The organism is Methylocystis sp. sgz306128 (assembly GCF_056032725.1).
Genome location: NZ_JBVYWO010000016.1, coordinates 1 through 47,370, shown reverse-complemented (window position 1 = coordinate 47,370; position 47,370 = coordinate 1). Strand labels below are relative to the sequence as shown.

Genomic DNA, 47,370 nt, shown 5'->3' with positions numbered 1-47,370 from the left:
CGCCAACCGGGACAGAGCCAGTTTCATGCCACAAACCGCATGCTGCCGGTGGATGACGGCTTTTGGCAACATTTCATCGCCAGCCTGTTCGACGATAAGATTCCATAGCCGTGTTTGTCGACCTCGATTTGGAGGTGGCCCACTTTATCGCAGGACCCGGACTACTTGATCGCTGAAAATCCGTGTTCTACGATAGGGTTCACGCGTTTGCACCAAATGCGGGGCAGTCAGAACGACAATTCAATAATCGGGACGATCCATTTCAATCATCGACGCTGGTAATTGCGCCATATTGATCGGAAGAAATTTCTCTGTTCTGCCAATTTGCTTTGCCTGTTCCGATTAAGAAATTCCCTGTTATTTTTCACGAAAAGAACTATCAACCCACTGAAATATCCGACTTATTTCAGATAATTTGGCCAAATTGACCTCAAAAAATTGAAATTTTCCCTGTTTTTTCCTGTTAACAAGGAATTTTAGGCCAAAGACGCACCCGGATCACACTGCATCCGCCACCATTCCTTTCTTACAAAATCCATATTCTGATACGCGGGTAAATTCCGTCGTGATTTCCGTGCCTTGCGGCGGAAGGTCGGCAGAAGTTCTTGCTGAGACGCATTTTATGCGGTTCTTTCAGTGCCACTATGGCCAGTGTCTCTGAGGCCTTTTCTTCAATTTCCGTGTTTTGATGATATGTTTTGGCGCAGACGCCGGTTCGCATGCTTCCGGAGGGCGGCACGCGGACGAGGCAACCGTGTCTCTGGCAGGGTTCACGGCCTAAGGTCGTGGCGTTTGCGCGGGAAATGCCCGCAGGCAAAAAGGCTCGGTTTCTTTCACCATGAACATGGGATTAGCTGGCAGCATTGTCGAGCGGCGTCCAGATCCGCGAACGATGAAGCGTAAGTCTCGGCGGGTTGCGGCGTGATTTTGAGCAGACAAGTTTGGACGCGAATAGGCATGGCGAGCCAGGCGCCAAGAGATTCGACGTCTGGTCATTGAGCTCCTGATAACGATGTCACGGAATCGCCCGGAGCCATTTTTGCAGCCGATGCATTTTACCGCCGGCTTCGCGTGATTCATTGCTCGGCTTATTTCGACAGACCAATCTGATGGCCATCAACCCGCAATCCTTGGGATCGATTATCCCAGCCCGACCAGACGGCGCTGCTCGCTCCAGTCGAGCGGCAGGGTCTAGACCATCTCGGTGGAGTTGAGCGAATCGAGCAATGCGCGCGCATGAGCCTTTCCAAACGTCGAATTCGAATTGTGCCGCGGCTGGATCTTGGCAGGCTTGGTTTTTGCCGATAATCGCTAGAGGATCTGACTGATATGGCACTTCTCTTTTGAACGACGGCCATTGTCTGATGGTCAGGTAATTTGGAGTTCCGTCGCTTAAGCCCGAAGAAGATCCAGCCGTTCCATCGGGTACCAGTTATCCTATGGGCGATCACCGACAGCGAGGCCTGGATCTGCCCCTGCCAGAGAAACCCATCGAGCAGAATGATCACTTCATGATGCATGCCCTGCCACTCGCGGATCAGCCGCGTGCCAGCCGGCAGTATCCGGTTGCCCCGGTCTTTGATCCACGCCTGATGGTCGCTCGAAGGACGGCCCGGTTCGATCCCAGACCGGCCCTTCATTCCGCAAACTGCAATATCAGGCCCATCCGCCGTTGATCCGCCGCCTCGCTGATTCTGGCCTTTCAAAGCGACCTGCATCGCGGACCAGACCAGCCCCTTCCGCCATTTCTGCGATCAGGCCCTACCCTGCCAGCGTCAGGGCAAGACGCTGTCTTGCCGTCCGTGCCATTTTGGACGGCACAAGCAGCCATCCATGCTCGTGCTCGGCACAGGCACGAAGTGCGGCACCCTGCGTCTTTGTCAGTTGGAACTCACTCATCGCTTTCGAGGACTATCCATGAAATGGAACGGCCATGTCAGAAACGCCAAAGGAACAGCCGTTTGAGGAGCTCAAATGGATGCATGAAATAAAGCGCTCGGACGCCCTGCGCGTTCACGATGGGCTGCTCTCATTTCACGACCAAGTTAATGAATCAACGATGAAGAGTGCCTAGACAGCGCTTAGGACTACTGTTCTTGTAAATGGAGGAGCGGATTTCTCCTTACTCGCATTCATGCGCGCACTTGCATCAAAATCGTCACTCCACGCGGAACAGCTTTCAAGAATTGCCGGATGTTTAAGCTAATTCGCTTGGGGTGTGGGGGCTGCAATGGCAGGCATGGGGTTTACATATCTTACCCACTACTTATCGGGCGCATATACGACGTCCTTAATTACAATTTTTGAACACCCTTATTTCGAGTACAGTGAGCAATCTCCCAAACTGAAATGTTACAAAAAAATGGGCACATTTATTTGCTCTTACCTTTAGCATTGAGGCGCTAGCGCTCTTCATTTTAGGCACGCTGACAGTCAAAAACGCAGTCCCTCAGCTTGTTACAAGTGGTTAACGTCCCGCTGACCTGCCACTGCAAATCCTCCGACGGCGCATCGCAGACAAAATTCCGGCCTTTTTCGGCGATTTTGCCGTCCTCCACGGCAATATCGACACATTCACTGCCACTGTCCGCCAGCCGCGCGTTGCAGAAAAGACGGTCGATCGCCATGGCTTCAGACACCCGCCGCCAGATAGGCGCGCCATCCGCCAAACGAACTGACATCGCGCGCCTCGCGCACAGCACTGGCTTCGACAAGAAAGCCCTTGGCCGAAGTGCCGTCGGCGAACTGCACTGTGCCAATGCCGAGCGGCGCGGGAATAGACCCGACGAACCTGCCGAATGCCGCCGCATCAAGGCTCCAGATTTCCGCCGCGATCTTCGCACCGCCCGTCCCCACGCGCAGCAGGCCCGGTTTGGGCGGATTGGTTCCGGCAAGGGCAAAGAGGCCGTATTCGGGAACCGTTTCCACCGCCCGGACAAACACGCCGCCAAGCTCCACCAGTTCCCGGTTGAGGGGCAGGCCGGAGAGATGTGCGCCCACCACCGCAAGTTCGATCCGGTCAGCCGCGGCCCGCACCTGCGAATGCGGGGGCGAAGGCGCCGACAGGCCGGTTGCGCCCATTTTCGTACCGGAATACGCCTGAACCTGCGCGGCAATGCCCGCGAGCAGTCCATCGGAACCGGCAGCGCCGATCAGGGTCAGGCTTGACGGCAGCCCGTCGCCGCGCAAGCCGGAGGGAACGGCAATGGCTGCCAGATCAAGCAGATTGACGAAATTGGTATAGGTGCCGAGGTTTGAATTCAGCTCGATCGGCTTTTCCGCCAGTTCCGCCAGCGTATAGGGCCGCGGCATGGTGGGCACCACCATCACGTCAAAGCCCGCCCATGCGCCCTGCGTCTGGCGCCTGAGGGCGGCAAGCCTGTAGGCGGCTTCGAAACAGGCGACTGCGTCAAATTTGCGCGCGCCTTCGATGATGGCGCGGGTTACCGGATGAAATGCCTCCGGCTTTGACTCAAGCAGCGACTTGGTGGCGGCATAGCGCTCCGCCACCCATGGTCCCTCGTAGAGCAGCCGCGCCACAGCATAAAACGGCTCTATATCGAACTCGACCAATTCAGCGCCCAGCGCCCGCAAAGCCGCGCTGTCCCGGGCGAAGGCGGCCGCCGCATCGCTGTCGCCGAAAAACCTGAGCTGGTCGGCACGCGGAACGCCGAAGCGCAGTCGCGGCGGCAGAGCCGAAAGCTGCGGCGCAGGCCAGGCCCTGGCATAAGGATCGGCTGCATCGAAGCCCGCCGCAATCCGATAGGCGAGAAAGGCATCGGCAACATCAAGCGCGAAAATGGACACAGTGTCGAGCGTGCGGCAAGCTGGCACCACACCGGAGCTTGAAATCGCGCCGAGCGTCGGCTTAAGGCCGACAATTCCGTTGAGCGCCGCTGGAACGCGCCCCGAACCCGCCGTATCCGTGCCGAGCGAAAAAGGCACGATGCCTGCGCCAACCGCCGCCGCAGAGCCGGAGCTTGAGCCCCCGGGCACGAGGCGCGCATCCAGCGCATTGCGCGGCACGCCATAAGGCGAGCGTACGCCCACGAGCCCCGTGGCGAACTGATCGAGATTGGTCTTGCCGATGACGATCGCTCCAGCCTGCTCCAGCCGCTCGACCACAAAGGCTGATTTTTGGGCAGAATAGGCAAAATCCGGGCAGGCCGCAGTCGTGGGCAGGCCTGCGACATCAATGTTATCCTTTACGACGAACGGGACACCGTAAAGTGGCCGGCCTGCGGGCCCCCCGGCCTGCAGGCGCGCAGCGATAGCCAGCGCTTCCGCCTTGGGGCGCAATGTAATGAACAGGGCCGGATCATCATGCTCGGCGATACGCGCATAAACGGCCTCTACCGTCTCTGACAGCGACCGGCCGGCCTCATGCGCCGCCAGAATGGCGGAAATCGTCAAAGTTTCATCACTGGCTGGCATGAAATTTATCCTTGTCATCTGGAAGCGCGAACATACACCAAGCAAATTTCATGCAAGGCCGCAATCAGACGGCCATCCCGAACATTCATCCTGCGTGGATGTCTTCGAGGGAATGGCGCCGCGCGCCTGCCGGGCCGCCCCTCCCATGCATGACCGAGAGTGGCATGCTCCTTGCTTTATAAACCCCGAGCACCCTGCGCCTTTTCGCGCACGGGAGATCGAATGGGGGTTCTGATGTCATCGAGCTATTTGTCCCGACGCAAATTCTTGCAGACCACGGCCATGGGCGCCGCCGGACTGGCACTTGATCTTGGTCTTGTGAACAGCGCGCGCGCCGCAGACCTCACTGTCGGCATCGTCTATGTCGGCGCGCGCGACGACTTTGGCTGGAATCAGGCCCATGCGGTAGCCATCAAGGCGCTCAAACAGGTGCCGGGCGTCAAGGTTGTCGAGGAGGAAAACGTCCCCGAGACAGATGCCTGCTCCAAATCCATGGAATCCATGATCAATCTTGATGGTGCAGGGCTGATTCTGGCAACGTCCTTCGGCTACTATCAGCCGTTTGTTGTCGATATGGCGCGCAAATATCCCAAGGTGGAATTCCGCCATGCCGCGCCCCTTTGGAATAAGGACAAAGATCCGGCCAATGCCGGTTCCTATTTCGGCTATCTCAATCAGGGGCATTATGTCGACGGCGTTGCCGCAGGGCTTTCCACCAAGACCAGCAAACTCGGCTTTGTCGCGGCTAAGCCTATCGCCAGCGTGCTGAGCAACATCAATTCCTTCCTGCTGGGTGCGCGCTCGGTCAATCCAAAAGCTACCGTGCAGGTGATCTTCACCGGCGACTGGTCGCTCCCAGTGCGTGAGGCCGAGGCGGCCAATGCGCTGGTGGATGCCGGTTGCGATGTCATCACCTGCCATGTCGACGGGCCGAAAGTGGTGATCGAAACCGCGGAGAAGCGCGGCGTGATGAGCTGCGGCCACAATGCCAGTCAGGCGCCGCTGGCGCCCAAAGGCTTCATCACCGGCGCGGAATACAAGTGGGAGACGATCTATAAGGGCTATGCCGCCGATCTGGCGCAGGGCCGGAAACTGTCAAACTTCACGGCGGGCGGCATCGAATCCGACATGGTGCAGAATACGCCCTTTGGCGCGGGTGCGACCGAACCTGCCCGCAAGGCCGCGCTCGCCGCCATCGAAGGGCTGAAGGCGAAAAAGCCGATCTATGCTGGCCCGCTCAAGGACAACAAGGGCAAGGTAGTTATAGACAAGACCTACGACAATCTCGATCCCTTCCTCGACAAGATGGATTACCTGCTCGAAGGCGTGGTCGGCTCTATAACCTGACCGGACCACAGCCATGAGCCTCGACGCGCCCGCCCCCGCCGCCATGTCCGCCAGCTATCCAGACGCGGTGCCCGAGACATCGGGCACCCTGGAGCGCCTCCGGGTCGGTTCGGAATATTTGGTGATTCCGGCTCTGGCGCTTGCAATCGCGCTGCTGCTTTTTGCGGGCTTCCTGCTGGCGCTCGGCAAATCGCCGCTAGATTTTGTCGCCTTTGTCTGGCAGGGCGGCTTTGGTACGGCCTTTTCCTTCCAGAATTCCCTCCAGCGCGCCTCGCCATTGATCCTGACGGCGCTGGCTGTCGCGGTTCCGGCCCGCATCGGCCTCACCATCATCGGCGGCGAGGGCGCTTTGGTGATCGGCGGTTTTGCTGCCGCGGCGGTCGCTATTCCGATGATCGGCGTGGCACCGCCGTCATGGACATTGCTGATCATGGCGCTGACGGCCTGCATCACCGGCGGCATGTGGATCGGCTTTGTCGGATATCTGCGCTATGCGCGCGGCGTCAACGAAACCATTTCGTCTCTGCTGCTGACCTATATCGGCATTGCAATCATGAATTTTTTTGTCGAGGGCCTGCTGCGCGACCTGAGCAACCCTAACAAGCCATCAACCAAACCGATCGGTTCTGCCTATATGATCGGCAATATTCCGGGCACCCAGGTGCATTGGGGCTTTGCCGCGGGCATCTTTCTGGCTTTCGCGCTCTACATTCTCATGACGAAAACCACCTTCGGCTTTGCCGCGCGTCTGACGGGCGGCAACATGCGCGCAGCGCTGGCACAGGGTCTGCCGGTCGGACGGCTGATCGTGGCCTCGGCCATGATTGCCGGGAGTTGCGCCGGCCTTGCCGGTTTTTTTGAGGTGGCGGCCATTCAGGGCCGTGCCAATGCTTCGCTCGCTGCAGGTTATGGCTTTACCGGTATTCTCGTCTCGTTTCTGGCGCGGCACAATCCGCTGGTCATCATACCCGTTGCCATTCTCTTCGGCGGACTGGAGGCCTCGGGCGGACTGATCCAGCGGCGCATGGGCCTACCCGATGCCACGGTTCTGGTGTTGCAAGGGTTGATTTTTATCGTGCTGCTGACTTCGGAGACGCTTTACGGGCGCGCCGCCCTCTTCAAACCCGCCCATGCAAGGACACAGCCGTGAATCATTCGCTCTTTATCGTGCTGGTGGCCATGCTGGGCGGAGCGATCCGCGTATCGACGCCGTTCATGTTCGTGGCGCTGGGCGAATGCATCACCGAGAAAGCAGGCCGCGTGAATCTGGGACAGGAAGGAACCATGGTGCTGGGCGCAATGGTTGCCTACGCCGCCTCGTTCCAGAGCGGCTCACCCTGGCTGGGCGTACTGGCAGCAGGCGGCGCAGGCGCGGTGCTCGGCGCGCTGCATGGCGCAATCTGCCGCCTGCCGCGTGTGAATGATGTCGCCGTTGGAATTGCACTGATGATGTTCGGTGTGGGTCTGGCCTTCTTTTTCGGCAAGCCCTACATCCAGCCGACCGCGCCGCGGCTGCCAGCCATAGACCTCGGCTTCTGGAGCGGCAACGCCGGCCTGCGCAGCGCGCTTGATATCAATCCGCTGTTCTTTGTCGGAATTCTGCTGGCTGCAGGGCTTGGCTGGGCCTTTCGCAATACGCGCTGGGGGCTTGTGGTGCGCACCGTGGGCGACAGCGCCGCAGCCGCCCGTGCACTGGGTATTTCCGTTGATGGCGTGCGGCTGGCTGCCACCACCATCGGCGGCTTTCTTGCCGGAACAGGCGGCGCGTTCCTGTCGCTTTCCTATCCCGGTTCTTGGAATCAGGGCCTGTCTTCCGGACAGGGGCTGATGGCCGTGGCGCTGGTCATTTTCGCCAGATGGGACCCCGTGCGCTGCCTTTTCGCCGCACTGCTCTTTGGCGGCGCCGGAGCCATAGGCCCTGCGCTGCAATCGGTCGGCGTGACGCAAGGCTATTATTTCTTCAACGCCGCCCCCTACATTCTCACACTCGTCATCATGATCGTGACGTCCAGCGCCAAGCGTTCGTTACGCGACATGCCGGGCGAACTCACAATGGTGCGCTGAAATGCTGGAAGCCGACCCCTATCTCTGGCCCTGTAATGGCAGGTGGACGCCGCAGAACACTGCCCTGATCATCATCGACATGCAAACCGATTTCTGCGGCAAGGGCGGCTATGTCGATGCCATGGGCTATGATCTCTCGCTGACGCGAGCGCCCATAGAGCCGATCAGGGCCGTGCTCGGCGCCATGCGGGCCAAGGGCTATCATGTCATCCACACGCGCGAAGGCCACCGGCCGGACCTCTCCGATCTTCCCGCCAACAAGCGCTGGCGTTCGCAGCGCATCGGCGCAGGCATCGGCGATCCCGGCCCATGCGGCAGGATTCTCGTGCGCGGCGAACCCGGCTGGCAGATCATCGACGAACTTGCGCCGCTCGCGCATGAACCCATCATCGACAAGCCTGGCAAGGGCTCCTTCTGCGCCACCGATCTCGAACTCATCCTGCGCATGCGCGGCATTGAAAATCTCGTTCTCACCGGCATTACGACCGATGTCTGCGTCCATACCACCATGCGCGAGGCCAATGACCGCGGCTTTGAATGCCTGCTACTGGAAGATTGCTGCGGCGCGACCGACCGCGGCAATCACGATGCCGCCGTCAACATGATCAGAATGCAGGGCGGCGTCTTCGGCGCGATAAGCCATTCCGCCGCCTTCATCGGGGCTTTGCCATGACGTCCGGCGCCCGTCAGGCTTTTGTTCATCGCATTGCCACACAGGGCCCGGACGATGTCGCCGGACTGGCTGCATTACTCGAAAGTGGTGAAATTTCTGCAAAAAATGTCATTGCCATTCTTGGCAAGACGGAAGGCAATGGCTGCGTCAATGATTTTACCCGTGGCTTTGCCACCCAGTCGCTGAAGGCCCTGCTCGCGCGCCATCAGCCCGAGGCAGATGTCGAAAAAGTCTGCATTGTCATGTCCGGCGGCACGGAAGGTGCCATGGTTCCGCATCTGGTTGTGTTCGAAGTGCGAGATACACTGCAGGAACCACGGCCCGGCACGCTGGCGCTCGGCCGGGCCAGAACCGTGGCGCTACCGCCTGAACATCTGGGCCGGACGGGTCAGGTTGACCTCGTAACGCAGGGGGTCAGGGCCGCCATGCGGGATGCCGGCATCACCAATCCGGCAGATGTGCATTTCGTGCAGATCAAATGCCCGCTGCTGACGCAGGCCTGCGTCAGCGAGGCGCTGGCGCGCGGGCAGGAAACCGCAACCAAGGACACGCTGAAAAGCATGGGCCTGTCGAGAGCCGCCTGTGCGCTTGGCATTGCCGTGGCTCTGGGCGAGGTGGAGCGCGGTCTGCTCAACGATAATGCCATCGGAAAGGACTGGTCGCTGTATTCGACACGCGCCTCCACGTCAGCTGGCGTTGAACTCTCCGATCATGAAATCATTCTGCTTGGCCGTTCTTCGGGCTGGGCTGGGCCCCTAACCATTGCACATGGCGTGATGAAAGATGCGCTGGATGTCGCACCCGTGCGGGTGGCACTGGCCGAGACCGGTCTTGCCTCTCAGGGACAACTGACCGCACAGGACCAGACCCGGCTTATCGCTGTTCTGGCCAAGGCAGAAGCAAGCTCGACGGGAATGCTGCGCGGCCGGCGCCACACCATGCTGGATGATTCCGATATTTCCTCCACGCGCCATGCACGCGGTTTCGTTTCCGGGGTGCTGGCCAGCATAATCGGCCATGCCGAAATTTACGTCTCCGGCGGGGCGGAACATCAGGGCCCGGACGGCGGAGGGCCTGTGGCCATCATCGCCATACGCAGCGAAACGGGGGGGAACCATCCATGAGGCGCGCGCCCTCTTTGCAGACGATCGGCATGAGCAAGAGCTTCGGTCCGCTCAAGGCATTGAACAACGTCAGTGTCAGCATTCCCTCCGGCACCGTTCATGCTCTGCTGGGCGAAAATGGCGCCGGAAAATCGACACTGGTCAAATGTATTATGGGATTTTACACGCCCGATCAGGGGCAGTTACTGCTCAATGGCGAGGAGATTGCCGTCCGCAACCCGCGCGAGGCGCAGGCGCAGGGTATTGGCATGGTCTACCAGCATTTCACGCTGGTGCCCTCGCTGACCGCTGCTGAAAACCTCGTGGTCAGCCGCGCCGGTGCGCCGGGGCTCATCGAGTGGCGTAAGGAACACGCCCATCTTGAGGACTTTCTCGCAAGAATGCCGTTCCGGGTGCCGCTCGACAAACCGGTCTCAATGCTCGCAGCCGGCGAAAAGCAGAAGCTCGAAATCCTCAAGCTGCTCTACCTCGACCAGCGCTTTCTCATTCTCGACGAACCAACTTCGGTACTGACTCCCGGCGAGGCTGACGAAATTCTCGGCCTGCTGCGCGACATGGCGCATCGCGGCGAGATTACGGTCTGCATGATCAGCCATAAATTCCGCGAGGTGGATGCTTTTTGCGACGATGTGACCATCCTGCGGCGCGGCGCGCATGTCGGCGGCGGCAAGGTGAGAGCGCTGTCGGCCAGCGCCATGGCCGGCATGATGATCGGCGACGCCATTGTCCGCTCTCCCGCTGCCCGAAACCCCATGCCCGAGCGGAAGGCCGTTTTTGAAATTGCCGGACTGTTTGCCGACAATGACGACGGTCGCCCGGCAGTCAATGGCCTCGATCTCAAGATCAGGCCGGGAGAAATCGTCGGCGTGGCCGGCGTCTCAGGCAACGGACAAAGCGAACTTGTCGAAACGCTCTCCGGCCAGAGGCCGATCAAGCTTGGCCAGATCCTGATCCATGACCAGAATTTCGAGCCGACCCGCGATCATTTCGATAAGTTCAAAGTGTTCGGCCTGCCCGAGGAGCCCCTGAAAAACGCTACGGTTCCCAGCATGTCCGTCGCCGAAAACATGGCGTTCCGCGCCTTTGACAAGGCACCTATGGCGCGTCTGGGCTGGTGGCTCTCCAGTGCGCCGATGCGCGAGCGGGCACGCGGGCTTGTTGCGCGCTACAATGTGCGTACCCCCTCGCTGGAGACACCGATCCGCGACCTTTCCGGCGGCAATGTGCAGCGCGCCGTCCTGGCACGCGAACTCTCAACGCAGGTTGAAGTGCTCATCGTCGCCAATCCTTGTTTCGGGCTGGATTTCGCCTCTGTCGCCGATATCCGCGCCCAGATCATCGAACAGCGTAACAACGGCGCGGCGGTGCTCCTCGTTACCGAGGATCTTGACGAAATTCTCGAATTGTCCGACCGCATCGCCGTGATGTCGGAAGGCCGGATCACTTATATCACCGCTGCAGAGGGTGCCAGCCGCACCACCATTGGCCAGCATATGGCGGGCCATTGACATGGCACACATGATCGCCGTACCGGCCCGCCCCTTTCCCTATGTGCTTGATGCCGCGCATATCGCGCTGGTCGTCATCGATATGCAGCGCGATTTTCTCGAGCCCGGCGGATTTGGAGAATCGCTGGGCAATGATCTTGCGCCGGTTGCGCAGATCGTGCCAACGGTTGCGGCGCTCATCGCGCTTTTCCGGACGAAGGACTGGCCGGTTCTTCATACCCGTGAGAGCCACTTGCCCGATCTCTCGGATTGCCCGCCCGCAAAGCTCATGCGCGGCAAGCCATCGCAGCGCATCGGAGACAGCGGCCCAATGGGCCGTATACTTATCCGGGGCGAGCCAGGCAACGACATTGTCGCGGCCTGCAGTCCGCACCCCGGCGAGATCGTCATCGACAAGCCGGGCAAGGGCATGTTTCATAGCACCAATGTCGATGCCCTGTTCAGGGCGCGCGGCGTCACCCATCTTGTCTTTGCCGGCGTGACGACAGAGGTCTGCGTCCAGACATCCATGCGCGAGGCCAATGACCGCGGGTATGAATGCCTGCTGATCGAAGATGCTACAGCCAGCTATTTTCCGCAGTTCAAACAGGCTACGCTGGACATGATCTGCGCACAGGGCGCAATCGTCGGCTGGGTGACATCGCTGGCCGAATTACGGGAGGCCGTGACATGAGTGAATTTTCCCCTGAAGCCGTGATCGAGGCAATGGCCCCGCTCAACGGCCTGACCATAAACCCGTAATGGAAGCCGCAGATCGCGCTGCATCTGGCTATTGCCGCCAGCCATGCCGCCAAAGTGCTGGCGTTATCGTTGCCCGATGAACAGGAACTAGCCCCGGTGTTCGCGCCATGAGTCTCATGGATCAACACGCCTCGGTGCTCGCCCCCGCGGTCCGCTCAGGCGCGTCGAGCGCGCGCGGTATCATTAAAGCCGCGCTGAACCGCATCAGCGAGCGCAACAGCGCGCTGGGCGCTCTGACCGACATTGACGCGCAATGGCCGTCACCTGACGATATCCATAGCAGGGCAACTCATCCTGGATGTCCTCGATAAGTGCAACAAGCTCGGTATCGCTGAAATTCAAAGCCCTTGCCGTGGATTGATAGTAGTAGGTGCTCCTGGGGACATCGATCATTTTGCACCCCCATCTGATGGAGCAAGCCGCGGGCCGGTGACGATGGAGAATTTCTCGTTGCCGCCGATGGTTGGCTGGCGCGGAGTTTTTTTAACCAGATCTAGCTCCATCGTAAGTTGGCCGACCTTTCGTTCGAGTGCCGCCGATATGGACCTCTGGATTTCATGAGCCTTCTCCATTTAAGGCCCGCAGAGCGTATCAGTTTTTCCCTGCCCCGTGGTCCAGTCCCAGGGGTTCACTTCAAAAACGGCTCAATTCTGGATGGGAATCAACAGGGTTGCACTTCATAAAGTAGAAAACTCTAACCAAAAACGGCCCAGTTTCCTGGGCGCAGGTCACCGTGACGGCGTGGTTGCGCCACCCGAGATCGTCCTGTTTATATGGGAGCGGCGCTGCCTGAGGCTCCAAGCCGTCAATCTCTGAAGACGACATATTTTTTGTAGCCGCCGACTACCACCTTTATGCCTTTATTTGATGTACAATTGTAAAAATTGCATCGTCTGCAAACTTCGATTAATCTGTTGCAACAAAGAAGTGCTGACCGAAAAATCGGGAACAGCATACTCGATCCGGGAGGATCCATGGTAGAAATCGTTTCCAAGCGGGACGGCCCGCGGCGCGAAGACGCGCCTCTCAAGCAATTAATCCAGAACAACCGTTCAACGATTGTTCGTCTGGCGGATCAGATCAGCGGCGGCGGATATTCAGCCTCGAAAAAGCCGCGCGAAAAGCCGCAGGCGCAAGGCCTGATCATCCATGTGGGAAGTGCTCCGGCAGTCGCGCAGGAAGTCAAGGCCAGAATTCGCGCGACGATCAATGGCCGCGTCATCGCCGTCGACGACAACACGGGACTACAACTCCACCATATCGGCGATATCCGACGCCGCAACGGCGGTGAAATTTTCGTTCTTGCCACGAAAGAAAATGGCTTCTTCGCGCCGGTCGAAGACGAAGTGGCCGCGGCGCTGAGCGAGATCGACGGCACTTGGCTTGACCAGAACAATACGGAAGAAAAGCTTGTCGCGGACATTAGCGCAAAACTAAACCTTGCCTGATGCATTGATGCGGACATGCAAAGGATCGGACGGCAATGCCGTTACGGGTGCCTTTGAAACGACGTGCAGCCTCTGTCTAAAATGTGAGTTGCCTGAATGAAACGCGAACTCGCCTCAGACTTGTCAAAGCTCGAAGCAACTGGCGCCATCGTCGCATTGTCAGGCAGGCGGCCTTATTACAGCGATGCAGATTATGACGAAAGGGCGACAATGCGCGCCTGGGAAGATTTGCTCGCTGGCGAGATCAAAACTCCGGGCAAAATGCCCTCCATCCGCTCTCTCATCCATGAATCATGGGGTAGGAGTATATCCGGCGGCATCAATGCCGAGCGGACAGAAGCGCCCATCACTTGCACGCGGGATGAAATCGAAATTCTGACCCGCGCCAATCTGGAATTCCTGTCGGTCGCGCGGAAACCTTTCGCGGCAATCGGCCAACTCCTCGAGGGTACCGGCGCCATGCTGGTGCTGGCGGATCACGAAGGCATCATACTCGAGGCCATCGGCGACAAGAAGACCTTGCATTCCGGCATGGAAATTCAACTTTCCATCGGCGGCAAATGGCATGAGGGATCGGTCGGGACCAATGGCATCGGCACCGCGCTCTGGACGGGCGAACCGGTGTTCGTTCACGCGGCGGAGCATTTCTGCGCGGGGATAAAAGCCTGGACCTGCGCCGGTGCACCTATCCGCGATCCGCTTGACGGCAGCATCATTGGCGTGGTCGATCTCTCCGGGCATTCGCCGATATTCCGGCAGCACAATACGGCTCTGGTCGCCGCTGTCGCCCGCGAGATCGAAAATGCGCTTGCAGAACAGCAGCAACTGGAGCGCACGCGCCTGCTCGAGGAATTCATCGCCTCGGCGCCGGGCTACATGCGCCAGGACGGCGTTGCGATCGTCGATCGCCACGGCCGGGCCATTTACACCAACAACATCCCGAAGGGCGTGTTCAGCGAGATGTCCAACGGACAGACTGAGCTTGTGCGCGGCAGTCGCCTGCTGAACCTGCCGGCGTTCGGCAGTGACGTCGATCTCGACAAGGCACTGCCCGAACATCTTCATAAATCGTGCCACATCAACCCGCTTCGCCTTGGCGGCGATCTGCGCGGCGCGGCTTTGGTGTTTCCGTTCAACCGTCAGATCGGCCGTTCGGCGCCGCTCATCAGCGCTCCGGATCTTGAGCGTATCGAAGAAGCGTCCTCGCTGATCGTGGGCGAAAGCGAAGCTCTGCTTGAAGCCATAGACGCCGCCTGCCGCGTCGCGCGTTCGAGCAACGACGTGTCGCTGCTGATCGAGGGCGAGACCGGCGTCGGCAAGGAACTTTTCGCGCGGCTTGTCCATGTTGCGGGCCAGCGCACGCACAAGGAACCGTTCATCGCGATGAATTGCGGTGCGATCACGCGGGAATTGTTCGGCAGCGAATTGTTCGGTCATAGTCCCGGCGCATTCACCGGCGCGTCGAGGGAAGGTAAGGCCGGCGTCTTTGAACTGGCGCATGGCGGCGTTCTGAGCCTTGACGAAATCGGCGAAATGCCGCTCGAAATACAGCCCTTCCTGCTTCGTGTTCTCGAAGAGCGGGTGGTGCGCCGGATCGGCGACAACAAGGACCGGCCCGTCAATGTCAAGTTGGTTGCCTCGACCAACCGCGACCTCAAGCAGGAAGTGGCGGCAGGACGGTTCCGCCGCGATCTCTACTATCGCATTGGCGCGGTTTCGATTCAGGTGCCGCCGCTGCGCCAGCGCGGACAGGACGTTCTGCTGCTTCTGGAAAATTTCAACCGCAAGATTTCCGCGCAGACCGGCTCGGAAATACTGCGCTTCGGATCGGACGCGCTCGATGCGCTTCTCGCCTATCAATGGCCCGGCAATGTGCGGGAGCTGAAAAATCTCGTCGGGCGGCTGCACGTTCTTTCGAACGGCAGGACGATTTGCTGTCGGGACCTGCCGGATGAGATTCTGGCCGCGGATCCCGCCTCGCGGATAGCGGATGCGCTGGTCGCCGACGCTGCGGCGCCGGTGTGCAGCTTCGTGGAAGCAGAGCGGCAGGCCATCAAGAACGCCTTGATCGCAGAGGGCGGCAATCTGAGCCGCGTTGCGCTACGGCTCGGCATTTCAAGGCCGACCCTCTACCGAAAATTTGAACAATACGGCATTCAGCGCAACCGCGGCTTTGCCTGATTGCCGGAGCCGGCCGACTTTCACGCTGACACCAATCTTGCCGGAGCATTCCGGTCCGGCGAGTAGCTCCCAAAATGAAAAGGCCTCCCGGCGTAATGCCGGGAGGACTGTATAAGCCGGAAAGCCGGATTCAGATTTCGATCGGCCGGGCCATCTCTTCGCCGGTCAGGCGAACCGGTCCGGGATTCAAAACTTCGAAACGGATCAACAGTCCGGCAAGTGCCGCGCCCAGACAAGGCGCGACGATGTAGAGCCAGAGCTGCGAAAGCGCGGCTCCGCCCGAGAACAGGGCCGGGCCGAGCGAGCGCGCAGGATTGACTGACGATCCCGAAACGGCAATACCGGCCAGATGGATGACCACAAGCGTCAGCCCGATCGCCAAACCGGCCAGCGCGCCGGCGCCGTCCTGCGATGTCGCCCGCAGAATTACGACCAGAAACAAGAATGTTGCCACCAGTTCGAACAGGAAGGCCGATGCCATTGCGTAGAGCGACCAACCATTCTGCGCAAATCCGTTGGCGGCGATGTCATACCCCCCGTCTTTGCCCTGCACGATCACATACAGGATCGCCGAGGCGACGATTGCCCCCGTGAACTGGGCCAACACATATGACACCAGTTCGCTGGCCGACATCCTCCCGGCGACGAAAACGCCAAGACTCACGGCCGGATTGAGATGCGCACCGGAAATTGGTCCGATCGAATAGGCCATTGCAGTAACTGTAAGACCGAAGGCCATCGCTACGCCCAGAAGTCCCACTTCCTGGCGCATAAACAGAACCGTCGCACAGCCCAGAAAGACGAGAGCGAAGGTTCCTATAAATTCACAAACAGGCTTATTCATCGATATTTTCCCCCAGATTCAGATCATGATCAATTATGCGCCGCGCGACAGCGCGGCCGCGCTCACTCCCGGCCCAGCTTTTCAGCACCGCCGCCACGGGAAGGGCCTGCTGTCGGATCGATATCCTCGCCCAGATCGCCTACCAGCGTTTCGGTAGTGAGAATAAGGGTTGCGACGGAAGCGGCATTGGCGAGCGCGGTACAGGTCACCCGGACAGGATCGATGATCCCTGCTTCGAACATGTTCTGAAACGCGCCGCTGGCAGCGTTATAGCCATGCCCGCGCTCAAGATGCGTCACCTTGGCCACAACAGCCTCCGGATCTCCGCCCGCATTGAATGTAACGCGCCACAACGGACGGCAAAGGATCGAATTGACCAGCCGCACGCCTTCAGCAACATCGCCGCTCACTGACTCCAAAACCGGGTCGAGCGCCGACGATATCTGAGCAAGGGCCGTACCGCCGCCAGCGACGACACCCTCTTCAGCCGCGGCGCGGACCGCATGGAGCGAATCCTCGAGCAACTGAATGGTGCGCTTTTGCTCAACCGGGGTAACGCCGCCCGCATAGAGGATGGCCGTTCCGCCGGAAAGCTTGGCAAGCCGTTCGCGCAATTTGTCCTGCTCGATATTGGGCGGCGCGGCTTCATATTGCCGCTGGACCTGCGCCCGGCGGGCAGCAATGGCCGCCGCTTCGCCATTGCCGCGGATAACGGTCGTATAGGTCGCGCTGGTCCGCACACGCTCGGCCGTACCCAGATCGGCGGCCACGACATCCTCGATGCGCCCGCCAAGGTCGCGCGCGATGACCCGGCCGCCGGTGAGTATCGCCAGATCTTCCAGCATGGCCTTGCGCCAGTGACCATATTCCGGCGGATGGACGACGAGATATTTGCCCGTCTCGTTCTTGCCGAGCAGCGTCACAACCACTTCGGGCGACATTTCCTCCGAGATGATCAGCAATGGCCGCCCGGCCTGATCGGCAATCCTGCGGATTGAATCAAGTGCAGCCGGATCCTTGATCTTCAGATCGGTCATCAGGATGAACGGATGCTCAAGCACCGCTTCCATCTTGTCCTGATCCGTCACCATATGGTGCGAGAGATAGCCGCGCTCAAAAGACATGCCCTCGACAATATCCAGCGTCGTATCGGTCGTTACGCTGTAATCGGTGGTGATGACGCCTTCGGCCCCGACGCGGGCGTAGGCTTCCGCCACCAGCGCCCCCAGCTTGGGATTCGTCGCTGCAATATTTGCAACTGAGGCCAGCATGCCATTGGCCTTGGCCGGCTTAGCGGATGCCTTGAGCGCCGAGACGATCGCCGTCACGGCAAGGTCGATGCCACGGCAAAGATCGACGGATTTGGCGCCGCGCTCATTGGCTTCGACGCCTCTCTGAACCAGCGCATTGGCCAGAACGATGGCGGTGGTCGTTCCGTCGCCCGCGATCTCGTTGGTCTGCATCGACACCTCACGCACGACCTGCGCGCCCATGTTCTCGAAGCGATCGCGCAACTCAATTTCCGATGCGATGCTCACGCCGTCACGCGTCACTATCGGCGTGCCGACAGGCCGATCGACCATCGCATTCATTCCCTTGGGGCCGAGCGTCGGCTCGACGGCTGCGGCAAGCCGGGCAACGCCGCGCGCAAGCGCACGCCGGGCTTCCGAACCATGGATCAGTAATTTGGCCATAAATCCTCCTGCCGCCCTGCTGGGCGGATTGTTGACGTGTCCCCGTTTGAGCGAGGTTCTGGTTTAAGTCTGGTTTTGAACTGAATCCCGAGGCGCTGCTGGAACGCGATCGAGAATGAAATCGACGAGCGTCGGCTCACCACAGACAAGGTGCTTTTCCTTGTATCGCGCCGTCTTGAGGCCGCGGCACAAAGCGCCGTTGAATTCCATATTGATGCGTACGCTGCGCAACTCGCCGAGATAATCGCCGAAGGCCGACAGGGCGATCGCGCCTCCCTCCCAGGTGGGAAAGGCCGTCTCCCAAGGCTGGCGCCCGGGAAATTGCTCCAGCACCGCTTGCCGGTATCGGGCCAGTTGCCTGGCGGACTCTTCCAGCTCGAAGTTCCCGGCGTCGATCGCCGCGAAATTCAGCCCAAGAATCTGCTGGTCCGAAAGTCCTTCCTGCCGAAAGATGAGAAGAACGGCTTCCTGACGTCGTTTGAACGCCTTTTTGCGGAACGTCTCGCGCAAGGTCTCGAGGTCCTGATCCGCGGCGAGTTCGTCGAAGATCTGATGAAATGCCTTGCCCGTTGCTATCCCCCTGTTGACCTCCTCCGCGAACATATGGTCGTGAAGGCGGATCTGATAGGAAGGACACCATGTTAGTGCTTCGAGCGCCCGACGGACACCGTCCAGCATGAGAAAAGCGAAATTTGGCGAGCACCAATAGGTCGGCAGGCGGAAATCCACTTCCACGCCGCCGTCGCCTGTCAGCGTCACCTGTTCTACAAAGCCCATCTGCGTGATTGGCTCGTCGAGTTCAGGATCATTCACCTCGGAGAGCCGCCGCCACACTTCGGCTTTGCGACTTTCGCTCATGCTGGACGATTCCATTGGCGTCACTCCGCAGCAATGCTCATCGGGGAACGGGCAAGAGCCGCTTTCTTGGCTTCGATGTCGATGTTGTAGAGCCGGGCCGCATTGAGGCCGAGGATCTTCTCCTTGATCTCGGGAGTGAGATCGACACCGCGTTCCTTCCTGATGTCCTCAGGCAGTTCGAAGGCCCAGAACTTTTCCACCAGCCAGCGCGGCGTCCAGATCGCATAGTCGGAGCCGAACAGGATCTTCTCCGGGCCGATCCAGAACAGCAGTTCGGCAATCACTTCTGCGAAGTAGCGCGGACGCGAATGTATGAACGGCAAGGCGACGGCCAGTCCTGCGTAAACATTGGTCTCTTGCGTGGCTATCCAGCAGAAATCATCGAGGCGGGGCAGACCGCAATGCTCGACAATCCAGTTGAGATTCTGAAAGTCGGTTGCGGCGTAATCGACATCATGAACGTCGAATGCGTCCTTGTTAAGCGGGATGATGGTCGGTCCCTTGTGAACGTGAATGTTTTTTATGCCCAGCTTCTCGCACAGTTCAAAGCATTTATAGGCCTGGGGGTCGTTCAGCTTCCAACCTTTGGATGCACCGTTCCATTCGGCCGTATACATCTTCACGCCCTGAACATTGTAATTTTCCTTCAGGTAATGGATATATTCGAGCGCTTGCTCTCCATCGCGCGGATCGAAGGCGCCATTGACGATAAATCGATCCGGATAGCGCTTCGCCATTTCCGCATTGCGTTCAATCGTGTTGAAGCCCTTCTTGTAAAAATCCTTCAGATAGGTCGACTGCACGATCGCAACGTCATCCGGTCCGTCAATGAACAAATCATGATATAGGTCGTCGGCGCTGTATTTCTCGAATTTCTCCTTGTCCCATAGCTTGTCAGCCGGGCTCAAGCCCGTGTGATAGGCATAGAAGCAATCAATGAACTGCTTGCCATGAATATTGCTCTGGTTTTCCGGGCTTCCATCCCAGAAATGGGTGTGGCCGTCGACCACGAAAATTTCCTTGCCTTCCGGTGTCTTGTACATTGAAGTCTCCGCGATTCCCTTAAGGTCTTAATGACGCGCCGCCTTTGAACGGCGCGTCTGGTTCCAAATGCCGTTTCACGGCAGCGCTCAGATGTATTCGAAGACTTCGTCCATATTTCCGAACAGGATGACGGTGTTGTCGTCGATGCGAACCATCCGGCCGTAATGAGTCGATGTATTCACTTCGAAGATTTCGGCGGTCATTTCCCGGCCCAGATATTCGCTGATGTCATCCATCTTGAAGATCAGCTTGCCGTCGCCGTCGATGCGGATCATCGCCGGCTGATAAGTGACGATCACTCCGGGCTTCTGCCCCATGAATTCGGCGATCGACCGCGCTTCCACGGAGTCGCTCATGGTGACGCCGCACTGATGCGAAATCGTTTGCTGAAAGGTGATGTCCTGCATCGATTTGAAAATATTGGACTGCGAGGCGTCGCGTGCTGTTGTCGACATTGATTTTACTCCGTTTCAGCGTGTAAGGCCGAGTTCGCCAAGGATTTGGCCGATACGCTCTTGGGATTTCGCGCGGGCGTCTTCGAACGAAATTGGCTTGGAATGCGGCATCGACCAGATCGGCTGAAGACCGACGGCCGCCTTATCGGCCAGTTCGCCGTGCTTCCTGATCCACCCCTGAAAGAGTGTCCGGTTGGCTGCGCCGTGCTGTTCATCGTGGGCAAGCATGTAAATGAGGTCGATCGTATTGGCGAGATTTCGCTCGTAATCGGCCTCGGCGGCGGAGACCACCGAAGGAGTCATCGAATCCTTGTTCGCGGCCGCGGCGGGGATCAGGAAGCCGGAGCGAAAAAGCTCACCGACCAGCGGTTCGAAAACGATGTTGATGGCAAAATACTGCTCGAGATAATCGGTCGACCCCATGATGGTTTCAATGGCTTCGCGGGTGCCTTGCCAGATCGGATTCTCCAGCCATGCCTTCTTGCCGAGTTCGTCGTCCCAGCCCGCAATGTCCATGCCGATCTCGGCAAGATACAACGTCAGGTCCTGCGCAAGGCGCAGCTTGTAGGACGAATTCGTCAGCGTCGCATTGTTGATCATCTGGGTGTAGCCGTAGCGCTGCGCTTGCATCAGCGACGTGCCAAGGCCAAATTCGGCATGTTTCCATGCACCCAGATGCGTCTGCAAAATTGTGGCCCAGGTCTTGTCGAGCGCCTTTGGCGCACCGGATTTACGACCGTTGGCAATGACGCCCTGCACCATCGTCTCAATCTTGGATTGACGCTGATAATGCGTGCGTTCCCATTCCTGATCCGGCGCCCGGAAGGCATGCCAATTCGAACTTTTGGCCGCGGTGTAATCCTTGATATAGGCGCCCTTGCCGTTAGAGAAGGAAATGATCCAATCCTGGATCAGGTAGCGTTCGGGATCCGGCTGAACGTCAACCGTCACGTCTTCGTAATGGCTCGCGTGTTTGCCCTTTGGATCGAAATAATTGTATTTTCGGCTGTCGGAACCGGAAAAGGTCGCCGAACCGGCGGCTCCCGAACCGACTGAACTTGATATTGCAGTCATAATTTTCGCTCCCTATTTCAGTTAGAATTATTCTTGCTGGCCTAAATCCGGCGACCTTAATGGGTCGGAGTGGTCCCGGAAGAAGTGGTGAATTTGTCGAAGAAGACCCTCTCGGTTTCGAAACCGTTGAGAAAGAGGATGGGCTGAAGCGCCTCGATCATAGGTGGCGGGCCGCAGGCATAGACATCGCCCTGCCCGTCAATTGCCAGCTTCTTGAGTTTGACGTCGACACTTTCGTGCACGAAGCCGCGCTCTCCGCTCCAGTTCGCATCGCCATTGGCGTGGGACAGGACCGGAATGAACTCCACCTCGGGATGTCGGCTTGAAAGCGCCTCGATCCGGTTAAGATAGAACAGATCGCTGCTGGTCCGCGCTCCGTAGAAGAAATAGACCGGGCGTTTCTCACCGCTCGTGAGATGATCGTTGAGGATCGACCAGATCGGCGACATGCCCGAACCCGCGCCAACCAGAACTAGCGGGCCGGATCGATTTTCCCTTCTGAAGCAGGTTCCAAAGGGACCGACAACCGTAACATCGGCTCCGACCCGGATTCCGCCTGAATCAAGCTCTCCGGAGAATTTTCCTTCGGGGTATTTCTTGATGATAAAGGCGAGCTTTTGGGTTTGGTCCGGCGTATTTGCCATGGAAAACGAGCGCGTAATCGTCTCCCCTTTTTCCGTGGTAACCGTGATGTCGACATATTGCCCCGCCCAAAACTTTATCGGGGAATTGAGATCGATCTCGATGCTGCGAATGTCATGAGTCAAATGCTCGATGTGAGAAATTCGACCCTTGAACGTCTTCACCGCGATCGATTTCGCCAGAACTTCCTCGTCATAATTGAGAAGCTCGACCTCGATGTCGGAATGAATGAGAGTCCGGCACAGCAATATGTGGCCGCTCTCCTTTTCCATATCATTGAGCGCAAAAGTCGAATATTTGAGCAACTCGATTTCGCCGTCGTTCAGCACGCATTTGCAAGCCGAGCATTGCCCCACCTTGCACCCGTGCGGCAGCGCGATTCCCTGGCGAAACGCTGCATTGAGAACGGTCTCGCCATCTTCGACCTCGAATTCGACGCCGACTGGCTCCAGGCGAACCGTGTGAGTACTGGTCATGAAACAGGTCTCCCTATTTTTGTCGTTCTGGCCGGCCCGCCCTGAAAAGAGCGCGCAAGACCGCCTGCCCGTTCAGGCCGTTTCGAGCCGAAGGTCCGGAATATGGTTCTGTCGCAGGCCGGAGATTGAAGCGCGGAGGCCGAACGGCCGCCGCGCCAGGAACCAGCTTAATTGCACCGATTGATCGTGAAGCCCGCGCGATATTCGGCGAGGTGCTTCTCACGATCCGCCGGCGACATGTCGCGCAAGATTTTGAGCGGCGACATCAGCGTATGGCCGCGCACGTCGTCGAGCGTCCACATGTCGCTGTTGTCGAAACGCAGGTGCGGCTGCGGTATCAGGGTCTTGCCATCGGGACGAACGAAATTGAGGTCCTTAATAGCATCGGCCAGATCCCAGCCGTGATAGAGCGTTTCCCATTCGCGCTTGCCGCTGAAACGGCCCATCGCAGGTGTCGGACGTCCCTGATATTCGTCCGAGAATGCCTCAACGGCCGTCCAGCGGTCGAGTTCATGGGCGAATGTGTGTAGTTTTCCGTCGATTTCATCGACGACCATGTCTTCGCGGATCAGGCAGGGAACGAGACAGCTCCAGCAGCGATGCGGATAGACGTAGCCGACGTCTTCGTTAAAGGTGATGATCTTGCTGCCGCGATGGCTGAGCTTGTCGTACCACTTCCAGAAATCGCCGAACTCCGCATACCAACCCGGATACTTGTTTTCGAACCATTCGAAATCCGCATCACGCTGGGCTTCGATGCGCCAGAAGTTGACCGGCCAGCCGACCGCGAAGAACTGTGCAACCTTATGCACATAGTGCTTCTTGGTGATGCGATTCCAGGCTTCGTGAACGTCGTCATGATGGATCTTGATGCCGTATTTTTCGAGCGGCAGCATGTAGGTGCGATAATAATCCTCGAAGATCCAGCGGTGCCACATTTCCGCGTAGGATTCCTTGTTCTTGTCGCGATTGGTTGTGCCATATTCGATGAAGGTGCCGATCGCGGCGTCGACGATCGCGTGATTCTGCCAGAAGGCGTAACGGAGATCGCGCTCGAGCAGGAGATGATTCTCCGGCTCCTTCAGGGCCGCCATCAGCAGCGAATGGCCGTTGCCGATATGTCGGCTCTCGTCTGATTGCACCGAAAGAAACACCGTCGGCAGCGCATAATCGCCGTTACGGGCAGCTTCGGACGGCATCGCCACAAACAGCGTGTTGGTGAACGCCGTTTCGGCGACCACCGTCAGATACATGCAGGCGGAGGTCATCACGTCGCCGGTGATGAACCCTTCGCCGAACTGGCGGCCGATGGTAGTCGCATAGCATTTGCCGAACGCTTCTTCGGTGATATCGAACCCGGCCGGGTCGATATAGTTCTCCATATACCATTTCTTGAGATTCATCTGGATCGTCGAGTGACGGAATTCGTCGACCATCTGCATGGTGAAGCCCGTACGCAGGTCTTCGCCGGGTGCGAGCCGGGCAACCATGGCCATCGAGCGCGCTGCGGAAATTTCCGGGAACGGGATAATGGCCAGAAAGAGCTTCATCCACTCGACCCAGCGCGGCTCGACGTTGCGGAACATGTCGCCGCGCAGCGCGGCATCAAGGGCTCCGTAAACGCGATTGTCCTTCTCTTCCTGCATCGGAAAATAGGACCGCAGAACCTGCTTCATCGGATCGCGCGGCGCCTTGGCAATTTTATAATCTGTCGGAAACGTCATCGCTTCCTGAACGTAAGTCGGATTCCAGCCAAGATCGGAAATCTTCTTGGTGGCCTCACCCACGGAAATTCCTCGCTGTGAGGTAATCTTGTTCAGAGTTAAAGAGGTCATTTTATTCAGCCTCCACCTAAATTGATAAATGAATCCCTGGACCAGGACAAAAGACGACAAATGGCATCGCCTGCGAAAGTTCAGATGACTCAACAATCTGGCGCAACAGTCGCGCCAGCTGTCGTCGGGTCATTCTGGTTGATACAGGCAAAGGTGAGGGAAGAGCCTTCAGGAATGTTCTGCGCGATTGAGCAGATGCAACCCGTTGACGTTTCCTCCGGTCCTTCGTTCTTTTCACACTGCAAAAGATGCAATGAATTTCTTATTGGCAGATAACTACGCAAAGGTCGTGCCAACTCGTCGTCGGCGCTGAACAGGCCCGTTTGATCCCTATGAAGCGCCGTTCTTAAAATTTTCGTGACAATATAGATCTGGACTGTAACTAAACGTTACATCTGTAAAATACGTGTGTAATGAATTAATTACTTCGCACTTGCGAGATAATTGCAAATTAATATTTCAATTTCGTCTTGAATATTAGAATATTTTGTCGCTATGCTATAGGGCAGCCCCGTGCGGATCGGGCCCAACAGACAAGGCAAGCGATGTCGACGGATCGCCGCGAAAGCGATGAAAATGGCAGAAACGACAAATCCGTCTTTGATGTCGCAGAAGATCTGGTGCGCCTCATCCCGCGCGATCTCGTCTTCGTCATGCGGTTTCTGGGGGAAAGCCAGGAGCGCCTTCTGCGTCATTTCCAGGACTTCATTCAGGAGGAACTGGCCGCCGCCGGCGTCACCCCCGAGTCCCATCCGCTGATCCATTCCTTCATCGAAAGTCATGCGATACTTTTGCGGGATTTCGTTTTTTCGGGCGTGTCTCTCAGCCGCCAGTTCCGCATCGAGGAGATCGAGCGGCTGCTGGGCGATACGACCTCGATATTGCGGGTGGACATCTGGGATCAGATCAGAAGCCACATAAATGCGGCAGAAACCCAGTTCACCTCCCAGATTGGCACCCTCGGCCAGTCGCTGAGCGCTCTCAAGCGCGATACAGACCGGGGCGGGCAATGAGATGAGCTCAGTGACGCGTTTGTCCGGCCCGTGTTGGCCAAGTCCCGGATATGGCGGACGGATTTTCCCGCAGACTCTTGTGCGCGTCCGCCATCACCTCGGCCAGCGTGGCGGGATCGAGGCCATCGAGCGCAGCCTGCACGGCAGCCGTATGAGCCGGACCAGTCCGTCCGGCAGCCGCGTTCAGAGCCCGATAACAGGGATGTTCCCGCCCCAGACGCCGTTCAGCCGCAGCGCTCAGCGCAGCAAAGAAAAGCCTGCCAACTTCGTCAAACATTGCATCGCCTTTTTCTGGTTTCACCAATGGCGCCAGCCTCACGATAGGAGCATTCGATGACGGATCAAGCCCTTTCCCGGAACGAGGCGCTCGCCGGGCGCATTGCCTTGGTCAACAGGGTTTCGGAGGTCACCGCCGACATCCTGCGCCTCCAGCAAGCGCTGGCAGGCGCGGAAATGGACGCGCTCAGATGCGAACTCGCGCTCGGGAGGGACAGCGGCAATCAGGCGTTGGTGCAGGAATTGCAGGAGACGCAGCACCGCATTGCGGTGATCAACGATGCCTGGGCCGATTGCGACACCCGGATCTCCGCGCTGGAAGACCATATCGCAAGGCTCGACAGGGTGCTCGCCACCCCGAACCAAAATTAGGAGGGGAACCTCATGCACCAGCAAGCACAGCATAGCCTCACCTTGTTCGATCTGCTCGCGCGCAGCTGGAAATTGTCCAGTCCCGTATCGGACATCCGTTTCAGCGCCGACGGCACGTCGGTCGCCTTCGCCGCCGCAGATGGCTCGATCGCCATCGCCAACGCGGCTGACCTCGAGCCGCCGGAAGACCGCATGCGCGTCAGCGGCGATTTCGGACAGACCACGATCCGCCAGCGCGCCAAGCCGATCGCGCCGCTGACGGCGATCGCGCCTATGGCCGAGGTCGAAGTGCGGCTTGCGGCATACGGGCAATCCGGATTTCTGGCCGGACTAGCGACCGGCGAGATCGTTCACTTGCGCGCCGACGGCGAAAACGCCGGCACGATCCTGCACCTCCCGGGGCCGGTTGCGGCGCTCGACACGTCCCGCAAGGTTGATATTCTGGCCGCCGCCACGCGCTGCGCCATCACAATCAAGCATGGAGCCAATCCGCCCGACCATCTCGAATGCGATGAGGGAGCGTCCATCGCGGCGCTCGCTCTGTCGCCCGACAATTCACTCCTCGCCGTTGCGACTGCCGACAGGCTGGAAATCCGGGAAATGCTTTCCGGGATAATGTCGTGCGGCGCATTCGAGCTGCCGGTTTCGCCCGTCGAAATTTTCTGGCATCCGGGCGGCAGCTGGCTCGCCGTCACATTGGAAACCGGCGGTTTCTGCCTGATCAATCTTGCCGCCGGAAGGTCAGAAGTGGTCTCGGGCTTTCCAACGCCCGTCCGCTCGATCGACTGGAACACTGCCACCAACACGCTGATCGCGTCCGGCGCATTCCGGATCGTGGCATGGTCGCTGGACAGCCCGCCTTTCGACGGAAACCGTGACGGCGCGCTCGAAGCGGGCCGGGCGGGTCTGGTTGCGGTCGAATGCATCTCGTCGCATCCGAAAAAGAGTCTTGTCGCCGCGGGCTACCCCAATGGCCAGATCGTCATTGCTCAGGTGGGTTCGCGCGACGAAATCATCGTCCAGACCTCCGGCAGCGCCGTGACAAAGCTTGTCTGGTCGGCGGATGGGCGTCACGTGGCAATAGGAATGCAGGATGGCGCGTCCGTTCTCACGCTACCCCCGAAAATGTTCAAATAGACAAGAGCCCAACCAAGGAGGAACAGCGAATGAAAAACGAACAGCAGGCGCTCACACCGGAGGAAGTGAGCAAGGATGCCTTTTTCCAGCAACTCGCCAAAATTGCTGAGGAAATGGTCCAGAAGCACGGCAAGGACTTCAGCATGGGTGCGCTGGTGCTTGCGGCCCGCTGGATCGCTGAAGACCGGATCGGCACAAAGCCCACAAATTGACGCGCCGAGACGCAGCGGCGGCGGTCAATCCACGCTGGCTTCCCCCGATGACCCGGAAACCGGAACTATCGTCATTGGGGGGCGCTGGCGTAGGACGAATTTCGGCTGCAGGCCGCAGCGTCCGCCTTATAGATCAGGCAGACTGTCCTGAGGATCGAGGCAAGATTCAATCTGGCGCTATCGCCCTCAAACAGGCCAAGCGCCTCATTGTGCACTGCCGCCACGAACTTTGACGTCGAGGACCCGTTTTCCATGGCGATCGCATCCAGCACGTTCCAGAAGGCGGTTTCCAGCCGGATGGTGGTCGAATGGCCGCTGATCCGCAGCGACCGGCTGACCGAGCGAAATTTCTGCTGGTTGTTCCGTACGACAAGTTTGCAATTCATCTATTCCGGCCCTTTCAACTTTTTTTATCGGCGCTTTTCCACGCGTTACTTCGGTCTGGGCGGGAGACCCAAGGCGGCGCGGACATACGCGCCGCCTTGGATTCATCCCGCCCTGAATGGATGCGGCCGCGCGCCAAGGCTTGAGCCGCACGGTCAGGAGCGCGTCGCATTGGCCTCAAGGGATCAGGACGGCCCGTCCGTGAATCTTGCCATTGTGCAGATCGTGCAGCGCCTTGTTGGCGTCCGCGAGGCGGTATTCAACAGTCGTGAGCTGCACGAGGCCCCGATCGGCCAAAGCCATCAATTCGACGAGTTCGGCCCATGTGCCAACCAGATTGCCGATGATGTTCCTTTCGGTGATGACCATATCCACCGTCGGAACCCGGATTTCTTCGCCGTAACCAACGATGTAATAACTTCCCATCGCCCGCGTCATGGCGAGTCCCTTCGAAGTTGTCCCGCGTTCGCCGACGAAGTCGATGACGGCTTCGGCGCCTTGCCCTTGTGTGAATTCAAGAACGGATTGTACCTCGTCGCCGTCGGCAAGCACCAATTTGTCGGCGCCAAGCTTGCCAGCCAGCGCCAGCGAGGCTTCCGACTTGTCGACGACGATCACATCCGCCGCACACATCGCTTTCAGGCACTGTATGCCGATGTGCCCCAGCCCGCCCGCGCCGATGACGACGCAACTCTCGCCGGGCAACAAATGACGGGTTGCCTTCTTCACCGCGCGATAGGCCGTCAGACCAGCATCGGCATAGGGCGCGACATCCTTCGGCGCCAGCATTTTTGGCAGCGGCACGATGTTGCGCTCCGAGGTGCAAAGATATTCGGCATAGCCGCCGTTGCAATCAAGACCCGGGAATTTTCCGGGCCCGTGCATGTCGAAACCGCGCCTGCAGGCAAGGCAGGTTCCCCCCGAAATCTTGGGGTGAACGATCACCGGGTCTCCGACCTTGATCCCCTCAACTTCCTTGCCGATGGCTTCCACCCAGCCGGCGTTCTCATGTCCCATGATTATCGGCAACAACTGATTCGAGGTTGGGTCGGTATGGGGGCGCCATATGCCTTCGATGATGTGCAGATCGGTGCGGCAGACCCCTGCCCCGCCAATTCTCACGATCACATCCGTCGATTTGGTGATTTTGGGATCTGGAACCTCTTGTTCCGCAACCCATTGTTCCGCTCTGAGATTATCGTCGTATTTTGTCAGTACCTGGGCCTTCATATTCTTTTCCTCCGCCTGTCCCGTCATTTTTTCGGGCTTGCGAAGAAGAGCAAAGCAAGCATCGCGCCATTATTTTTTTATAATTTAAAACAATATCTTAACTCAATCGCGAACACTTGTACCCGTTCAGACTCTGAACGACGCGTGCCTGAAAGTGTTCAGTTTCTGTCTATCATCGCGCGGTCGGCGGGACCGGAGCGGAACCAAGATTCATCAGGAGAGCAACATGTCTGATCATTCTGGAATCAACGACGCGCGTGCAGCGATCGAACACGGCAGGCATTTGCCGGCCGGGACCTTACCGACGCTCGTTGCGGCAAGCTGGCAGCGCTGCGTCGATCTTGGTCTCGATGCTAAATCTGCGCCGCGCGAGACAGTGATTTCGTTTGTAGACGTGACGCGCAGGCGGGAAAAAATCGCGGCCCTGCGCAGGTTGGCGCTGGCTGAAATGCAGGTCTTGTATTCACAGATAGCCGGATCGAATTTCATGATCGCTCTGGGCGACATCGACGGCACCGTGCTCGACACGATCAGCGACCAGCATTTCGCCGACAGTGCGGCCGGGCGCTCGATCATCCCTGGAAGCGTCTGGAGCGAACAGGAGCATGGCACCAACGCGCTCGGTCTGGCCGCGCTGGCGCGCCAGCCTGTGGCGATTTACGGCCGCGAGCATTACTTTGCCAGCCATAGCCACCTCAGTTGCATGGCCGCGCCCATTCTCGATTCCAGCGGGAATATTCTCGGCGTGCTCGACGCATCCTGCACAAATGAAGCGCGCCAGCAGCACACACACGCCCTCGTTCGTATGGCGGCGGCTCAAATCGAAAACGGATTGATGTTTCAAGAGCGCGCCGGCAGTTTCATTCTCGCCTTTCATCCACGCGCCGAATTTCTTGATACCCTGTCAGCCGGCCTGCTTGCCGTATCCGGCGACGGCGAAATTCTTTCGCTCAACCGTCCGGGCAACGCACTGCTCGCCGGGCTTTCCGCCGCGACGGGGCGTGCATTCAGCCATCTCTTCGAGCTGGAATTTGCCGAGGCAATCGACGGTCTGCTCAAAGGCGGCATGATTCGCATCCGCGACCGCGCGGGAAGCGCCGTGTTCATGGTGTGCAGGCAGATCGGACACCATGAAAAGGCGCTCGTCCCGGCGCGCGCCAAACCGGCACGGACACAGTCCGCCATCACCGGGTTCGTCTGCGACGATCTGGCCATCAGACGCCCGCTGGCGGAACTTGAAGATGCCATTTCCTTTCGCATGCCTGTTCATATCACCGGCGAAACAGGAACCGGCAAGGAATTGATGGCCCGGCATGTTCATGACCGCAGCGGACGCAAGGGGGAATTCGTCGCGCTCAATTGCGGTGCAGTTCCCGAGAACCTTTTCATCGCCGAATTGTTCGGCCATGAGCGCGGAGCCTTCACGGATGCCCGAGCGGAAGGCGCTCCCGGCCTGGCTCGGCTGGCGGATAAGGGCACGTTGTTTCTCGATGAAGTGGCCGATATACCCAAAGCGGCGCAGACCGCGCTGCTCAGATTTCTGGATTGCATGGAGGTCCGCGCCATAGGCGGTCAGAAGACCCATCTCGTGGATGTGCAGATTGTTTCGGCGACAAACCGTCCGCTGTCGGAAATGGTCGCCAGCCACCTGTTCCGGGCAGATTTATACTATCGACTGAATGCTTTTTCGATTCACCTGCCGCCCCTCGGTGCGCGGCTGGACTTTGCTCAGATCGTCAAACATCTCGTCTCGGACATTGCCCCCGAGGCAGCCATCACCGACGCGGCAATCGCTAGGCTTTCGCAACGCGCATGGCCGGGAAATATCCGGGAATTGCGGACTGTGCTGCAGCGCGCGCTGCTCTGGCGGCGCAAGGCGTATATCGACGAGGATTCGTTCGCCGACCAGACACTCCAGCAAGAAGAGGATACCTGCCCGTCCTGCAGGCCCCATCCGTTCAGCCGGCGCAAATGTCAGGAAATCAGATCCACCTACCGCATGAGCGAAAGCAATATTGCCCGGACTGCACGCCTGCTCGGCATTTCGCGGACCACCATATATAAGCACCTTCAATAAGCGTTGACGCTGCAAAGGACAGAGCACGCGAGATTCCGCACAATTCAGGCAGTCAAATGGCGAAAAGTACAAAATTTTGAGCGCCTGAACTGCGCGGTTCTGACCTGATCTACCCTCAAAAAATTGATGGAAGTCGGGCTCAGATCACAACTGAGTTTATAGACGTCCAAATGAATTTATATTTTTATACTGGGCGACAATTTTTTCCTGTTACGTCACCCGGCGCTCCCTGAACGGCCAAGGCTGTTCCCTGATAAGGTAAAATAAATTCCCTGTTATTTTTTCACGAAAAAAAACTATCAAATCACTGAAATATATCACTAAATTCAGATAATTTTGTTGAATTGGCCTCAAAAAATTGAAATTTTTCCTGTTTTTTCCCTGTTAACAGGGAATTTTTGGCCAAAGACGCACCCGGATCACACTGCATCCGCCACCATTCCTTTCTTACAAAATCCATATTCTGATACGCGGGTAAATTCCGTCGTGATTTCCGTGCCTTGCTGCTGAAGACCGGCAAAAGTTCTTACTGAGACGCATGATATGCGGTTCTTTCGGTGCCACTATGGCCAGTGTCTCTGAGGCCTTTTCTTCAATTTCCGTGTTTTGATGATATGTTTTGGCGCAGACGCCGGTTCGCACATTTCCGGAGGGCGGCTGCATCTTTCATTGTGCAAGCGGAGCAAAGGGAAATGAAAACCTGAGCCAATTTAAGGCGACAATCAACAGTCATCCGGCATGGTGCGTCTGGACAGTGCTTTCGGTATTCTCGAGGCTCTTCCCACCCAAGGCGTGCCAGATATTGGCGCGGCGACATCAATCGTTCTTCCGGCCGAGACTATCGAAGTGCTTCCGGCGACCACGCCCGAAGCCGAACTTCATGCGGGATTCGGCGCCAATATCATCCCCTGCGTCATCAACCGTTTACAACTTGTCGGTCATATCCTTTAAATCGGACTTTCTCTGCCAAACGGCGATGTGGTCTCGCTGGAAGGACATGTCGACAAATATCGCGACATGCTGACAGCCGGCGGGACTTTGTCGCCTGGAAACCCGAAGATTCAACCCTGATCAACCACTAAGGCATTGCCATGAAACTGAACAATGCGGCACACCTTGCCGCTGATCTGCGCGAAGGTCGCACCGACCCGGTTGATGTGGTCGATCAGGTCTTTAACCAGTTGAACGCGACGGGAGATAAGGCTCTATTCATTCGCCAGACACGCGAACGAGCTGAATCAGAGGCTCTATGTGCCCGTGAACGGCTTCGCAGGGGCTCACCGGCGAGCCTTCTCGACGGTGTACCGATTGCGTGGAAGGACCTCTTCGACCTGAAAGGCACAGTGACGACTGCGGGCTCCGAAGTGCTGCGCACCGCTGCGCCAGCCACGGAAGATGCCGATCTGGTTCATGCCGCGATGCGCGGAGGGATGCTGACTGTCGGCGCGGTCAACATGTCTGAATTCGCCTATTCCGGCATCGGGCTGAACCCACATTATGGAACGCCCCGGAACCCGCGCGATCCAAAAGTCGCGCGCTCGCCGGGCGGGTCGTCCTCAGGCAGCGGCGCCGTCGTTGCGGCTGGCGTGGTGCCGGTTTCGATTGGAACCGACACCGGCGGCTCGGTCCGCATTCCGGCGTCATTCAACGGCGTGGTCGGCTACAAATCGTCAACGGGACATTACCCGATGGGCGGCGCATTTCCGCTGTCCCCGACGCTGGACACGCTGGGGCCGCTTGCCAATTCGGTTGAGGATTGCGTGCTCGTTGACGCCGTTCTGCGAGGACTGCGGCGGCCGGAATCGGCCGCGGCCGATATTTCTGGATTGGATTTCGCAGTGCCTGACCGCATTTTCTGCGAAGATCTCGACCCCGCTGTTGGCTTGGCCTTCGAGGCCACGCTGAAACGTCTTTCGGCGGCAGGCGCGCGGGTCCGCACCATTGCCGTGCCCGAACTGACCGAGGCACAGGCCGTCATGTCGGGTATAGGCCCTATGGCCTCTGTGGAAGCGATGGTGGTGCACAAGGACCGCCTCGGCACCCCGGATGAGGCACGGATCGACCCTCGTGTCATCCGCCGTATCCGCATGGGCGATGGGATCTCTGCCGCCGATTACGTGCGGTTGCTCGCGGCCCGGGCACAGTTGATTGCTGCATTCAATGAGCGGCTCGGCGGAGCCTTTCTGATCAGCCCGACCACGCCCTCGACGGCGATGCCGATCGCGCCGCTGGATGCCGATGTGGAGGTATTCTTCCGCCAAAATTTCCGCACAAATCGCAACACAGCAATCGGCAATTTTCTCGATATCTGCGGTCTCTCAATTCCGAATGGCCAAGATGCGGACGGCATGCCCACGGCCTTCATGGTCATGGGAAGACATGGCCGCGACAAGGCCCTGCTTTCGGCAGGGCTTGCGATCGACCCCTTGGTGCGAGGTTAAACATCGCTCACACTGATAAACTGGAGAACTTCAATAGCTAAGAAAATCATGTGTGCATTTGGCACTGACATCAACTCGGTCGCCGGCTGGATCGGTTCATATGGCGGCGACAGCCCGTCAGACATCCAGCGCGGAATATTTGCCAGCGAAGTGGGGGTACCTCGCCTTCTGCGACTGTTCAAAAAATACGGCAGAACAGGGTCTATTTTACGCTTTTCATCTCAATGCGAATGCCGTGAACGGTTGTCTGAGACGCGTTGAAAACCCGACCGGCCGGTTGTGGTGCCATATGAATAACAAGGCACCCCTTACCATCCCACGTCTCCAGCGCCTTTATGACATCACGGTTAGGCGGAAGCTGAGTTCCATCTGGAGAAATATCGTAAACTGGCGGCTGGATCTGATCGAGGACAAAAACCGATGGCCATCGGTGGTGGTGTACAGGTTCCTCATCTTGCGGGTCCAGAGTTACCTCAAGAACACGCAGTCTCTCGTTCTCGAATAAAACCTTGTGATGCTTTGGAGCTGCAACTACGGCATCCAAATCAGGATCCCATGCAGACGGGTCAGACAGAACAACAGTTTGTTCGCTGGTCATCGTGCGTCCCTCCATTAAAAAACAACAGTCAGGGTCTGATGCTTCAATCGGGCAAATTTATCGGTTCTCCATCCGACATCGACCGGATTGCCAACCCTTGAGACAATGATTTGCACAAATGACAATTTTTGCAAGGATACCTAACGGTCGTCGGCTCCCTCCGGGGCTTTACGGTCTGGTCACGGCCCTTTCCGAGGCCGGCCGTGCTGCTCTCCGGCGGCGAGACAACCGCCAGTGCCGGTGCTGCGGATCAGATTTGCATTTTTCCGATCGGACGCAGCGCATCTTTGGCGCGCCGGAAAGCCTCGTACATGGCGTCATATCGCGTCTTGAACCGATCATCCGGTTCAAAGCTACGATCAATTCGTGTCATGGACGCAATGGCGTCATTCAGGGAGAGATGAGCGCCGACCCCTGCGCTGGCCATGATCGCCGCGCCCAGGCACCCCACATCGGAAAAGGCGACACGATCGAGCGTCCTGCCGAGACAATCCGCCCGAATTTGCGCCCAGAGATCGCTGCGCGCTCCGCCTCCGGCATGAAACAGCCGGGGCGTCGCAAAACCAGACGCCGCATCGAGCGAATTCAGCAACATGCGCGCCGAAAGCGCGACGCCCTCCAATATGGCGAGCGCGTAATCCGGGCCCTTCGTGCGGCTGTCCAGTCCGATGAAAGCGCCCCGCAATTCCGGGTCCCAGAGGGGCGCCCGCTCACCCTCAAGATGCGGCAAGAACAGGATCGGGCGATCTGCTCGATCGGCTCTGGTTGCCAGACCGAGTACTTCATTGACGTCAAGGCCAACGGTCTCGCCCCACCAGCGAACGCTGTCGCCTCCGCTTTGCGTGGGCCCTGCATGCACGCTCAGTCCGGCCGCTTCAGGGAATGTCACGACGCCGGGCGCACCGCTGCGGCCCTTGCTGGCGACGGCCAGAATCTCGCTGGTGCCGCTCATGTAAACACCCTGTCCAGCCTGGCGAACTCCGGCGCCGAAGAGGCCGCTCCAAGCGTCCATTGTCCCCGCGACGACAGGAGCCCGCTTTCCGGTAGAACCAAGCTCAAACTCGCCGACAATGTCCGTGAAATATTTCAAGGGAGCCAAGCGCTGCCGCGCGCCTTGAACCCGTGCGATCAGAGGCTCGATATACTCAAGATCCGACCCGACGATGAAAAAATTGGATATCGGATCGGCAACCTCGATCCCGGCAAATGCCCTGAGACAATAGTCCTTCGGCGTCAGCACGGAATGGGTCGCAGCCATTATCTCAGGCTCGTGGCGGGCCATCCACATCATCCGGGCCAGCACGTGGCTGGCTCCGATCGGAAGGGGCGCATTCCACCAGGCAATTCGCTCGGCTTCCGATACATCGGCATCAAGCAAGGTGGCCTCTGGAGCCGCGCGATTATCCTGCCATGTGATTGCAGGCGCCAAGGCGCGCCCTTCGGCATCGACAAAGACATCGGTATTGACCTGGCTGCATAGTCCGACGCCTGCGACGCGATCCTCCCGGCCACCTTCGAGCACATTGTCCACCGTCTGGGTGATGCCCCTGATCCATTCGCGAGGGTCCTGTTCCACAACACCGTTGCTGCGGCGGATTGTGGGGTAGCGGCAGGCGGCGTGGGCGATGGCAACGCCCCGGCGGTCGAATGCGGCCGCTTTGATTGCGGTCGTTCCGACATCTATACCTAAGAAGAGATCACGTTCAGGCATCCAACCCGCTCCTCAGTTCCATAAGCAGGGCATGAAGCTCCGCCTCGCCCTGCAGCCCCGCTCGCAGCGCCGATGAGCCGACCACGACGCCATCGGCGCCGAGCGCGACCGCCTGACGGGCCTGCTCGCCGCCTGAAATTCCGAAGCCAATGACAATAGGTGCAGAGATACCGGCTGAGCGCAATTTGGCAAGGCGGTCCCTGTTGCCAGCATCAAGCAATCTGCGCGGCCCGGTAACGCCGGGCGCAGCCTGCAACATCACATAGCCGTCGGCGTCGCGCGCCATGGATGTCGCCGCCGCACTGACCGGCAGCCCGACAAATGTCGAAACCGTGATGCCCGCCGACCTTGCTGTCGCTTCGAGAGATTGACGAATGACGGACGAAGGCGATGCAACCGCAAGCAGCGAGTCGATATTGTGCATGATCTCCATATTCGAGATCGCCGGATGTTCCGGTTCGGCATAGGTCATCAATAATGCCTTGGGCCGCTCTGCCCGCTGATTGAGCAGGCGCCTTGCCTCCGTCAGAACAGCGTTCGGATCGCTCGCAAGCGCTCGCTGCATGGAAGCGCGCACATCCGGTCCGTCGAGATATGGCTCACGCGCGGGCCAGCCGAACTCGATGACATCGACGCCGCAATCCATATAAAGTTCGATGAGCTTCAGGGGAAACTTCGGATCACCAATTGGAAAATAGACGGAAAGAAGGCGACGGGACGGCCCTCCGGGTGGCCAGAAACCTGATAAATTCGACGGACGATCTTGCATGGCGCCGACATTAAGGCGTAACCCGAATCCATGCAAAGCGGTATTTGGCGGACGCTTCAAGCCAGTTGCGCCGCCAATGAAGCTGGCTATGATATTGCCATCGCAACGAACTATGAAAACAATGGTGGGGGACATGACAGCTAAAGCATTGGTAAAGGGATTAGCGGCTGCGGCCATTTTGGCTGTGACGTCGGGCGTGGCGTTCGCCGCGGCCAAAGTCGCGATCATCACGCCGTATCTCGCGCAGCCCGGAACCCAATATTACGTGGAAGCCTTCCAGGACGAAGCCAAGAAGAACGGCTGGTCTGTCAATGTCATAGACACGAAGGGCGATGTCGCCGCCGTCATCAGCCGGATCGAGGATGCATCCAATCAAAAGGTTGACGCGATCGTTATCAATGTCGATCCCTCGCAGGTTACGGCAGGACTGGAGACCGCGAAAAAGGCGGGCGTTCCGGTGTTTGGCATGGATTCGGGGGCCAGCCCGCTGCTGGTCACCAATGTCACAAGCAATGGCTATGAAATGGCGGCTGACACTGCCGCTTATGTCGCAAACCGTATCGGCGGCAAAGGCGGCGTGGTCATGTTCGTGTTTGACGCCTTCCCTCCCGTGCAGGTCCGGGGCGTGATTGCGGATGCCATTTTCAAGAACAATCCAGATATAAAGATCATCGATCGCGTCACGCCTGACGTGCAGGACGGCGGCATCGCCGATTCGCGCGCCAAGATGGAAGCCATACTGGCATCCCACCCGCAAAAGGGCTCGATTGCTGCCGTCTGGGCCGCCTGGGATCAACCGGCCCTGGGCGCTTTGCAGGCAATCGAGGCGGCCGGCCGCGCCGACGAGGGCATTGTGATCACCGGCATGGACGGCAATCCGCAAGCCCGTGAGGCCATCGCCAAGGGCGGTAATTTCGAAGCTTCCATGTCGCAAGACTTCAAAGGAATCGGTCGCACGGTTGCAGATGCCGTCAAGCGCCATCTTGCTGGCGAAAAGATCAAGCAGAACGTCATCTATGTGCCGACGAAGCTGATTACCATCGATAATGTAAAGCAGTAAGAAAGGCCGGGACTCGTCCCGAAAGTGCTCCGCACGTCTTCATGAAGCCACCCGAAGCCCTGCCAGACCAGCTGAAGTATGGCCAAATTGCTTTGGGTGGCTTTCGCTTTTCAAAATGCTCAACAATGGTCCTGCGGTGACACTTCTTTCAATATCCAGCCTTCAGAAGTCCTATGGCCCGACAATTGCGCTGAAAAATGCGTCGCTCGATCTGAGCAAAAGCAAAACGCTGGCACTGATGGGCGAAAACGGGGCGGGCAAAAGCACTCTGATCAAAATTCTCGCGGGCGCTGTCAGCGCCGATGGCGGCGACATACGCATAGAGGGTGATCTTGCGGCATTGACATCGCCAGCCGCCGCGCATCGTCTTGGATTGCGGTTCATTCATCAGGAACTGAACATCGTTCCCGGCTTGAGCGTTGCGGAAAATATCTTTCTTGGCCGACAATATCCGCGCCGGTTCGGATTAAGCGACTGGACCGCGCTCAACGCACAGGCGGGCGCCTGTCTCGATGCTCTGGGCATACGGCATATTTCATCGAAAGCCATTCTCTCCAGGCTGACCGTCGGCGACCGCATGCTGGTAAAAATCGCATCGGCTTTTCTTGAAGATGCCGAGGCGCCGGCGCGCATATTCGTCATGGACGAACCGACAGCGGCTTTGACCGGCGAAGAGTCGAAACGGCTGTTCCGGGTGATTGAGGAATTGAAACGCCGACAATGCGGCGTCATTTATGTTTCGCATCGGCTGGATGAGGTGCTCGCCATCGCCGATCGCATTGCGGTATTGCGCGATGGCGAGGTCAAGGCGACCTTGAGCGCCGCCGACGCGACGAAATCAGCCTTGATCGAATTGATGACCGGGCGCGAACGCCACGAGGCACCAGACAATCCCCCTCCCGCAGCGGGTGGAAAGATTATTCTGTCCGTCGCCCATCTCGAAGCGCCCGGTTTGCAGGATGTGTCTTTCAATCTGCACAGCGGTGAAATTCTGGGCGTTGTGGGCCTTGCCGGCGCCGGGCCGGAATGGCTGATCAAGGGTTTGATCAGCAATGCCAAGGCCGGAACAATCTCTCTTGACGGCATGCCGGTGCGCATCCGGGATGCCGCCGATGCCTGGCGGACGGGGCTGGCGATCGCCCCGCGCGAGCGACGGTCTGAAGGTTTGCTCCTGATGCAGGACATCACAAGCAACGTTTCCCTGCCGCATCTTCGCAAGCTCAGCCGCTTCAGGACATTTTTGGATCGGCGCGCCGAATATCTGAAGGCGGTGGCAATGGGAATCCGGGTCAGGCTGAAGGCCAGCAGCCCCCGGCAAAAGACTCGCGAACTGAGCGGCGGCAATCAACAGAAGGTCATGTTTGCGCGCGCCGTCGCGGGAGAGCCTCGCGTGCTTCTGCTCGATGAGCCTACCCGAGGTGTCGACGTCGGCGCCAAATATGACATTTACACTCTGCTGCGCGAACTGGCATCGGCAGGCTGTGCCATTCTCGTGGTTTCTTCGGATCACGAGGAAGTCCTGCATCTTTGCAGCCGCATTGCGGTCTTCCGCGAGGGCCGGCTGTCAACGATCGTATCCAACACCGGCCTTTCCGAGCAGGCGCTGCTGGCGCTGTGCTACGACGAAAAACAGGGCGAATGATAATGCTTAAGATTCTGCGGCGCTATGGAACATTGATCGGCATCTCGCTTGTTTTTATCTATTTCTGGATAAGCCTGCCCGATACTTTTGTGACTGCGCGCAATCTGCTGAATATTACACAGCAAATGAGCATGCTGGCCGTCGTGGCATTCACGATGACGGTTGTCATGGCAATGGGCGATTTCGATCTGAGCGTCGGCGCCATGGCGAGCCTTTCTGGCGTCATCGCGGCCATCGTTTTCGTAGCGGGCGGATCACCCCTCGTCGGCATTCTGGCCGCGCTTTCGGCTGGCATTGCCGGCGGAGCCATCAACGGCTTTCTGGTCAGCTATGTTGGCATTCTTCCATTCGTTGCAACGCTCGGGGCCATGACAGTGATCAGCGGCATGGCGTTCTTATTGTCCGGCGGAAAGACAATTTTTGGGTCGGCCATACCGTCCGGCTTTTCGGGGTTTGCCCGCGGCGGCATCACGTTCTGGCCAAGCGAGCTGACGATACCCAATCTCACACTGGTCGCGCTCGGGGTTCTGTTTCTGATCTATATCCTGCTTGAACACACGGTTCACGGGCGGCGTCTTTACGCCATCGGGGGCAATGCCGAGGCAGCGAGATTGGCGGGCGTTCGAATAGAGCCGCTGCGGATGTCCGCGTTCGCCCTTTCTGGTCTCGGCGCGGCAACATCCGGCCTGATGTATGCGAGCCGTGTCGCTTCAGCCAATCCTACACAAGGAGCGGGGCTGATGCTGGATGCCATAGCCGCCGTTTTTTTGGGCATGACAATGAGCGAAGAAGGGCAGCCCCGCGTCTTGTTTACCTTGGCCGGGGTTCTCATACTCGGAATGCTCGGCAATGGCCTGACACAAATGAACGTTGACAGCTATGTCAGAGAAATGATCACGGGCTCAATCATCATCGCCGCTGTTGCGGCCAGCAGCCTTGGCCGCGCGCGCGCGCGATAATCTCCACACAGGTTCCGCAGCAGAAACGTGAGCGGCGCCATTCTGAGCCGGAATCGTCTGCGCCCGATTAATCCGATCGCGGTTTATGGTGACCTGAGCCCCTCAGTTTCCTCCAGCTTCTGACAGAGAAAGAGCAGAAAAATCTGACCAAAAACGGTCCGGTCTCCTGGGGAGGGTGCGAGATCAGCGGCGACAATTCTGGCGAAAGTTTATTCGTTGTCCGGCTCGTCATGGCGACATTCTGGTTGGAAGTTTGAGCACCAGACAATCCCGGTGCAATTCAAAGCTGGGCGACCAGAAATAGCGGCATGGCTTGAGTCAGCAAATCATTGGCAAGGTCGAAGCGGTTTATCAAAGGTTATCTTGCATAACCGATCGCCCAAATTCACCCAACCCCACAGCCCGAAGAGCGATATCGCAACAGATTGAAATAGCGCTACGCCATAAAAGCTTCAGAATATTATTTAAATCGTGCATCGCACCAGGACAGCAGATGCCAGGGGCATTTCCCGTCTTTGGCAATCTCCTTAAGATTTTCAGCCCGATAAAAATCACCCAACGCATGGTGAATCATGGCCAGAATCATCGGAGAAACATATTTGGACGACGATTTTAGTTTTAATCGCTTCAAGATTCCGTGCGCAGCCTCTTCATCTCCGCTTTTGGCGAGAACCCATCCATATGTGCCCTGTACGAACAGATCCTCTGGATAGATAAGCATGGCCCGCTGACCAAATTCCTTGGAATGATCAATTTGACCCAAATGTATAGCTGCAACGGCCCTTAAGGCCCACAGCATCTCGATTTGGGGGCGAATATTCAAAATTTGTGCACAAAATGCGTCTGCGTCGTCATAACGTTCCGCAGCACATAAAATCCAAGCCTTGAGCACCAAAAGAGCGCGCTCCAGCGGATTTATCTTAAGCCCCTCGTCCACTGCGAACAAAGCATCAGCCAAACGGCGCTGCACGATCAATATCAAGGCTTTATAAAAATGGGCCGTCCAATCCAAGCTACTGTAGGAAAGGCAGCCGCTAATCAGCTCCGACGCTTCGTTGATCCGCCTTTCTGATACAGCCATGATCCAGCCCTTTGTGGCCAGAGCTGGAGTAAAATTGCCATTGAGTTGCAGCGCCCGGTCGACGGCCTGATTTATTAAAGCAAAGCTTTCTCTGGGACGAATAAAACCCCGCATCAAACGAGCGACCTCGATGCCGGCCTGCATGCTGAAAATTAGCGGGTCGTTCGGAAAAGCCAGACTTCCGTATTCAAGAACTTTCAAAGCCGATTGTAAATTTTCTTCTGTCCGTTCAGAAGCTATTTCGAAGGTGGTTCTGATAATATCTATCGCACCGAAATGAGTTTTGTCTCCTGCAAATTCTTTAGCGATCTCAGCATGAGAACCAGTTATTTGCCGGATAGGAACGCCAATACGAAATCCACTTCCGTGAACGGTTTTAATGACCTTGTGGTCGATGTCATCATCGAGGGCTCGGCGCAGTAGAAAGACTGCCCGAGATATAGAATTGTCGGAAACGACTTGTTGCCCCCATACGTGCTTGACAATATCCGATTTGGACACCAGTTGCCCTTTGGCATGAACAAGCAAATGCAAGATCTCCTGTGCGCGAGGACACAGATCGATCAATATGCCTTCGCGCCTAAGCCCCAACGATTCTGAATATTCGAAATCAGCGAAAGCAAAATTTAATTCTACATTATTCATTTTTATCAATCTTAAAAATTTATTGCCAATATATATTTATTTATATTTTTAATATTATAAGGTACAGCTTATTAAAAACCCAAACCCATCAGTATATACTTCATTCTCCGGCATAGAGGGCGCTGAAAACGGCCCACGCAACCAGCAATTTGCCAAGATCGGAAATCAAGCGCGAACGGCCCTTGCCGCTGTCCACCAAGCTGAGCCCGTGAACGCGCCTGCAGAGTTTCCAACCCTGCTCCGCAATCACGCAGGGCGACGCCATGCCCCGGCTATAAATCCAGCCTCCTTTAGGGCCGCGACGGTGAATTACATGCATGTTAATCATTTTTACTTTCATCTGATAGGCGGTCAAAACTACTCTTTGTCCAATGCAGTGTCGCTCTAGGATGATGCAATAAATGTATACAATGCCACCCGGCCTTATCACGATGCGGAAATTATCAATTAAATTATTGAATTACTGAACTTTTTTAGAAATGCACAGAAGCGTGAACCATGATCGCTGGTCGAGTCAGCTGGTTGTAAATCAAAAATAAAAGTCCTAAACCCTGTACCCGAATATCGAAGCCAGCTAATACATTTAAAATGCAGTTTAAATATTTTCTAATTTAGGAGCACCTTTTTTACGAAATATAGATCATCAGAAAAGCATATCTCTGAAATTTGCACACGAGCGTAAGCTAAGAACTGAGATTTGTTTGTTTTCAATACAATGAAATTAGACTTGTCGAAATGCTGGAATTACGATGCGGCTTTCAGGATCCGCCTTGCCCTGCAATCGCGGATGGGCGAAAAATTTGACCCCGATTTGGCCAAGCCTATTTTGGATAACCAGCCATGGCGCGCCCATGGAAGAACACGCGGCGCTGTAGCGCTGGCGCTGTTTCCGTATAAGGCGCTCAAAGTAATCTGCTATCGTTTTCGCGCTTATGTGGCTGATCTTCAGACAGTTCCTGGGGACATCGCTCTGCGGCGTCCAGCAATGACCCGACCTTTCCAGAACGAGGCCGTGTGGTGAACGTCAGATGTGTGAGGCGTTTGATGCGGCCGATGAACCCCGTGCCGATCTTAAGCAGGCCCGGCACCAGACTGCCGGTGAAGCGGCACAGACATACCCTCTGCCTGCCGCGAGCGTTAGCGGTCGATCGCCTCAATCCGGTCTGGTGCGCCTAAATCACCTATCTGCCGATAAGATGCGGATTTCTCCATCCGAATGAGATCATAGATCGGTTCACCCGTGTGGCCTTGGCCTGGCAGATATCCAACACTTCAGGGTCGGATTCTGTCCAGAACCATTCAACGGGATGGTTCTGCCTCACATCGACACCAGCCGATCGGACAGCGATGCTCACCGGGAAAACCGATTTTCGGAGGGGCCGCGTATCGGAAGCGCCGACCGTTGAATTTCGCGCATTCATCGCAAACTTCGGAATCGTCCGCCGCCCGCCATATAAAGTATTTATACCCGTTCGATACCGCACGCTCCCGATTGACGCTAGAAAGAGACCTGAAGCGTTTGGACATTTCGTTTTCAAACCGAATACGGTCTTCTGTGATTTCCTCCGACGAATACCGATTGACGTTAGTGATCGGGCGCCGGACCCAAGGCCACGGATCTTGAACTTTTTGCGCCGATTTAACCGGCGTCAAAATTAGTTCCGGATAGTTTCGCCAACCATACAGATAGGCGATAAACCGCCATACGAACATATTTACCTCAAAATTGAATAAATAATATGAATATATTTTTATAAATTCTATGTTAATTGAAATTAAATCTGAAATATACTTATAATTTTAAATATATATCGCAAAACACGCCTTCGAATATTTCTGACGCGCTGATTCAAAGCAGCTAGCTTGAGTTAAAAACAGCCGTTCCTATCGAGAGGCAGTTTCATTGTCGCTGCGCTCAAGATTGGACAATTTGATGCGCAACACCAGTTGCGAGGCCGTGGTCAGTTCCGACTCCGGCATGTTTTGAGGCAGGCTCTTTATGAAATTTGACGCCCGCTCACGCGCAGCACCTTTGGGCAATTGCTCAACAGCAAGTGTGCACCATTTATATGATTCAACGTAGTCCGGCGGAAACACATCTCCAGCCATATACATTTCGCAAATCGTATTGTAGGCGGGCTTATAGCCTTGGGAGATTGCCTGCGTTATCCAAAACACCGCCACAGCAGTATTTCGATTGACAGCCTCTCCCTTCAGATAGGCTAATCCCAGACTGTTTTGTGCCTCGGCAAGGCCGCGCTCTGCTGCCTCGCGATAGAGAGAGACGGCATATTGTTCGTCCCGGGTACCCAGCCAACCATGCGAATAGGCTTCTGCCAATGAGTAAATGGCAAAAACATCACCCTGACGCGCACCAAAGTGCAGCCAATTCACGGCATCGGCATAATCGGGTTTGCGGCCGTCAGCCTCCGAGAGATCAAATTTCAGCAATTCCGGCAGAGCGTTCAGATCGCCGTTCTCGACGATATAGTGCAGTTCGGCTTTAGGCTGAGCGAACCAGTTATTGGCAGTCCGCACGAAATGATTTTTGGCGTCTGACGCTTCGTCTGGCATATGAAAACCGAACTGAACGATCAACTGGTCCTTAGACGGCATCGCCTCGTTGAAAGTTAAGTTGACCATGGCGTAATACGGCGTGATCGAGATGATGCGCTTCATCTCCGGATTAATGCCCATTTCATCGAGGTAGGACTCGACCAGTCCCTGCAGGTATGAGCCCCCCGATTCACGGCTGTCGTCTTTATGTACGAAAGCCGCGCTGTGCAGACCGATATGGTTCAGATGGCGCTCAGCGGCACCTGCAGCGAGAAAAACGCAGGCGGAACTGCACATGCGCGGATCTTCGTTCTTGAGCGGATTACCGGAAGCAACGACAGCCTTGTGACTATGCAGAATACGCCCTATGCCGAGCGCAGCTTTCAGATCGCCGCCGGGAGAAGCCAGATATGTGATGGGAAGCGGTCGGTCTTTCGGCCAGAAATGGGCGAGCTTTTCATAAAAAGACAAGTCGCTGGCAACGATAGTGCCCGTAACGAAGATAAATTTAAGATTGCCGCCCACGAGACAGTCGTCCGTTTTTTTCGCGCGGCACTCCTCCGGCAACAGGACATACGCCCGGGCGGAGTTAGATGACGTGTAGCTTATCAAGATGCCGGATAAGCAACCAAGAATGCCGTAAAATAATATTCGTATTACGTAAATCATTTACAGACACCCGAAAACGTTATTGCGAATTGAACCGTCTATTCAACACGCTCGTTAATATCTAAATTTTCCAAAATTTCAGTCAGATCAAAACAAAAATCATAAGTATTACGACTTAATTTGAACGTAAAACCATATCTTGTTAAATATCTTTCTATCAAATTTTTCTCTTGAAGATCATTCAGACGTCGATAAATAGTCGCTCTCGTGCCGTTAACATGCGCGATTATATCCTCAGCCCTTGGCCCAATTTTTTTATGCTGGAAATTATCAATAAATTCTATTATTTCCTTATCCAGCTTGTCTAAATAAGAAAAATTATATTTATTATAAATATTTGAAATATTATTTAATAATAATGATCCGCTCATATGAAAATCTCCCTGAATATTAATTAATAATTATAATTTGTATTCATCATGCTTTCGTTTAATTTATATTTCCGCTTAAAGTTATCTATGTAAGACTCGATAAAATTTCTATTTTTCAAAATTAAGAGCCTGCGGTAAATAGAAGCCCTTGAAATGGGAACACATTCTTCAATTTCTTCCAAATCAACACTTCTGGAACATTTACTCAAATATAAAATTGCAAAAAATAATCTCAAAGACTCCGGGTCCATCTCCATTAAACCAAAATTACGCTCAAAGTTTAGCCAACGTTGTACTTTAGAGAAATTTGTTCTCATGTTGCACTCTCTAAATATTAAATTCTATTTTTCATGCGTGCTTATATGATCGCTATCTAATTTATTATTTCGATAAAGGTATATCAATTTGGCTTACGGCAAGCTTGATCAACTTGTGATCAAAAAGGCCTTTCGTCTCAGGATTGAGCTGAAATGGTCATATATATCAACGCCGAATCCCTTCGGAATGATCAGAAAATGATCAAATCTGTCATTTGGCAGGCCAATTGCCCTAATGGTTTGAAGGACAAAGGGCTTATCGAGAGCGTTCAATCAGCAGAGATTGACGCCGGTATGCGCAAGACAACGACCAGTTTATCGTCCGAAGTCGCCAGCCACGGCGTCCTGTCAGTGCCGGATAGCTATACCGGCCATCGGTTGCGGTGGGCGGCCGTTTCAGCGGATTCTCCGTCGGCACCGTTGGAGACATTTTTGGCCATGCTCTGGCGCAAAAGCCGACGGTCTGCGCAAGGCGCGAAGGTTTTTCATCGGCGTGGGCGGTGACGAGGCTCAAAGCCGTTGAATTCACTGCCATTGGTGGGGTTGATTGCTTCAATAGGAGCCGTCGGACATCGATAAATCCGACAGGGTTTGAACGTCGCAGACCCAGAGGACGGCAAGGCGGATTGTTTTGGACAACTCAGAGATATTCTCTAATCTCCAGCGCAGGCATGTCAGAAACGGAACGCGGTCACCGGTTGACTTTGTCCAAAGATAAAATCTGAATCTCAAGGCTTTCTGGGAAATTTAGACTATTCATCAGGCCGGAAATTTACCCAATTCGCGCTCGAGCCTGTTTCAAAATATTCGAAACCGGTTGCAAAAATCTATTTCATAAACAGGTTGAAATACTCAGATTCAATTCACAAAAAATTTGTGGATTCGGGCAAATCGAACTAGAGATACAAAATGGTATTTCAGTTTTATTAGCACGCAATTGGGGCCAACATGATTGCCATGCTCGGAAAGTATGTTTTAGTTCTTATGGTTGGATTGGTTTTTGGTGGTGCGGCAGTGCTTATTGCAGAACACGCGCGCATGGACCATCTGGTCGATGTGCGGGCTCACGCACTATTGAAGGAATGGGTTGGACAGATGTCAGTTTCCTGCCCGCAGAGCCCGCTTGATTAGCGGATTGAACCGCGCTGGTATTGTCGCATGCGTTAACTCCCAATTAAGAGAGAGCGATAGCTGGCAAGACAATGAATAAATTTTCACGCAAGGGGCGCGCTCGAGTGGTGCGAATGGTTCTCGGCTAAGGCCGTTTCGATCTGGGGCAATTTGGCCTCCCAAAATGATCCGGTACGGGATTTTTCATAACCATATTGATAGAGTTGCCGCATCGTGTCCGTTTCAAAGCCCGTTCCGTCATAGTCCGGAATATCCTTGCCGATATAGGTCAGGTGGA

Annotated in this window: 47 protein-coding genes and 1 pseudogene; 24 read left to right on the top strand and 24 right to left on the bottom strand. The window is 56.7% G+C overall.

Annotated features, from left to right (window positions below; all coding sequences use genetic code 11):
• Nucleotides 1-1,088: 1,088 nt before the first annotated feature.
• From AC0N03_RS15995 to atzF, 4 genes are all read right to left on the bottom strand, one after another.
• Nucleotides 1,089-1,640, bottom strand: a complete 552-nt coding sequence (locus AC0N03_RS15995) for a DUF2924 domain-containing protein (RefSeq protein ID WP_474289909.1) — start codon at nucleotides 1,638-1,640, stop codon at nucleotides 1,089-1,091.
• Nucleotides 1,641-1,761: 121 nt separating this feature from the next.
• Nucleotides 1,762-1,899: a hypothetical protein gene (locus tag AC0N03_RS15990; protein WP_474289903.1), complete on the bottom strand. Its 138-nt coding sequence runs from the start codon at nucleotides 1,897-1,899 to the stop codon at nucleotides 1,762-1,764.
• A gap of 518 nt (nucleotides 1,900-2,417) precedes the next feature.
• A complete protein-coding gene (locus AC0N03_RS15985) occupies nucleotides 2,418-2,627 on the bottom strand; it encodes a hypothetical protein (protein WP_474289902.1) in 210 nt (69 codons plus the stop codon).
• Nucleotides 2,628-2,631: 4 nt separating this feature from the next.
• Complete coding sequence (gene atzF / locus AC0N03_RS15980; RefSeq protein ID WP_474289901.1) at nucleotides 2,632-4,434, bottom strand: allophanate hydrolase; 1,803 nt, start codon at nucleotides 4,432-4,434, stop codon at nucleotides 2,632-2,634.
• 234 nt (nucleotides 4,435-4,668) lie between these two features.
• On the opposite strand from atzF, the gene AC0N03_RS15975 reads away from it, so the two are divergent.
• The 10 genes from AC0N03_RS15975 to AC0N03_RS15930 all read left to right on the top strand — a co-directional run bounded on the left by AC0N03_RS15975 (nucleotide 4,669) and on the right by AC0N03_RS15930 (nucleotide 15,520).
• Nucleotides 4,669-5,781: a BMP family ABC transporter substrate-binding protein gene (locus AC0N03_RS15975; protein ID WP_474289900.1), complete on the top strand. Its 1,113-nt coding sequence runs from the start codon at nucleotides 4,669-4,671 to the stop codon at nucleotides 5,779-5,781.
• A gap of 13 nt (nucleotides 5,782-5,794) precedes the next feature.
• Nucleotides 5,795-6,931: an ABC transporter permease gene (locus AC0N03_RS15970; RefSeq protein ID WP_474289899.1), complete on the top strand. Its 1,137-nt coding sequence runs from the start codon at nucleotides 5,795-5,797 to the stop codon at nucleotides 6,929-6,931.
• Nucleotides 6,932-6,960: 29 nt separating this feature from the next.
• Nucleotides 6,961-7,845: an ABC transporter permease gene (locus AC0N03_RS15965; RefSeq protein ID WP_474289908.1), complete on the top strand. Its 885-nt coding sequence runs from the start codon at nucleotides 6,961-6,963 to the stop codon at nucleotides 7,843-7,845.
• A 1-nt stretch (nucleotide 7,846) separates the two neighbouring features.
• Nucleotides 7,847-8,518, top strand: a complete 672-nt coding sequence (biuH, locus tag AC0N03_RS15960) for a biuret amidohydrolase (protein WP_474289898.1) — start codon at nucleotides 7,847-7,849, stop codon at nucleotides 8,516-8,518.
• Nucleotides 8,515-9,642, top strand: coding sequence for a cyanuric acid amidohydrolase (atzD, locus tag AC0N03_RS15955; RefSeq protein ID WP_474289897.1), 1,128 nt, complete (start codon nucleotides 8,515-8,517; stop codon nucleotides 9,640-9,642). The genes biuH and atzD overlap by 4 nt, the downstream gene beginning before the upstream one ends.
• Nucleotides 9,639-11,150 (top strand): ABC transporter ATP-binding protein, encoded by a 1,512-nt coding sequence (locus AC0N03_RS15950; protein WP_474289896.1) that lies wholly within the window; start codon nucleotides 9,639-9,641, stop codon nucleotides 11,148-11,150. Before atzD ends, AC0N03_RS15950 begins: the two co-directional genes overlap by 4 nt.
• 10 nt (nucleotides 11,151-11,160) lie before the next feature.
• Nucleotides 11,161-11,823 carry a cysteine hydrolase family protein gene (locus AC0N03_RS15945; RefSeq protein WP_474289907.1) on the top strand — a complete coding sequence of 221 codons (663 nt, stop codon included), beginning with the start codon at nucleotides 11,161-11,163 and terminating at the stop codon, nucleotides 11,821-11,823.
• Between the two features lie 80 nt (nucleotides 11,824-11,903).
• The gene (locus AC0N03_RS15940) at nucleotides 11,904-12,002 is read left to right on the top strand and encodes a hypothetical protein (protein ID WP_474289906.1); all 99 of its coding nucleotides are present in this window, start codon (nucleotides 11,904-11,906) and stop codon (nucleotides 12,000-12,002) included.
• Between the two features lie 863 nt (nucleotides 12,003-12,865).
• Nucleotides 12,866-13,339 (top strand): hypothetical protein, encoded by a 474-nt coding sequence (locus tag AC0N03_RS15935; RefSeq protein ID WP_474289895.1) that lies wholly within the window; start codon nucleotides 12,866-12,868, stop codon nucleotides 13,337-13,339.
• 96 nt (nucleotides 13,340-13,435) lie between these two features.
• The gene (locus AC0N03_RS15930; RefSeq protein ID WP_474289894.1) at nucleotides 13,436-15,520 is read left to right on the top strand and encodes a sigma-54-dependent Fis family transcriptional regulator; all 2,085 of its coding nucleotides are present in this window, start codon (nucleotides 13,436-13,438) and stop codon (nucleotides 15,518-15,520) included.
• A 130-nt stretch (nucleotides 15,521-15,650) separates the two neighbouring features.
• Here AC0N03_RS15930 and AC0N03_RS15925 read toward each other — a convergent pair whose 3' ends face one another.
• From AC0N03_RS15925 to AC0N03_RS15890, 8 genes are all read right to left on the bottom strand, one after another.
• Nucleotides 15,651-16,364 (bottom strand): MIP family channel protein, encoded by a 714-nt coding sequence (locus AC0N03_RS15925; protein WP_474289893.1) that lies wholly within the window; start codon nucleotides 16,362-16,364, stop codon nucleotides 15,651-15,653.
• Nucleotides 16,365-16,426: 62 nt separating this feature from the next.
• The gene (gene groEL / locus AC0N03_RS15920) at nucleotides 16,427-18,058 is read right to left on the bottom strand and encodes a chaperonin GroEL (protein WP_474289892.1); all 1,632 of its coding nucleotides are present in this window, start codon (nucleotides 18,056-18,058) and stop codon (nucleotides 16,427-16,429) included.
• Nucleotides 18,059-18,121: 63 nt separating this feature from the next.
• Nucleotides 18,122-18,916 carry an iron-sulfur cluster assembly protein gene (locus tag AC0N03_RS15915; RefSeq protein WP_474289891.1) on the bottom strand — a complete coding sequence of 265 codons (795 nt, stop codon included), beginning with the start codon at nucleotides 18,914-18,916 and terminating at the stop codon, nucleotides 18,122-18,124.
• 20 nt (nucleotides 18,917-18,936) lie between these two features.
• A complete protein-coding gene (locus AC0N03_RS15910; RefSeq protein WP_474289890.1) occupies nucleotides 18,937-19,959 on the bottom strand; it encodes an amidohydrolase family protein in 1,023 nt (340 codons plus the stop codon).
• Between the two features lie 87 nt (nucleotides 19,960-20,046).
• The gene (locus tag AC0N03_RS15905) at nucleotides 20,047-20,415 is read right to left on the bottom strand and encodes an MmoB/DmpM family protein (protein WP_474289889.1); all 369 of its coding nucleotides are present in this window, start codon (nucleotides 20,413-20,415) and stop codon (nucleotides 20,047-20,049) included.
• Nucleotides 20,416-20,430: 15 nt separating this feature from the next.
• On the bottom strand, nucleotides 20,431-21,489 hold the full coding sequence (locus AC0N03_RS15900) for an aromatic/alkene monooxygenase hydroxylase subunit beta (RefSeq protein ID WP_474289888.1): 1,059 nt from the start codon (nucleotides 21,487-21,489) through the stop codon (nucleotides 20,431-20,433).
• Nucleotides 21,490-21,545: 56 nt separating this feature from the next.
• Nucleotides 21,546-22,607, bottom strand: a complete 1,062-nt coding sequence (locus AC0N03_RS15895; protein WP_474289887.1) for a 2Fe-2S iron-sulfur cluster-binding protein — start codon at nucleotides 22,605-22,607, stop codon at nucleotides 21,546-21,548.
• A gap of 167 nt (nucleotides 22,608-22,774) precedes the next feature.
• Nucleotides 22,775-24,442, bottom strand: a complete 1,668-nt coding sequence (locus tag AC0N03_RS15890) for an aromatic/alkene/methane monooxygenase hydroxylase/oxygenase subunit alpha (RefSeq protein WP_474289886.1) — start codon at nucleotides 24,440-24,442, stop codon at nucleotides 22,775-22,777.
• A gap of 545 nt (nucleotides 24,443-24,987) precedes the next feature.
• Between AC0N03_RS15890 and AC0N03_RS15885 the strand changes: the two genes are divergently transcribed.
• Complete coding sequence (locus AC0N03_RS15885) at nucleotides 24,988-25,455, top strand: hypothetical protein (protein ID WP_474289885.1); 468 nt, start codon at nucleotides 24,988-24,990, stop codon at nucleotides 25,453-25,455.
• Nucleotides 25,456-25,462: 7 nt separating this feature from the next.
• Here AC0N03_RS15885 and AC0N03_RS15880 read toward each other — a convergent pair whose 3' ends face one another.
• Nucleotides 25,463-25,732 (bottom strand): hypothetical protein, encoded by a 270-nt coding sequence (locus tag AC0N03_RS15880; protein WP_474289884.1) that lies wholly within the window; start codon nucleotides 25,730-25,732, stop codon nucleotides 25,463-25,465.
• A 56-nt stretch (nucleotides 25,733-25,788) separates the two neighbouring features.
• Here AC0N03_RS15880 and AC0N03_RS15875 point away from each other — a divergent pair, with 56 nt between their 5' ends.
• Genes AC0N03_RS15875 through AC0N03_RS15865 form a run of 3 tightly spaced genes read left to right on the top strand, consistent with a single transcriptional unit; the run spans nucleotide 25,789 to nucleotide 27,452 of the window.
• Complete coding sequence (locus AC0N03_RS15875; RefSeq protein WP_474289883.1) at nucleotides 25,789-26,103, top strand: hypothetical protein; 315 nt, start codon at nucleotides 25,789-25,791, stop codon at nucleotides 26,101-26,103.
• A gap of 12 nt (nucleotides 26,104-26,115) precedes the next feature.
• Nucleotides 26,116-27,240: a WD40 repeat domain-containing protein gene (locus AC0N03_RS15870; protein WP_474289882.1), complete on the top strand. Its 1,125-nt coding sequence runs from the start codon at nucleotides 26,116-26,118 to the stop codon at nucleotides 27,238-27,240.
• Nucleotides 27,241-27,269: 29 nt separating this feature from the next.
• Nucleotides 27,270-27,452, top strand: coding sequence for a hypothetical protein (locus AC0N03_RS15865; RefSeq protein WP_474289881.1), 183 nt, complete (start codon nucleotides 27,270-27,272; stop codon nucleotides 27,450-27,452).
• Nucleotides 27,453-27,523: 71 nt separating this feature from the next.
• Here AC0N03_RS15865 and AC0N03_RS15860 read toward each other — a convergent pair whose 3' ends face one another.
• The gene (locus AC0N03_RS15860; RefSeq protein WP_474289880.1) at nucleotides 27,524-27,838 is read right to left on the bottom strand and encodes a ribbon-helix-helix domain-containing protein; all 315 of its coding nucleotides are present in this window, start codon (nucleotides 27,836-27,838) and stop codon (nucleotides 27,524-27,526) included.
• Nucleotides 27,839-28,013: 175 nt separating this feature from the next.
• The gene (locus AC0N03_RS15855; RefSeq protein ID WP_474289905.1) at nucleotides 28,014-28,958 is read right to left on the bottom strand and encodes an NAD(P)-dependent alcohol dehydrogenase; all 945 of its coding nucleotides are present in this window, start codon (nucleotides 28,956-28,958) and stop codon (nucleotides 28,014-28,016) included.
• Between AC0N03_RS15855 and AC0N03_RS15850 the strand changes: the two genes are divergently transcribed.
• From AC0N03_RS15850 to AC0N03_RS15835, 4 genes are all read left to right on the top strand, one after another.
• A complete protein-coding gene (locus tag AC0N03_RS15850) occupies nucleotides 28,845-29,300 on the top strand; it encodes a hypothetical protein (RefSeq protein WP_474289910.1) in 456 nt (151 codons plus the stop codon). The two genes, AC0N03_RS15855 and AC0N03_RS15850, sit on opposite strands and share 114 nt — an antisense overlap.
• Nucleotides 29,293-31,143 carry a sigma-54-dependent Fis family transcriptional regulator gene (locus tag AC0N03_RS15845; RefSeq protein ID WP_474289879.1) on the top strand — a complete coding sequence of 617 codons (1,851 nt, stop codon included), beginning with the start codon at nucleotides 29,293-29,295 and terminating at the stop codon, nucleotides 31,141-31,143. The genes AC0N03_RS15850 and AC0N03_RS15845 overlap by 8 nt, the downstream gene beginning before the upstream one ends.
• 738 nt (nucleotides 31,144-31,881) lie before the next feature.
• The gene (locus tag AC0N03_RS15840) at nucleotides 31,882-32,094 is read left to right on the top strand and encodes a hypothetical protein (protein ID WP_474289878.1); all 213 of its coding nucleotides are present in this window, start codon (nucleotides 31,882-31,884) and stop codon (nucleotides 32,092-32,094) included.
• Between the two features lie 140 nt (nucleotides 32,095-32,234).
• Entirely contained in the window at nucleotides 32,235-33,584 is a 1,350-nt protein-coding gene (locus tag AC0N03_RS15835) for an amidase (protein ID WP_474289877.1), read from the top strand.
• Nucleotides 33,585-33,786: 202 nt separating this feature from the next.
• Here the strand turns inward: AC0N03_RS15835 and AC0N03_RS15830 are convergent, their stop codons facing one another.
• From AC0N03_RS15830 to AC0N03_RS15820, 3 genes are all read right to left on the bottom strand, one after another.
• The gene (locus AC0N03_RS15830; RefSeq protein ID WP_474289876.1) at nucleotides 33,787-34,182 is read right to left on the bottom strand and encodes a hypothetical protein; all 396 of its coding nucleotides are present in this window, start codon (nucleotides 34,180-34,182) and stop codon (nucleotides 33,787-33,789) included.
• A gap of 250 nt (nucleotides 34,183-34,432) precedes the next feature.
• Nucleotides 34,433-35,893 carry a xylulokinase gene (locus tag AC0N03_RS15825; RefSeq protein ID WP_474289875.1) on the bottom strand — a complete coding sequence of 487 codons (1,461 nt, stop codon included), beginning with the start codon at nucleotides 35,891-35,893 and terminating at the stop codon, nucleotides 34,433-34,435.
• On the bottom strand, nucleotides 35,886-36,662 hold the full coding sequence (locus AC0N03_RS15820; RefSeq protein WP_474289874.1) for a tryptophan synthase subunit alpha: 777 nt from the start codon (nucleotides 36,660-36,662) through the stop codon (nucleotides 35,886-35,888). Before AC0N03_RS15820 ends, AC0N03_RS15825 begins: the two co-directional genes overlap by 8 nt.
• Before the next feature lie 133 nt (nucleotides 36,663-36,795).
• On the opposite strand from AC0N03_RS15820, the gene AC0N03_RS15815 reads away from it, so the two are divergent.
• The 3 genes from AC0N03_RS15815 to AC0N03_RS15805 all read left to right on the top strand — a co-directional run bounded on the left by AC0N03_RS15815 (nucleotide 36,796) and on the right by AC0N03_RS15805 (nucleotide 40,323).
• Nucleotides 36,796-37,722, top strand: coding sequence for a substrate-binding domain-containing protein (locus AC0N03_RS15815; RefSeq protein WP_474289873.1), 927 nt, complete (start codon nucleotides 36,796-36,798; stop codon nucleotides 37,720-37,722).
• 136 nt (nucleotides 37,723-37,858) lie between these two features.
• On the top strand, nucleotides 37,859-39,364 hold the full coding sequence (locus AC0N03_RS15810; protein ID WP_474289872.1) for a sugar ABC transporter ATP-binding protein: 1,506 nt from the start codon (nucleotides 37,859-37,861) through the stop codon (nucleotides 39,362-39,364).
• A 2-nt stretch (nucleotides 39,365-39,366) separates the two neighbouring features.
• Entirely contained in the window at nucleotides 39,367-40,323 is a 957-nt protein-coding gene (locus AC0N03_RS15805; RefSeq protein WP_474289871.1) for an ABC transporter permease, read from the top strand.
• A gap of 460 nt (nucleotides 40,324-40,783) precedes the next feature.
• On the opposite strand, the gene AC0N03_RS15800 is transcribed toward AC0N03_RS15805, so the two are convergent.
• Complete coding sequence (locus AC0N03_RS15800; protein WP_474289870.1) at nucleotides 40,784-42,049, bottom strand: winged helix-turn-helix domain-containing protein; 1,266 nt, start codon at nucleotides 42,047-42,049, stop codon at nucleotides 40,784-40,786.
• 100 nt (nucleotides 42,050-42,149) lie between these two features.
• A complete protein-coding gene (locus AC0N03_RS15795) occupies nucleotides 42,150-42,404 on the bottom strand; it encodes a hypothetical protein (protein WP_474289869.1) in 255 nt (84 codons plus the stop codon).
• 342 nt (nucleotides 42,405-42,746) lie between these two features.
• On the opposite strand from AC0N03_RS15795, the gene AC0N03_RS15790 reads away from it, so the two are divergent.
• Nucleotides 42,747-43,070, top strand: coding sequence for a hypothetical protein (locus AC0N03_RS15790; RefSeq protein ID WP_474289868.1), 324 nt, complete (start codon nucleotides 42,747-42,749; stop codon nucleotides 43,068-43,070).
• A 278-nt stretch (nucleotides 43,071-43,348) separates the two neighbouring features.
• On the opposite strand, the gene AC0N03_RS15785 is transcribed toward AC0N03_RS15790, so the two are convergent.
• The 3 genes from AC0N03_RS15785 to AC0N03_RS15775 all read right to left on the bottom strand — a co-directional run bounded on the left by AC0N03_RS15785 (nucleotide 43,349) and on the right by AC0N03_RS15775 (nucleotide 45,645).
• Nucleotides 43,349-43,576, bottom strand: coding sequence for a phage minor head protein (locus AC0N03_RS15785; protein ID WP_474289904.1), 228 nt, complete (start codon nucleotides 43,574-43,576; stop codon nucleotides 43,349-43,351).
• A gap of 357 nt (nucleotides 43,577-43,933) precedes the next feature.
• Complete coding sequence (locus AC0N03_RS15780; RefSeq protein WP_474289867.1) at nucleotides 43,934-45,274, bottom strand: hypothetical protein; 1,341 nt, start codon at nucleotides 45,272-45,274, stop codon at nucleotides 43,934-43,936.
• 38 nt (nucleotides 45,275-45,312) lie between these two features.
• On the bottom strand, nucleotides 45,313-45,645 hold the full coding sequence (locus AC0N03_RS15775; RefSeq protein WP_474289866.1) for a hypothetical protein: 333 nt from the start codon (nucleotides 45,643-45,645) through the stop codon (nucleotides 45,313-45,315).
• A 515-nt stretch (nucleotides 45,646-46,160) separates the two neighbouring features.
• Between AC0N03_RS15775 and AC0N03_RS15770 the strand changes: the two genes are divergently transcribed.
• Both AC0N03_RS15770 and AC0N03_RS15765 read left to right on the top strand, forming a co-directional pair.
• Complete coding sequence (locus AC0N03_RS15770) at nucleotides 46,161-46,466, top strand: hypothetical protein (RefSeq protein WP_474289865.1); 306 nt, start codon at nucleotides 46,161-46,163, stop codon at nucleotides 46,464-46,466.
• Between the two features lie 444 nt (nucleotides 46,467-46,910).
• Nucleotides 46,911-47,093 carry a hypothetical protein gene (locus AC0N03_RS15765; protein ID WP_474289864.1) on the top strand — a complete coding sequence of 61 codons (183 nt, stop codon included), beginning with the start codon at nucleotides 46,911-46,913 and terminating at the stop codon, nucleotides 47,091-47,093.
• A gap of 83 nt (nucleotides 47,094-47,176) precedes the next feature.
• On the opposite strand, the pseudogene AC0N03_RS15760 reads toward AC0N03_RS15765, so the two are convergent.
• Nucleotides 47,177-47,370: pseudogene (locus AC0N03_RS15760) on the bottom strand (hypothetical protein); the annotation flags it as partial.

Bases quoted from the DNA above. Each gene is read 5' to 3' on its own strand.
- AC0N03_RS15995 (WP_474289909.1), bottom strand. From the start codon at position 1,640: ATGAAGGGCCGGTCTGGGATCGAACCGGGCCGTCCTTCGAGCGACCAT.
- AC0N03_RS15990 (WP_474289903.1), bottom strand. From the start codon at position 1,899: ATGAGTGAGTTCCAACTGACAAAGACGCAGGGTGCCGCACTTCGTGCC.
- AC0N03_RS15985 (WP_474289902.1), bottom strand. From the start codon at position 2,627: ATGGCGATCGACCGTCTTTTCTGCAACGCGCGGCTGGCGGACAGTGGC.
- atzF (WP_474289901.1), bottom strand. From the start codon at position 4,434: ATGCCAGCCAGTGATGAAACTTTGACGATTTCCGCCATTCTGGCGGCG.
- AC0N03_RS15975 (WP_474289900.1), top strand. From the start codon at position 4,669: ATGTCATCGAGCTATTTGTCCCGACGCAAATTCTTGCAGACCACGGCC.
- AC0N03_RS15970 (WP_474289899.1), top strand. From the start codon at position 5,795: ATGAGCCTCGACGCGCCCGCCCCCGCCGCCATGTCCGCCAGCTATCCA.
- AC0N03_RS15965 (WP_474289908.1), top strand. From the start codon at position 6,961: ATGCTGGGCGGAGCGATCCGCGTATCGACGCCGTTCATGTTCGTGGCG.
- biuH (WP_474289898.1), top strand. From the start codon at position 7,847: ATGCTGGAAGCCGACCCCTATCTCTGGCCCTGTAATGGCAGGTGGACG.
- atzD (WP_474289897.1), top strand. From the start codon at position 8,515: ATGACGTCCGGCGCCCGTCAGGCTTTTGTTCATCGCATTGCCACACAG.
- AC0N03_RS15950 (WP_474289896.1), top strand. From the start codon at position 9,639: ATGAGGCGCGCGCCCTCTTTGCAGACGATCGGCATGAGCAAGAGCTTC.
- AC0N03_RS15945 (WP_474289907.1), top strand. From the start codon at position 11,161: ATGATCGCCGTACCGGCCCGCCCCTTTCCCTATGTGCTTGATGCCGCG.
- AC0N03_RS15935 (WP_474289895.1), top strand. From the start codon at position 12,866: ATGGTAGAAATCGTTTCCAAGCGGGACGGCCCGCGGCGCGAAGACGCG.
- AC0N03_RS15930 (WP_474289894.1), top strand. From the start codon at position 13,436: ATGAAACGCGAACTCGCCTCAGACTTGTCAAAGCTCGAAGCAACTGGC.
- AC0N03_RS15925 (WP_474289893.1), bottom strand. From the start codon at position 16,364: ATGAATAAGCCTGTTTGTGAATTTATAGGAACCTTCGCTCTCGTCTTT.
- groEL (WP_474289892.1), bottom strand. From the start codon at position 18,058: ATGGCCAAATTACTGATCCATGGTTCGGAAGCCCGGCGTGCGCTTGCG.
- AC0N03_RS15915 (WP_474289891.1), bottom strand. From the start codon at position 18,916: ATGAGCGAAAGTCGCAAAGCCGAAGTGTGGCGGCGGCTCTCCGAGGTG.
- AC0N03_RS15910 (WP_474289890.1), bottom strand. From the start codon at position 19,959: ATGTACAAGACACCGGAAGGCAAGGAAATTTTCGTGGTCGACGGCCAC.
- AC0N03_RS15905 (WP_474289889.1), bottom strand. From the start codon at position 20,415: ATGTCGACAACAGCACGCGACGCCTCGCAGTCCAATATTTTCAAATCG.
- AC0N03_RS15900 (WP_474289888.1), bottom strand. From the start codon at position 21,489: ATGACTGCAATATCAAGTTCAGTCGGTTCGGGAGCCGCCGGTTCGGCG.
- AC0N03_RS15895 (WP_474289887.1), bottom strand. From the start codon at position 22,607: ATGACCAGTACTCACACGGTTCGCCTGGAGCCAGTCGGCGTCGAATTC.
- AC0N03_RS15890 (WP_474289886.1), bottom strand. From the start codon at position 24,442: ATGACCTCTTTAACTCTGAACAAGATTACCTCACAGCGAGGAATTTCC.
- AC0N03_RS15885 (WP_474289885.1), top strand. From the start codon at position 24,988: ATGTCGACGGATCGCCGCGAAAGCGATGAAAATGGCAGAAACGACAAA.
- AC0N03_RS15880 (WP_474289884.1), bottom strand. From the start codon at position 25,732: ATGTTTGACGAAGTTGGCAGGCTTTTCTTTGCTGCGCTGAGCGCTGCG.
- AC0N03_RS15875 (WP_474289883.1), top strand. From the start codon at position 25,789: ATGACGGATCAAGCCCTTTCCCGGAACGAGGCGCTCGCCGGGCGCATT.
- AC0N03_RS15870 (WP_474289882.1), top strand. From the start codon at position 26,116: ATGCACCAGCAAGCACAGCATAGCCTCACCTTGTTCGATCTGCTCGCG.
- AC0N03_RS15865 (WP_474289881.1), top strand. From the start codon at position 27,270: ATGAAAAACGAACAGCAGGCGCTCACACCGGAGGAAGTGAGCAAGGAT.
- AC0N03_RS15860 (WP_474289880.1), bottom strand. From the start codon at position 27,838: ATGAATTGCAAACTTGTCGTACGGAACAACCAGCAGAAATTTCGCTCG.
- AC0N03_RS15850 (WP_474289910.1), top strand. From the start codon at position 28,845: ATGTCCCATGATTATCGGCAACAACTGATTCGAGGTTGGGTCGGTATG.
- AC0N03_RS15845 (WP_474289879.1), top strand. From the start codon at position 29,293: ATGTCTGATCATTCTGGAATCAACGACGCGCGTGCAGCGATCGAACAC.
- AC0N03_RS15840 (WP_474289878.1), top strand. From the start codon at position 31,882: ATGGTGCGTCTGGACAGTGCTTTCGGTATTCTCGAGGCTCTTCCCACC.
- AC0N03_RS15835 (WP_474289877.1), top strand. From the start codon at position 32,235: ATGAAACTGAACAATGCGGCACACCTTGCCGCTGATCTGCGCGAAGGT.
- AC0N03_RS15830 (WP_474289876.1), bottom strand. From the start codon at position 34,182: ATGACCAGCGAACAAACTGTTGTTCTGTCTGACCCGTCTGCATGGGAT.
- AC0N03_RS15825 (WP_474289875.1), bottom strand. From the start codon at position 35,893: ATGCCTGAACGTGATCTCTTCTTAGGTATAGATGTCGGAACGACCGCA.
- AC0N03_RS15820 (WP_474289874.1), bottom strand. From the start codon at position 36,662: ATGCAAGATCGTCCGTCGAATTTATCAGGTTTCTGGCCACCCGGAGGG.
- AC0N03_RS15815 (WP_474289873.1), top strand. From the start codon at position 36,796: ATGACAGCTAAAGCATTGGTAAAGGGATTAGCGGCTGCGGCCATTTTG.
- AC0N03_RS15805 (WP_474289871.1), top strand. From the start codon at position 39,367: ATGCTTAAGATTCTGCGGCGCTATGGAACATTGATCGGCATCTCGCTT.
- AC0N03_RS15800 (WP_474289870.1), bottom strand. From the start codon at position 42,049: ATGAATAATGTAGAATTAAATTTTGCTTTCGCTGATTTCGAATATTCA.
- AC0N03_RS15785 (WP_474289904.1), bottom strand. From the start codon at position 43,576: ATGTCCAAACGCTTCAGGTCTCTTTCTAGCGTCAATCGGGAGCGTGCG.
- AC0N03_RS15780 (WP_474289867.1), bottom strand. From the start codon at position 45,274: ATGATTTACGTAATACGAATATTATTTTACGGCATTCTTGGTTGCTTA.
- AC0N03_RS15775 (WP_474289866.1), bottom strand. From the start codon at position 45,645: ATGAGCGGATCATTATTATTAAATAATATTTCAAATATTTATAATAAA.
- AC0N03_RS15770 (WP_474289865.1), top strand. From the start codon at position 46,161: ATGATCAAATCTGTCATTTGGCAGGCCAATTGCCCTAATGGTTTGAAG.
- AC0N03_RS15765 (WP_474289864.1), top strand. From the start codon at position 46,911: ATGATTGCCATGCTCGGAAAGTATGTTTTAGTTCTTATGGTTGGATTG.